This window comes from Bradyrhizobium sp. RT6a (genome assembly GCF_040547675.1).
GTDB lineage: Bacteria > Pseudomonadota > Alphaproteobacteria > Rhizobiales > Xanthobacteraceae > Bradyrhizobium.
On record NZ_JBEPQC010000005.1, the window covers coordinates 57672 to 115342 of the forward strand.

General features: G+C 60.5%; 44 protein-coding genes and 13 pseudogenes (2 of these 57 cut by a window edge). 46 read left to right on the forward strand and 11 right to left on the reverse strand.

Going from position 1 to position 57671, the window contains the following annotated elements; genetic code table 11:
• Positions 1-352, reverse strand: a pseudogene (locus ABIC03_RS25695) (class II aldolase/adducin family protein); its annotated part reaches 14 nt to the left of the window's first position; the annotation flags it as partial.
• A 277-nt stretch (positions 353-629) separates the two neighbouring features.
• Positions 630-837 (reverse strand): annotated as a pseudogene (locus ABIC03_RS25700) (IS630 family transposase); the annotation flags it as partial.
• A gap of 775 nt (positions 838-1612) precedes the next feature.
• On the opposite strand from ABIC03_RS25700, the gene ABIC03_RS25705 reads away from it, so the two are divergent.
• The gene (locus ABIC03_RS25705) at positions 1613-3157 is read left to right on the forward strand and encodes a S10 family peptidase (RefSeq protein WP_354062113.1); all 1545 of its coding nucleotides are present in this window, start codon (positions 1613-1615) and stop codon (positions 3155-3157) included.
• A gap of 864 nt (positions 3158-4021) precedes the next feature.
• Here ABIC03_RS25705 and ABIC03_RS25710 read toward each other — a convergent pair.
• Positions 4022-4177 (reverse strand): hypothetical protein, encoded by a 156-nt coding sequence (locus ABIC03_RS25710; RefSeq protein ID WP_354062115.1) that lies wholly within the window; start codon positions 4175-4177, stop codon positions 4022-4024.
• Between the two features lie 798 nt (positions 4178-4975).
• Between ABIC03_RS25710 and nifD the strand changes: the two genes are divergently transcribed.
• The 14 genes and pseudogenes from nifD (at position 4976) to ABIC03_RS25780 (ending at position 25148) form a co-directional block, all read left to right on the forward strand.
• On the forward strand, positions 4976-6478 hold the full coding sequence (gene nifD, locus ABIC03_RS25715; RefSeq protein ID WP_354062634.1) for a nitrogenase molybdenum-iron protein alpha chain: 1503 nt from the start codon (positions 4976-4978) through the stop codon (positions 6476-6478).
• A gap of 80 nt (positions 6479-6558) precedes the next feature.
• Entirely contained in the window at positions 6559-8118 is a 1560-nt protein-coding gene (gene nifK / locus ABIC03_RS25720) for a nitrogenase molybdenum-iron protein subunit beta (RefSeq protein ID WP_354062636.1), read from the forward strand.
• A gap of 117 nt (positions 8119-8235) precedes the next feature.
• Entirely contained in the window at positions 8236-9879 is a 1644-nt protein-coding gene (gene nifE, locus ABIC03_RS25725; RefSeq protein ID WP_354062638.1) for a nitrogenase iron-molybdenum cofactor biosynthesis protein NifE, read from the forward strand.
• A 9-nt stretch (positions 9880-9888) separates the two neighbouring features.
• Positions 9889-11270 (forward strand): annotated as a pseudogene (nifN, locus tag ABIC03_RS25730) (nitrogenase iron-molybdenum cofactor biosynthesis protein NifN).
• 20 nt (positions 11271-11290) lie between these two features.
• Positions 11291-11686 (forward strand): nitrogen fixation protein NifX, encoded by a 396-nt coding sequence (nifX, locus tag ABIC03_RS25735; protein WP_354062117.1) that lies wholly within the window; start codon positions 11291-11293, stop codon positions 11684-11686.
• A 10-nt stretch (positions 11687-11696) separates the two neighbouring features.
• On the forward strand, positions 11697-12167 hold the full coding sequence (locus tag ABIC03_RS25740) for a NifX-associated nitrogen fixation protein (RefSeq protein WP_354062119.1): 471 nt from the start codon (positions 11697-11699) through the stop codon (positions 12165-12167).
• A gap of 7 nt (positions 12168-12174) precedes the next feature.
• Positions 12175-12375 (forward strand): CCE_0567 family metalloprotein, encoded by a 201-nt coding sequence (locus tag ABIC03_RS25745; protein WP_148750489.1) that lies wholly within the window; start codon positions 12175-12177, stop codon positions 12373-12375.
• Between the two features lie 13 nt (positions 12376-12388).
• Positions 12389-12673, forward strand: a complete 285-nt coding sequence (fdxB, locus tag ABIC03_RS25750; protein WP_354062121.1) for a ferredoxin III, nif-specific — start codon at positions 12389-12391, stop codon at positions 12671-12673.
• A gap of 142 nt (positions 12674-12815) precedes the next feature.
• Positions 12816-14915 (forward strand): prolyl oligopeptidase family serine peptidase, encoded by a 2100-nt coding sequence (locus tag ABIC03_RS25755; protein ID WP_354062123.1) that lies wholly within the window; start codon positions 12816-12818, stop codon positions 14913-14915.
• A 787-nt stretch (positions 14916-15702) separates the two neighbouring features.
• Positions 15703-16821, forward strand: coding sequence for a TlpA disulfide reductase family protein (locus ABIC03_RS25760; RefSeq protein ID WP_354062126.1), 1119 nt, complete (start codon positions 15703-15705; stop codon positions 16819-16821).
• Positions 16822-16950: 129 nt separating this feature from the next.
• Complete coding sequence (gene gltB, locus ABIC03_RS25765; RefSeq protein ID WP_354062128.1) at positions 16951-21675, forward strand: glutamate synthase large subunit; 4725 nt, start codon at positions 16951-16953, stop codon at positions 21673-21675.
• 506 nt (positions 21676-22181) lie between these two features.
• A pseudogene (locus tag ABIC03_RS25770) lies at positions 22182-22869 on the forward strand (tyrosine recombinase XerC); the annotation flags it as partial.
• 83 nt (positions 22870-22952) lie between these two features.
• Positions 22953-23534: a DUF4337 domain-containing protein gene (locus ABIC03_RS25775; RefSeq protein ID WP_354062130.1), complete on the forward strand. Its 582-nt coding sequence runs from the start codon at positions 22953-22955 to the stop codon at positions 23532-23534.
• A 283-nt stretch (positions 23535-23817) separates the two neighbouring features.
• Positions 23818-25148: pseudogene (locus ABIC03_RS25780) on the forward strand (IS1380 family transposase).
• Positions 25149-25928: 780 nt separating this feature from the next.
• Here ABIC03_RS25780 and ABIC03_RS25785 read toward each other — a convergent pair.
• Positions 25929-26519 carry a hypothetical protein gene (locus ABIC03_RS25785; RefSeq protein ID WP_283018107.1) on the reverse strand — a complete coding sequence of 197 codons (591 nt, stop codon included), beginning with the start codon at positions 26517-26519 and terminating at the stop codon, positions 25929-25931.
• A gap of 320 nt (positions 26520-26839) precedes the next feature.
• On the opposite strand from ABIC03_RS25785, the gene ABIC03_RS25790 reads away from it, so the two are divergent.
• The 16 genes and pseudogenes from ABIC03_RS25790 (at position 26840) to ABIC03_RS25865 (ending at position 38818) form a co-directional block, all read left to right on the forward strand.
• Entirely contained in the window at positions 26840-27160 is a 321-nt protein-coding gene (locus ABIC03_RS25790) for an iron-sulfur cluster assembly accessory protein (protein ID WP_354062132.1), read from the forward strand.
• A 40-nt stretch (positions 27161-27200) separates the two neighbouring features.
• Positions 27201-27470 (forward strand): hypothetical protein, encoded by a 270-nt coding sequence (locus ABIC03_RS25795; RefSeq protein ID WP_354062134.1) that lies wholly within the window; start codon positions 27201-27203, stop codon positions 27468-27470.
• Positions 27471-28682, forward strand: coding sequence for a cysteine desulfurase NifS (gene nifS / locus ABIC03_RS25800; RefSeq protein ID WP_354062136.1), 1212 nt, complete (start codon positions 27471-27473; stop codon positions 28680-28682).
• Entirely contained in the window at positions 28679-28900 is a 222-nt protein-coding gene (gene nifT / locus ABIC03_RS25805) for a putative nitrogen fixation protein NifT (protein ID WP_354062138.1), read from the forward strand. Before nifS ends, nifT begins: the two co-directional genes overlap by 4 nt.
• 1422 nt (positions 28901-30322) lie before the next feature.
• Entirely contained in the window at positions 30323-30523 is a 201-nt protein-coding gene (locus tag ABIC03_RS25810; RefSeq protein WP_354062140.1) for a hypothetical protein, read from the forward strand.
• 57 nt (positions 30524-30580) lie between these two features.
• Positions 30581-30787 carry a hypothetical protein gene (locus ABIC03_RS25815; RefSeq protein WP_354062142.1) on the forward strand — a complete coding sequence of 69 codons (207 nt, stop codon included), beginning with the start codon at positions 30581-30583 and terminating at the stop codon, positions 30785-30787.
• A 77-nt stretch (positions 30788-30864) separates the two neighbouring features.
• On the forward strand, positions 30865-31026 hold the full coding sequence (locus tag ABIC03_RS25820; RefSeq protein ID WP_354062144.1) for a hypothetical protein: 162 nt from the start codon (positions 30865-30867) through the stop codon (positions 31024-31026).
• Positions 31027-31899: 873 nt separating this feature from the next.
• The gene (gene nifB, locus ABIC03_RS25825) at positions 31900-33453 is read left to right on the forward strand and encodes a nitrogenase cofactor biosynthesis protein NifB (protein ID WP_354062146.1); all 1554 of its coding nucleotides are present in this window, start codon (positions 31900-31902) and stop codon (positions 33451-33453) included.
• A gap of 16 nt (positions 33454-33469) precedes the next feature.
• Positions 33470-33694 carry a 4Fe-4S binding protein gene (locus ABIC03_RS25830; protein WP_283018115.1) on the forward strand — a complete coding sequence of 75 codons (225 nt, stop codon included), beginning with the start codon at positions 33470-33472 and terminating at the stop codon, positions 33692-33694.
• Between the two features lie 10 nt (positions 33695-33704).
• Entirely contained in the window at positions 33705-34205 is a 501-nt protein-coding gene (locus ABIC03_RS25835) for a hypothetical protein (protein ID WP_354062148.1), read from the forward strand.
• A 605-nt stretch (positions 34206-34810) separates the two neighbouring features.
• Positions 34811-35128, forward strand: a complete 318-nt coding sequence (locus tag ABIC03_RS25840) for a nitrogen fixation protein NifZ (RefSeq protein WP_354062150.1) — start codon at positions 34811-34813, stop codon at positions 35126-35128.
• Complete coding sequence (locus ABIC03_RS25845; RefSeq protein ID WP_354062152.1) at positions 35128-35382, forward strand: nitrogen fixation protein NifZ; 255 nt, start codon at positions 35128-35130, stop codon at positions 35380-35382. The genes ABIC03_RS25840 and ABIC03_RS25845 overlap by 1 nt, the downstream gene beginning before the upstream one ends.
• Positions 35379-35738: a DUF3024 domain-containing protein gene (locus tag ABIC03_RS25850; RefSeq protein ID WP_354062154.1), complete on the forward strand. Its 360-nt coding sequence runs from the start codon at positions 35379-35381 to the stop codon at positions 35736-35738. Before ABIC03_RS25845 ends, ABIC03_RS25850 begins: the two co-directional genes overlap by 4 nt.
• A gap of 11 nt (positions 35739-35749) precedes the next feature.
• Positions 35750-36019 carry a DUF6129 family protein gene (locus ABIC03_RS25855; protein ID WP_354062156.1) on the forward strand — a complete coding sequence of 90 codons (270 nt, stop codon included), beginning with the start codon at positions 35750-35752 and terminating at the stop codon, positions 36017-36019.
• A gap of 1298 nt (positions 36020-37317) precedes the next feature.
• Positions 37318-38016, forward strand: a pseudogene (locus ABIC03_RS25860) (IS5 family transposase); the annotation flags it as partial.
• Positions 38017-38443: 427 nt separating this feature from the next.
• On the forward strand, positions 38444-38818 hold the full coding sequence (locus ABIC03_RS25865) for a DUF4189 domain-containing protein (protein ID WP_354062158.1): 375 nt from the start codon (positions 38444-38446) through the stop codon (positions 38816-38818).
• A 302-nt stretch (positions 38819-39120) separates the two neighbouring features.
• Here ABIC03_RS25865 and ABIC03_RS25870 read toward each other — a convergent pair.
• Positions 39121-39309: pseudogene (locus ABIC03_RS25870) on the reverse strand (transposase); the annotation flags it as partial.
• Between the two features lie 101 nt (positions 39310-39410).
• On the opposite strand from ABIC03_RS25870, the pseudogene ABIC03_RS25875 reads away from it, so the two are divergent.
• The 7 genes and pseudogenes from ABIC03_RS25875 to ABIC03_RS25900 form a co-directional block, all read left to right on the forward strand.
• Positions 39411-39473: pseudogene (locus ABIC03_RS25875) on the forward strand (hypothetical protein); the annotation flags it as partial.
• 82 nt (positions 39474-39555) lie between these two features.
• On the forward strand, positions 39556-39738 hold the full coding sequence (locus ABIC03_RS39285) for a hypothetical protein (RefSeq protein ID WP_502917355.1): 183 nt from the start codon (positions 39556-39558) through the stop codon (positions 39736-39738).
• A gap of 26 nt (positions 39739-39764) precedes the next feature.
• A pseudogene (trbL, locus tag ABIC03_RS25880) lies at positions 39765-40774 on the forward strand (P-type conjugative transfer protein TrbL); the annotation flags it as partial.
• Positions 40775-40868: 94 nt separating this feature from the next.
• Positions 40869-41512: pseudogene (trbF, locus tag ABIC03_RS25885) on the forward strand (conjugal transfer protein TrbF); the annotation flags it as partial.
• Positions 41509-41955, forward strand: a pseudogene (locus ABIC03_RS25890) (P-type conjugative transfer protein TrbG); the annotation flags it as partial. The pseudogenes trbF and ABIC03_RS25890, both read left to right, overlap by 4 nt.
• Positions 41909-42442, forward strand: a pseudogene (locus ABIC03_RS25895) (TraB/TrbI/VirB10 family type IV secretion system protein); the annotation flags it as partial. The pseudogenes ABIC03_RS25890 and ABIC03_RS25895, both read left to right, overlap by 47 nt.
• Positions 42439-42697: pseudogene (locus tag ABIC03_RS25900) on the forward strand (DUF2274 domain-containing protein). The pseudogenes ABIC03_RS25895 and ABIC03_RS25900, both read left to right, overlap by 4 nt.
• Here the strand turns inward: ABIC03_RS25900 and ABIC03_RS25905 are convergent.
• From ABIC03_RS25905 to ABIC03_RS25930, 6 genes are all read right to left on the reverse strand, one after another.
• Complete coding sequence (locus ABIC03_RS25905) at positions 42661-43572, reverse strand: LysR family transcriptional regulator (protein ID WP_354062160.1); 912 nt, start codon at positions 43570-43572, stop codon at positions 42661-42663. The pseudogene ABIC03_RS25900 and the gene ABIC03_RS25905 overlap by 37 nt on opposite strands.
• Before the next feature lie 576 nt (positions 43573-44148).
• Positions 44149-44502, reverse strand: a complete 354-nt coding sequence (locus ABIC03_RS25910) for a helix-turn-helix domain-containing protein (protein WP_354062162.1) — start codon at positions 44500-44502, stop codon at positions 44149-44151.
• Positions 44503-45463: 961 nt separating this feature from the next.
• The gene (locus tag ABIC03_RS25915) at positions 45464-46372 is read right to left on the reverse strand and encodes a LysR family transcriptional regulator (RefSeq protein ID WP_354062164.1); all 909 of its coding nucleotides are present in this window, start codon (positions 46370-46372) and stop codon (positions 45464-45466) included.
• A gap of 202 nt (positions 46373-46574) precedes the next feature.
• Entirely contained in the window at positions 46575-47447 is an 873-nt protein-coding gene (locus ABIC03_RS25920; protein ID WP_354062166.1) for an isocitrate lyase/phosphoenolpyruvate mutase family protein, read from the reverse strand.
• A gap of 11 nt (positions 47448-47458) precedes the next feature.
• Positions 47459-48604: a pyridoxal phosphate-dependent aminotransferase gene (locus tag ABIC03_RS25925; RefSeq protein ID WP_502917344.1), complete on the reverse strand. Its 1146-nt coding sequence runs from the start codon at positions 48602-48604 to the stop codon at positions 47459-47461.
• 318 nt (positions 48605-48922) lie between these two features.
• A complete protein-coding gene (locus ABIC03_RS25930; protein WP_354062170.1) occupies positions 48923-49207 on the reverse strand; it encodes a hypothetical protein in 285 nt (94 codons plus the stop codon).
• Positions 49208-49404: 197 nt separating this feature from the next.
• On the opposite strand from ABIC03_RS25930, the gene ABIC03_RS25935 reads away from it, so the two are divergent.
• The 8 genes from ABIC03_RS25935 to ABIC03_RS25970 form a co-directional block, all read left to right on the forward strand.
• Entirely contained in the window at positions 49405-50583 is a 1179-nt protein-coding gene (locus ABIC03_RS25935) for an ABC transporter ATP-binding protein (RefSeq protein WP_354062172.1), read from the forward strand.
• Complete coding sequence (locus ABIC03_RS25940) at positions 50580-51554, forward strand: carbohydrate ABC transporter permease (RefSeq protein ID WP_354062174.1); 975 nt, start codon at positions 50580-50582, stop codon at positions 51552-51554. Before ABIC03_RS25935 ends, ABIC03_RS25940 begins: the two co-directional genes overlap by 4 nt.
• Positions 51551-52399, forward strand: coding sequence for a carbohydrate ABC transporter permease (locus ABIC03_RS25945; RefSeq protein WP_283018129.1), 849 nt, complete (start codon positions 51551-51553; stop codon positions 52397-52399). Before ABIC03_RS25940 ends, ABIC03_RS25945 begins: the two co-directional genes overlap by 4 nt.
• A gap of 16 nt (positions 52400-52415) precedes the next feature.
• Positions 52416-53681 (forward strand): extracellular solute-binding protein, encoded by a 1266-nt coding sequence (locus ABIC03_RS25950; protein ID WP_354062176.1) that lies wholly within the window; start codon positions 52416-52418, stop codon positions 53679-53681.
• A gap of 259 nt (positions 53682-53940) precedes the next feature.
• Positions 53941-54822 carry an aminotransferase-like domain-containing protein gene (locus ABIC03_RS25955; protein WP_346283413.1) on the forward strand — a complete coding sequence of 294 codons (882 nt, stop codon included), beginning with the start codon at positions 53941-53943 and terminating at the stop codon, positions 54820-54822.
• On the forward strand, positions 54734-55888 hold the full coding sequence (locus ABIC03_RS25960) for a succinylglutamate desuccinylase/aspartoacylase family protein (RefSeq protein ID WP_354062178.1): 1155 nt from the start codon (positions 54734-54736) through the stop codon (positions 55886-55888). The genes ABIC03_RS25955 and ABIC03_RS25960 overlap by 89 nt, the downstream gene beginning before the upstream one ends.
• Before the next feature lie 139 nt (positions 55889-56027).
• Positions 56028-56969, forward strand: a complete 942-nt coding sequence (locus ABIC03_RS25965) for an alpha/beta hydrolase (RefSeq protein ID WP_354062180.1) — start codon at positions 56028-56030, stop codon at positions 56967-56969.
• A gap of 85 nt (positions 56970-57054) precedes the next feature.
• Positions 57055-57671 carry the 5' portion of an ABC transporter substrate-binding protein gene (locus ABIC03_RS25970; protein WP_354062182.1) on the forward strand. The gene runs 607 nt beyond the window's last position, so the window shows 617 of its 1224 coding nt (coding positions 1-617); the start codon lies at positions 57055-57057; its stop codon lies off the right edge, out of view.

A 57671-nucleotide genomic window follows, 5' to 3' on the forward strand; every position in this document is an offset into this window, starting at 1 on the left:
CGACGCCGGCCATCGCGTGAGTGTGCAGGACGCAGATCGCGTCTTCGCGCGGAGAATGGATCGCACTGTTAATGGTGAATCCGAGGGGGTTGATGCCGAGCCCGAGAGGATCCTCGACGATGTTGCCATCGATATCAACCGTAACCAGGTTCGATGCGGTCACCTCTTCAAAGCGCATTCCACTGGGATTGATCAGAAAGCGATCATGCGCGCCAGGCAGGCGGATCGAGAGTTGGTTGTGGATGCCGCCATCAAGGCCGAGCAGGTGGATCAGCCGAGGTGCTGCGGCGAGATCAATCCGAGTATCCTGCAGTCCATCCTTGCTGGCCGATGCGCGCGCACGAGTTGTCATCACTTTTCAGTCTCTCAGTTGTGACGTTAAACGTGTGCCACGGTGGTCGCAACCTACTCCATGCGATTTCACGACGGCCGTGATCGCAACAGATTGTTCGCCACTTATAGGCAATCGTCGTGCCACAAGAGATGCGTGCGAGCCGTTGACGAAAAGATGCGCTTTGCACTGCGCCAACGTAGAACCGAGTCTCGGTGTCGGGTCTCTGCCGTAAACGTATCAAACCGAACAGTGCTGAACGCGACAACACGGAGCGTTCATCGATATCGAAGCCTGGAGCATCGTTTCTTTTTAAGAACTTCAACAACTCGATGGCTCGATGACGCTTGAGGCGTTTGCCGATGACGGAAGCCCGAGGCGACATCGAGCGCTGCAGACAGCAGGCATCCACGGCGCACGTATCTGGGTCGCCCCGGTACCCCTGGCATCACCGCCAAGGCCGGTAGCTCGCGTTCGAGTGCCTGGATCTGGCTTTTCTCATCGATGCCGAAGGACAAGGACCCCGATCGGCGCTGGATAGGTAGCTAGAGTCTGACCGGCGAAGCCGGATGCGCCATGCACAACGGAAATGCATCGTTCTCTCCACTTGCAAACAAGATTTGAAACAATCATGCCGCGTGTCATGATGAGGAATGACTTTACGATACGATATTCGATCCGAGATGAATGGCTGGACGGTTAACGACATCCGCACTGGTTTTGCTGCGCTAATCAATGACGTCGCCCAAAATGGCCTTCCCCTGGAAGACGCCGACGACCTGGCCGATCTGTTGAATCACCTACAATCAGAGCAAGCCTACGTCAGCAGTCACTAAGGGTTTTGCGGGCGCCGCGATTTTCGTTCTGGTCGCCGCCCTTTGGTGTGGCGGAGGATAAACGTGTATCGACGGGAGCTTCCACGGGTCTTCGAACTTCGCGACTTGGTCCAGTATTCATCATCGCGAGACGCGTATTTCCAGAACTTTGAGAAATCGCTGTCGGAGATCCCTCAAAAACTGAAGCAGTTCCCGCGACATCGAGCAGGACTTCCGATGTCGACGAAGGCCTTGGCCATGCCGTGAAGGCCGAGCGCGTTGAGCTGATCAGCGGTCAAGCCGCCAATCGGGGGCGATTGGCGATGGTGGGGGCATATAATCTGCACCCGCCGACGGTGACAACTACTGACTCTAGTAGGTTTGTTGTTTCCACGCATGAGCTAGTGACTAGGTTGTTTTGACAGACACGCCTTGCGCACCAACAGTGCTGCACAGGAGAACCTCTATGCCGTCGACCGCACTGCGCAGCACCTCTCTTGCGTTGATCCTTTTTGCCTGCGGGATCATGGGGAGCGTGCGGGCAGACAATCCGCCGCCGCCGCCCGCCAATGCCACAACGCCAGCCGGCCAGAACGCCGGCCCCGGCGAACGCGCCGGCCAAGCGCCGAGTACGCCGTCGGCGGCCGAGCAGCATCGCCTGCCGCCGGACTCCAGCACCAGGCAAACGCTTGATCTCCCTGGGCGGACGCTCTCTTTCACCGCGATGGCCGGCTCCATCCGCCTGTTCGACAAGAAGGGCGAGCCGGACGCCGACATCGTCTATACTTCCTATCAGCTTGACGGCACCGATCGCGGCACGCGCCCGGTAACGTTCTTCTTCAACGGAGGACCGGGCTCATCATCGGCTTGGCTGCAGTTCGGCAATGCCGGACCGTGGCGGCTGCCGATCAATGCAGACGAGGTCACGCCATCCACTTTTCCGGAGGTGAGGCCAAACGCGGAGACTTGGCTCGATTTCACCGATTTGGTGTTTATCGACCCCGTGGGCACAGGCTATAGCCGTTTCGTGGGGACCGGCAATGATGTGCGCAAGCGGCTCTTTTCCGTTAACGGCGACGTCAACGCCCTCGCGCTGGTGGTCCGTCGCTGGCTCGAAAAGCATGGCCGGCTGTTGTCGCCGAAATACATCGTGGGTGAAAGCTATGGGGGCATTCGTGGGCCAAAGGTCGTGCACCAGTTGCAGATGCAGCAGGGCATAGGCGTCAAGGGCCTGATAATGGTCTCGCCAATCTTCGACTACGCCCGCACTGGCCTGCTGCAATACATCGCAACACTGCCGAGCTATGTCGCGACCCTGCGTGAAGCCGAGGGCCCGGTAAAGCGAGCCGATCTCGCCGACGTGGAAGCTTATGCACGCGGAGAGTTTCTGACCGACCTCATCAAAGGTCAGGCGGACAAGGAAGCGACCACGCGTCTGGCCGACAAGGTCGCGGCGCTGACCGGCATCGATCAGGCGGTGAGTCGCAGGCTCGCGGGCCGCTTCGACCCCGCCGCGTTTGGCCGTGAGTTCGATCGTAAGAACGGCAAGTTAATCGGCAATTATGACGCCTCAGTGCGTGGCCTCGATCCGTATCCGGACTCGGATTTCCATCATTCCGACGATCCGTCGAGCGACACGCTGCTCGCACCTCTGACCAGCGCCACTGTCGATCTCCTTACGCGCAAGCTAAACTGGCGGCCGGACGGCTCCTATGAGCTAGTCAACGACGCGGTCGGGCAGGCTTGGGATTACGGCCGCGGGCCTCCGGAGTCGCTGTCGGAGCTGCGCCAGATTCTCGCAGCGGACCCGAAGATGAAATTGCTAGTCGGGCACGGCCTGTTTGACCTCGTCACCCCTTATTTCGGATCACAGATCGTGCTCGACCAATTGCCGCCATTTGCCTCAGCACCGCGCGTCAAACTCGTAGTCTATCCAGGCGGCCACATGTTCTATTCACGAGATGGCTCGCGCCACGCGTTTCGTGCAGAGGCCGAAGCGATTATGAAGTAACCCGCACCGCGAGCTAGGTCACAAGCATGCTCGTGTCCGCACGAGCATAGTTATAGATGAAGCTGCTCATGGCGCCGGCTTCGACGTGTAAGTTCATGGTTCCCCGGGTTTTGGTTATGGATCAGGGGAGCCTACTCCTTGTCGCGTGTGCCGCATCATTGTTGCCGACTCGGGTGAGGTTTGCCTTTCCCGACTCTGCGGGCGCTTGAAAACGGCTTCTTGAGTGTTCCTATCTGCCCTTGCATTGCGTCAATCTTGTTGGCGTACAACCATCAAATTTCTACTGTCGTGGTAAATCTCCTCAGAGAGCAGTTCTGCACAACTGGCATCTTAGGAGCGTCAATGGGAAGCACCTCTGAGTGTCGTTCACAGCTAGTCGTAACTGTACACGGAATACCGAGAGGTTCGCGTTGCGCGAGGCAGCCTTACCCTTACGCGGTATTCCGCCGATAGTTCTGGCTACGCCAGCGCCGATCACGCACCGTACCGCCGAGGAAAATTTGGGGCTCGGTTACCTGGCGAGTATTCTCAGAAGCAAGGGGGCGAATGTCCAAATCATCGACGGTTGGCTGGGCGGACCACCTGCGCTTCCAGGAACAACTGGGCGAGCAAGGACGGAGCTCGCCCGAGAGACCGAAGTGCTCCAGCAGGAGCGCGAGAAGCTCCAAAGGGGTCGTGAGCAGGTCGTGAACCCACTGGCGGCTAAGTGCAGCCAACTCGTCGTTACAGAAGCGAGGAACGCGCGCGAGGCAGCTCGATGGATTCGGCTGGTTCCACCGGACTCCCTCTTTCTCTCGAAGGAGAAGATCTCGGCTTGCAAGACGGGCATCTTCCATCCGGAGCGCAGATCGTAATCGGATATCTTTAGAGCGGGCTCCCGGCTGGAATCTTCGCCAGGCCGAGTGCCGAATGCTGTGACATGGCGCCCAATGCGGATTTCCCAAGACCAATCAGCGCCCACACGAACAACCCAAGCCAGCCGAGCACGGTGAAGCCACAGACGACGTTCAGGATGGCCAACCGAGGGGTAGTCATGCCGATCCTCGAAGGCGGTGATGGTTGACAGAAGGTACGCCGCTGCCAGCAGGCTCATTCCAACCAGTCCGACGGACATGCTCATCAGATTGGAAAGCGCGACGATGGCAGCGATGAGTCGGATCCCGAAATGCCGGTGCTCGGTGATGTTCAGGGCGAGCGATGTCTTCTTGCTGGTATCTTTCTTCGTCCCCAACTCGACCTTCAATGCGGCGAATAACCGATCTTTGGCGGCGTCGATTTCCCGGAGAGCCCAACTGATTGTTTTGTTTCAGACAGGCCGTTAGCGGCTACGCCTGTCGGTGCCAGACAGGGTCAGGTTTCTAACAATCCGCATCCTGCCAACTATCTAGCTCTACAGACGTGTGTTTTTGCATCCAACCAGCGCTGGCACACTCATTGCAAACCCCTGCGCAAGAGGCGGCTGTTATCCCTTTGCAACAACATGCAGAGGGACACGCCCCTGATGGCAGGCAGTGAGTAAAGAAGCCGATATGACCACCCGCTGGAGAGTAGGCATGACTTCACCGAGACGCGTCTTGGTCAGCGATCCCGTCGACAAATCAACAGCGTCACACACACCGCGCTCGCAAGCGCTCAGCGGAGATGAACTACAAGATCGTGAACGACCGCTGCTGCATGATCCAGAAGGCCGCGAAGTTGCGATCGGTCGGACCGGTCACGGAGATTGCACGCTTTACACCTGAATGCCGGATCGAAATCCGTCAGTCTACCGGAAAAGCGTCGCTTCATGATCTGAGGCGACAATCAAAGGAAATTTGTATGAGCCGAGAAACTACCCAGAGTGTCGCTGAGATCAAGGCGCGCAACAAGCAGCTAATCGATGAGGTGTTGAAGGTCTACCCAGAGAAGACCGCCAAAAGGCGCGCCAAGCATCTCAGTGTTCACGAGGCGGGGAGGTCGGATTGCGGCGTCAAGTCGAATATCAAGTCCATTCCGGGCGTGATGACCATCCGTGGCTGCGCCTACGCAGGCTCCAAGGGCGTGGTCTGGGGGCCGATCAAGGACATGATCCACATTAGCCACGGTCCGGTCGGCTGTGGTCAGTACTCATGGGGCTCGCGGCGCAACTACTACGTCGGCACGACCGGCATCGACACCTTCGTGACACTGCAGTTCACCTCCGATTTCCAGGAAAAGGATATCGTGTTCGGCGGCGATAAAAAGGTCACGAAGCTCATCGATGAGCTCCAGGAGCTTTTTCCTCTCAACAGGGGCATTACCATCCAGTCCGAATGTCCGATCGGATTGATCGGCGACGATATCGAGGCGGTCTCCAGAGAAAAATCAAAGGAATATGGCGGCAAGACCATCGTGCCTGTGCGGTGCGAGGGCTTTCGTGGCGTGTCACAATCGCTCGGCCATCACATCGCGAACGACGCAGTTCGAGATTGGATCTTCGACAAGAGCGCCCCAGAGGCCAGCTCCAAATTTGAGCCGACGCCATATGACGTTGCGATTATCGGCGACTACAACATCGGCGGCGATGCCTGGTCGTCACGGATCCTGCTCGAAGAAATGGGCCTGCGCGTCATCGCTCAGTGGTCCGGGGATGGTTCTCTTGCTGAATTGGAGGCGACGCCGAAGGTGAAGCTCAACATATTGCATTGCTATCGCTCGATGAACTACATCTCACGGCACATGGAGGAAAAATTCGGGATTCCATGGTGCGAGTACAACTTCTTCGGCCCGTCCAAAATCGCGGAGTCGCTGCGCAAGATTGCAAGCTTCTTCGATGATAAGATCAAGGAAGGCGCCGAGCGCGTCATCGCGAAATATCAGCCGCTTGTCGACGCGGTGACCGCGAAATACCTGCCGCGGCTCGAAGGCAAGACCGTAATGCTGTTCGTCGGTGGCTTACGTCCTCGCCATGTCATCGGCGCCTACGAGGACCTCGGCATGGATGTTGTCGGCACAGGCTATGAGTTCGGGCATAACGATGACTACCAACGCACCGCCCAGCACTACGTCAAAGATGGCACGCTGATCTACGACGATGTCACCGGCTACGAATTCGAGCGCTTTGTCGAAAAGATCCGGCCAGACCTCGTAGGCTCCGGTATTAAGGAAAAATACGTCTTCCAGAAAATGGGCGTGCCGTTCCGTCAAATGCATTCCTGGGACTACTCGGGTCCTTACCACGGCTACGACGGCTTCGCGATCTTCGCCCGCGACATGGACATGGCGATCAATTCCCCGATCTGGGGGAAGACCACGGCACCTTGGAAGGACGCCCCGCGGCCGAGCCTTATGGCGGCGGAATAGGAACGCCGACGTCCGGCCCCTTCTTCCGCAGAGGAGGGGAGGGGCAGGAGAACGAACACAAGAAACTAAAGGGTGCCATGATGACACAGAACGCCGAACACATACTCGACCACTCTGAGCTTTTCCGGGGAGACGAATACCAGCAGATGCTGGCCAATAAGAAGGCGCTATTTGAGAATCCGCATGATCCCGCCGAAGTCGACCGTATCAGAGAATGGTCCAAGACGCCCGAATACCGCGAGAAGAACTTTGCCCGCGAGGCGCTAACGGTTAATCCGGCGAAGGCTTGCCAACCGCTAGGTGCGGTGTTCGCCGCGCTCGGGTTCGAGCGCACACTGCCGTTCGTCCACGGCTCACAGGGCTGCGTCGCGTATTATCGCAGCCATCTGTCACGGCACTTCAAGGAGCCGACCTCGTGCGTCTCCTCGTCCATGACGGAAGACGCGGCCGTGTTCGGGGGGCTCAACAATCTTACCGACGGGCTTGCCAACAGCTACAACATGTACAAGCCGAAGATGATCGCGGTCGCGACGACCTGCATGGCGGAAGTCATCGGCGACGACCTCAACGCCTTCATCAAAACATCTAAGGAAAAAGGTTCAGTCCCCGCGGACTACGATGTACCATTCGCTCACACTCCTGCATTCGTCGGCAGCCACGTTACCGGCTACGACAACACGCTCAAGGGCATCCTCGAGCATTTCTGGGACGGCAAAGCCGGCACGGCACCAAAACTCCAGCGCAAGGCGAACGACACGATCAACTTCATCGGCGGCTTCGACGGCTACACTGTAGGCAACATGCGTGAGATAAAGCGCATATTCGAGCTGATGGGGATCGGCTACACCATCCTCGCGGACAACAGTGACGTGTTCGACACCCCCACCGACGGCGAGTTCCGCATGTATGATGGCGGCACCACGCTGAAGGATGCCGCGAACGCAGTCCACGCGAAGGCAACCATTTCCATGCAGCAATATTGTACGGAGAAGACGTTGGCCTTCATCAAGGGGCACGACCAAGAGGTCGTCGCCTTCAATCACCCCCTCGGCGTCAGCGCGACGGACGATTTCCTGATGACGCTGTCGCGTATCACCCACAAGGCAATTCCAAATGCGCTGGAGCGGGAGCGCGGGCGTCTGGTAGACGCAATGGCTGACTCTAGCGCGCATGTTCACGGCAAGAAGTTCGCGATCTACGGCGATCCTGACCTCTGCTATGGCGTGGCCGCATTCTTGTTAGAGCTCGGCGCTGAGCCCACCCACGTGCTCTCGACGAACGGGGGTAAGGCCTGGCAGCAGAAAATGCAGGCGCTGTTTGCGAGCTCGCAGTTCGGTAAAAACTGCCGCGCCTTCCACGGCAAGGATCTCTGGCACATGCGTTCGCTCCTGTTCACAGAACCGGTCGATTTCCTAATCGGTAACACCTACGGAAAATATCTCGAGCGTGACACTGGAACACCGCTAATCCGCATCGGGTTTCCCATCTTCGATCGCCATCATCACCATCGTTACCCAGTGTGGGGCTATCAGGGTAGCATGAATGTGCTGGTCAAGATTCTCGACAAGATCTTTGATGAGATCGATAGAAAAACCAGCTCGGTTGGCAAGACAGACTACAGCTTCGACATCATACGCTAAGGCGAGCGCCCCGCCTCATCGTCCGCAGGAACAGCGGCGTTGTGGCGGGGATCACAGGTTGTCCGGCGGCCATCCTCTTGGTCTGTGCGGCGTCTTGACATCCCCGAAAGAGACACCATGACTTCGCTTCCCACGACCATACTGGACGTCTTTAACGAACCGGGCTGCGCCACGAACGCGAGCAAGTCGAACATCGAGCGCAAGAAGGGATGCACCAAGCAGCTGAAGCCGGGCGGCGCCGCCGGCGGGTGTGCCTTCGATGGCGCCAAAATCGCACTGCAGCCCTTCACCGATGTCGCCCATCTTGTGCATGGTCCAATCGCCTGTGAGGGTAATTCCTGGGACAATCGCGGTTCCGCCTCCTCCGGCTCCGATCTGTGGCGCAGAAGCTTCACCACTGACATGAGCGAGACCGACGTCGTGTTCGGCGGCGAGAAACGGCTGTACAGGGCAGTCAAGGAGATCACAGAGAAATATGACCCAGAGGCCATATTCGTCTACCAGACGTGCGTGCCCGCGATGATCGGCGACGACATCGATATGGTCTGCAAGGCGGCCTCCGAGAAATTCGGCAAACCGGTCATTCCCATCAATGCACCGGGATTTGTGGGGTCGAAGAACCTTGGCAACAAGCTCGCAGGCGAAGCACTGCTGGAGCACGTCATCGGTACCGGAGAGCCCGATTACACCACTCCGTATGACATCAACATCATCGGCGAATACAACCTGTCCGGCGAGCTCTGGCAGGTCAAGCCGCTGCTCGATGAGCTCGGAATTCGGATCCTGTCGTGCATCTCGGGGGACGGCAAGTACCGCGAGGTCGCTTATTCACACCGAGCCAAAGCCGCGATGATGGTCTGCTCAAAGGCAATGATCAACGTCGCTGGCAAGATGAGGCAGCGCTACGGCATCCCGTTTTTTGAAGGCTCGTTCTACGGTATTGGGGATTCCAGCGATTCACTGCGCCAGATCGCGCGCATGCTAATCGAACGTGGCGCGCCGGCTGAGCTGATGGAACGAACGCAAACCCTGATCGCACGCGAAGAGACCAAAGCCTGGACTGCGATCGAACGTTTCAAGCCGCGCTTTGCCGGCAAGAGGGTCGTTCTCATCACCGGTGGCGTGAAATCCTGGTCGATGGTGGCCGCTTTGCAGGAGGCCGGGCTCGAAATCGTCGGCACGTCCGTGAAGAAATCGACCGAGAAGGACAAGGAACGTATCAAGGAATTAATGGGACAGCACGCCCACATGATCGAGGACATGTCACCTCACGAGATCTACAAGATGCTCAAGGACGCAAAAGCCGACATCATGCTTTCGGGCGGCAAGTCGCAATTCGTCGCACTAAAGGCGGCGACGCCATGGCTCGATATCAACCAGGAGCGCTGCCACGCCTACATGGGCTATGTCGGGATTGTCAAGCTCATGGAGGAGATCGAGAAAGCGCTCTACAATCCGATATGGGATCAGCTCCGCCAAGGCGCGCCCTGGGATGAGTTCGATTGGAAGCGTCAGGCAAAGACGGGTGCGCGGATGGATGCGCAAGGCGTTGATCCATTTCGGGGCGCGAACACGGACGGCGTCAAGACGATAAGTATCTCCAACAAAAGTGAGATCGGCGATGGTCAGAGCGCGATTGCGGCGCATGGCCCGAACCTCGTCGAGCCCGCCAAGCCGTGCACCAATTCCACCGCAAGGGGCCTTGCTTGTAAGGACACTCTTTCCGACCTCCAGCCCCCGGCGCTGCAGGCGGCGGAGTAGGAGAACGACATGGCGATCGTCACTGCCTCGAAGAAAGCCTGTTCGGTCAATCCGCTCAAGATGAGCCAGCCGATCGGCGGCTCATTTGCGTTCATGGGCCTACGCGGCGCGATGCCGCTTTTGCACGGTCCGCAAGGTTGCGCCTCCTTCGGGCTGACGCTGTTCGTGCGCCATTTCAACGAAGCCGTGCCGATGCAGACGACCGCCATGAACGAGGTTGCCACCGTGCTCGGCGGGCTCGAGAATCTCGAACAGGCGATCCTCAACATCTACAATCGCGTCGAGCCCGAGATCATTGGTATCAATTCGACTGGCGTCACCGAGACCAACGGCGATGACGTCGAGGCCTTCATCCGGTTGATCCGGCAGAAGCATCCGCAGCTCGAAAAGCTTCCCCTTGTCTACGTCTCGACGCCGGATTTCAAGGATGCCTTTCAGGATGGCTGGGGCAAAACAGTGGCGCGGATGATCGAGGTGCTCGTGGCTCCCGTCGACGCAGCGAGACCGCGCGATGGCTCCCGCGTCAACGTGCTGCCTGGCTGCCACCTCACGCCCGGCGATCTCGACGAGCTTCGCACGATCTTTGAGGATTTTGGGCTCAAGCCCTCCTTCCTGCCGGACGTTGCCGGTTCGCTGGATGGCCACATCCCCGACAAATTCACGCCGACCACGATCGGCGGCATTGGAATGGACGAGATCGCGACGATGGGGCAGGCGGCCTGGACGATCGCGATCGGCGCGCAAATGCGCCGTGCGGCCGAGATCATGCAGGCGCGGACAGGCACCCCGTTCCGTCTGTTCGAGCGGCTCTGCGGCCTTATGCCAAGTGACGAATTCATCGCGTTTCTGAGCGAGATCAGCGGCCGGTCGGTGCCCTCGAAATATCGCCGGCAGCGTGGACAGCTGGCAGACGCCATGCTGGATGCCCATTTCCATATCGGCGGCCGCAAGCTCGCGATCGGCGCCGAGCCGGACTTGTTATTCGATCTCTCCAGCTTCCTTCACGAGATGGGGGCGCAGGTAACGGCTGCGGTGACAACGACGAACTCACCGGTGCTCCAGCGGGTCAGGACCGAGGACGTCCTGATCGGCGATCTGGAGGATCTTGAAGAGCGTGCCAGGTCACGCGACTGCGACCTCTTGATGTCGCATTCACACGGTCGCCAGGCCGCTTCGCGACTCAATGTTCCGTTCCTCCGAGTGGGCTTTCCGATGTTCGATCGCCTGGGCGCTGCGCACCTCACGACCGTTGGCTATCGCGGCACGCGTGATCTGATCTTTGATATCGCCAATCTGATCATCACCGACCGCGAAACCAACCATGGGCCGACGCCCGACACCTGGCCATCACCTGCGGTGACCTGCAGGTCCAGCCGCCCCAGTTGCATTGAGCAGGAAGAGAAAAACACGGATGAAAGTTGCATTCGCCACTCAGGACTTGAAGCACGTCGATGCGCACTTCGGATGGGCCAAGAACATCGCGATCTACGAGGTCGGCCCGGACGGGCATCGGTTTGTTGAGGCGGTTCAATTCGGCGGTGACCTCACGGAAGACGGCAATGAGGATAAGCTGGCGCCGAAGATCCAGGCGATCAGGGACTGCGCAATCCTCTATGTTGCGGCGATCGGCGGCTCGGGCGCTGCGCGAGTCGTCGCGAGCAAGATCCATCCGATGAAGGTGCTGCAACCAGAGCCCATCGACGACCTTTGCGTCAAACTCGAGACCGTGCTGAAGGGGTCGCCGCCGCCCTGGCTGCGGAAGCTGCTCACCAAAAGCTCGGAACGTACGGTGGATTTCGAAGCCTGAAGGAAAGAGGATGCCCGATCGGTCTGAAATCACTCCAGCCGCCCCCGCGGCAGAGCGGCCATTTCTCAAAGAGCTCATCAAGGTCTGGCGCGCCCAGGACACCCACGGCGCCTGGGAGGGCAAGAAGGACCTCGACCTGCTAGACCCCTACATTCTGGACAAGCGCAAGCGCCGTGCGCTGCCGATCGTCGGCAATGCCGACCCCGACACGATATGGCGACTGCAGTTGTTCTTTGACGCCATTGCCCTCTCGATCGAGAAGGCGACGGGTGTGATGATCTCGCCAATGCTGAAGATGCATCATGAAGGGTTCGGTCGGATCGTGCTGATCGGGGGCCGGCTCGTTGTCGTGAGCAAGCAGCTACGGGACGTGCATCGCTTTGGTTTCAACAATCTGTGTCATCTTGCCGACCAAGGCGACGAAATCGTCAGGAGTGGTGTTGAGATGATCCGCGAGTTTCCGGAAGTGGCGAATTATTGAGGCAAGTATGAGCGATGTTGAAAGCCTGAAGGCGGAAATAAAGAAGCTGTCGGCCAAAGCGACCCAGGCCAAGATGGACCTCCACGACCTCTCCGAGGAACTGCCCGTCAACTGGACCGCGATCTTGAGCGTAGCGCAGAAGGCCCACGACGCCTTCAGCGAGCTCGAAAGCAAGCGCCAAGATCTCCAGGCGCTAAACAAAGCATAACGGACCTCAAGCCATGTCATTCAGGACCCGCGACGGCCGCGATTGGAGGCCGGACTACCTAGTTTGGATCGATCCAAACAAGTGCATCGGCTGCGGCCGCTGCTACAAGGTCTGCGGCCGCGAGGTCATGACGCTGAAGGGCCTGAGCGAGGACGGCGAGATGATCGATCTCGATGAGGACGACGATGAGGTCGAAAAGAAGGTCATGGTGATGAAGGACGAGGGGGCCTGCATCGGCTGCAGCGCCTGCGCCCGGGTCTGCCCGACAAACTGTCAGAGCCACGCGCCAGCTGCTTGAACCGACTCGTCTCTCGCTATGAACAGGGGTGGTTTGTCAGAGACAAAGGTAGCTCGGGAGATCCGGCATCGTGCCGATGTACGGCGCGAAGCCTTGAACCCTGTTTCGAAAGTGCGCGTCAATTCTAAGCTTGGAATGAAGTATGGTCAAAAAAGGTGTGCGGTTGAAGTCGCGGATTGAAAGGCCAACGGCCTCGACTCCAGATGATGATCCCTATCTATGGTTGGAAAAGATCGAAAGCGGACGGGCGTTGAACTTCGTCGAGCGGCAGAATAGCAGAACGCTGCGGGTATTCGGCGGACCGGCCGCGGGACGAGATCGCGATGCGCTGACCGCGATTTACGATCGGCCTGACAGGATCCCCTATGTCAGGCGCCGCGGCAGCCATCTTCACAATCTCTGGAAGGATGCCACCAACCCGCGCGGGCTGTGGAGGCGGACAACAATGGCGGAGTTTCGAAGACCCAATCCGGCGTGGGACATCGTGCTGGATATCGACCAGCTTGCGGCAAGCGAGCGCGAAGACTGGCTACTCAGCTCGACAAGCTCACTGCCGGGAAGCCCGCGAAATATCTTAAGCCTGTCGCGCGGCGGCAGCGATGCCGTCACCTTGCGGGAATTCGACGCCGAGACGAGGAGCTTCGTCGCGGACGGCTTTGCGATGCCGGAAGCCAAGGGCGGCGTCGACTGGCTCGACACGGACACGCTGCTGCTGTCCAGCGCCCATGGCGAGGGCATGGTCACGAGCTCCGGATATTCGAGGACCGTTCGCCTGTGGTGTCGTGGCGAACCTGTGGATCGGGCAGAAGTGATCTTCGAGACCGCAGCTGATCACATGCGTGTCCAGGGCCTCGCGGACCATACCGGCGCGGTCCCGCGTACCTGGATCATTGATTGGATAGACTTCTTCAACCACCGCATCTGGCTGCGCGATCACGCCGGCACCACCACGAAGCTCGAGCTTCCGACCGGCGTCTGGATGCAGGCCCATGGCGACTGGTTTGCGATGAAGCTGCGCCAGCCCTGGTCGACCGGAGGTCGAACCTATGCCACCGATGCCGTCCTCGGAATCTCGCTTTCGGCTTTCCTTGCAGGCAGCCGCGACTTTTCGCTCCTGTTCGAGCCCGGACCGCGGCGCGCATTGCAGGACTTGTTCTGGACTGCCGGCAGACTGGTGCTCTCGATCCTCGACGAACTTAAGCCGCAATTCCAGATCTGCACGCCATTCGCCACGGGCTGGAGCTGCGCGATACTCGGCGGGCTTCCCGAAATCGGCGTGGTCGACGTCTGGCCGCTCGATTGTCATCCGTGGGAGAGCAACGGCGACCTGCTCGCCGGAGTGCAGGATCCGCTCACGCCGCCCTCGCTGCTGTTGATCGAGCGCGGCGTCGAAAGCCCTGTCGTGTTGAAGCAGGCATCGAAGGCCTTCACCGCCGATGGCCTGGTGGTGACGCAGCATCAAGCGATCTCGATCGATGGCGAGCGCATCCCCTATGTGCAGACCGGCCCCGCAGGCGAAACCGGCGATGCGCCGGTCTATATGACCGCCTATGGCGGCCTCGGTCGCTCGGTAAAACCATATTACAATTCATCGCTCGGCAAGCTGTGGCTGGAGCGCGGCGGCACCGTTGTGCAGGCGAATTTGCGCGGCGGCGGCGAGTTCGGCACGCGATGGCACGAGGCTGGCCGGCTCGCCGGCAAGAAGCTGTCGCATGACGACTTCGCGGCCGTTGCCGCCGATCTCGTCCGCCGCGGTGTCACGAAAGCGAAACGGATCGCAGCCAAGGGCGGATCGAACGGCGGCATCCTCATTACCAACATGCTGACGCGATACCCAGAGCGTTTCGGCGCGCTGTTCTGCACCGTGCCGCTGACCGACATGCGCCGCTACACCAAGCTGCTTGCCGGCGCGAGCTGGATCGCGGAGTATGGCGACCCCGACAAGCCTGAGGACTGGAAATGGTTGAAAACCTATTCCGCCTATCACAACGCCAAACCCGGCCAGCCCTATCCGCCAATCCTGATCGCCACGAGGCGGCGGGACGACCGCGTCCATCCCGGACATGCGCGCAAAATGGCCGCAAAGCTCCAGGCGATGGGCTATGAGGCTTATTTCTACGAGGCGGCGGGCGGGCACGGCCACGGCAAGGACAACAAGGACAGCGCCAGCCTCGAAGCGCTGGGCTTTGAGTTTCTGAAGAGCAAGATTGGCTGGCAGGAGGGAGAGGCGTCAGCCAGCTAACGCAATTGCCAGATGACATTCGTACGATATCGACCAGAGCGAGGGCGATCTGACCGACGTCCAGAACTCCCGCACGAACGCTTCGAGATCCTGCGTGCTTGAACCATGGTGGAGTTAGTGTCTCGCCGGGACTTTGATAACGACCGTTTCTCTTCACCAACTCTATGACCTCACTTACGTGCTGTATCTCAGCCCGGTGCCGCGCGTGATCTTCCAGGACCGTGACTGGACTGCGTCTTGTCTTGCCCTTTAGAATGTATCCACACAAAGGCTTCCGATTTAAAGTTTGAACTGCCTTTTTGTGCGTTCCGCAGGCGCTCAATTCGGCGACAGGATTATCTTCCAGCAGCCGCGGCCGCGCTTTCTTTAAGAAGCAGGTCAGACGGGCAGAGCGAGCGAGGCTCATACTAACAGCTATTTCCCGCTACCGCGCGCCGGCGGTTACGGCAGCGATCATCAAAACGCCAGGAGCGATCGTCATGATGGGCGAGGTACAAACCCCGCGGCCCGAAGCGCACGACCCGCGTCTGATGTCTGACATCGAACGAGACCGTTAGCTACAAACGCATGTCGTGTTGAGCCGCCGAGGCAATCTTAGACCGAATCAGGTGCGTGATGTTCGTTGCTGGCGTTGGCACGGCCATTGCTGCTGAGATTGAGCACGGTGTCAGGCGGAGTGCATGCAGACGCGCTCTCTCGTTCATTGAACTCGGGCCGCGTTTTTTAGAGACAGACGAGCTTGCGCAAACATTCGCGTGAAGGTTTGGGAATAGCTTTGGAGAACAACATGATTCTTCATATGGAGTCGCCGGCTCCTCCGATCAGGGTGGAAAGCTGGGTACGTGGCGAGCCCCTCACCAACTTTAAGCTGGGTACGCTGTATATTGTCGAGTTTTGGGCGACTTGGTGCGGCGGATGTGTGGCGGAGATTTCCCGTCTCGCGCAGATGCAAGAGAAATACGACGATAGCGCAGTTGAGGTCATTGCAGTTGCAGCTTCCGAGCGAGGCTCAACGGCCGAGGAGGCGCGAACAAACTTGGACGCATGGTTGACCAAGAAAGGCTCGGAGCTGAACTTTCGGATCGCGTTCGATTACGCCGGAAAAATGAAGAAGTCTTGGATGGCGCCCCGCCTTTCTAGCACTATCCCCACCTCATTCGTCATCGACCGTGACGGTCACGTCGCTTTTATCGGTCACCCGATGCAACTGTATGACGTGTTTCCGAAAATCGCAAATGGCACCTGGCGCACGAGCGATGAAGCCAAAGCAGCGGATGCTGGGCGAATCGCTGAAGCAGAATCTGAAATGCGCGAGAAAGCCCCGATGCAAGCATTCTGGGACAAACTTGGAGTGGCGCTGAAGGCGCAGGATTCGTCGACGGCGCTTTCTGGCGGTAAAGAGGGTGTCGCAGTGATGCCGGACGACATCAACGTTCACCTGGTTCATGAGGATCTAGCCCTGCACAAAATCCATGACAAGCAGACGGGATTACCCGTTATGCGTCAATTGGCTCGCGATGCGATCGAAAAGCAATCCGAGTTGTGGAAGGTGCAAGCGATCCGCCAACTCTCTAATCCAGCGGAGAAGAACTCTGATGTCCCGCATTCTGATCGTTTTGCGATTGGCAAGGACTTGGCCGAACACATCCTCGTGCTGAACACTCCAGAAAGCCCGCCGGGCCGCAAGTTTCTGTCCTATGTGGCGGTCGCTCAGTATTGTTTCGAAAGCGGCGACAACGATCGTGCGGTCGATTTAGTTGAGTCGGCGGTGAAGTCGCTGGATGGCCCGTGGCCAATGGGGGCTGAACAGAAGGCGCACTACCTGCGGCTGTTGCTTGAGGCCTTGGCCAAGTACGAGGATGAGGAGCCAAAGCCGTTCTCAGGGACGAAGAACGCCTTGGTCTGAATTCTTCCTGAATTTAAGAAAATGCGGCTCGCGGCGGACGAGCGGTGACCCAGAAGCGGGTGCCGCGGAACGCCCAAGGTGCGCCGAAGATGGCGGTGAGGCAGCTTGCCGCACGGAGAGGACGAGGACATGAACGGGTCGCAAGTCGAGCGCGCAAACATCGTGGCAGAAGAGCTGTCGGCGACGGTCGCCTCGAAAACGACCGATCCGATTCAGGAACACAATTCACGCCCGCCGGCCGTAGGTCTCTACGATCCGAGCCTGGAGAAAGACTCCTGCGGCGTCGGCTTCATCGCCAACATCAAGGGCAACAAGTCGCACGAGATCGTCTCGGACGCGCTCAGCATCCTCTGCAATCTCGAGCATCGCGGCGCCGTCGGCGCCGACCCGCGCGCCGGTGACGGCGCCGGCATTCTGGTGCAGATCCCGCACACCTTCTTCAGCCGCAAGGCCAAGGAGCTCGGCTTCGCGCTGCCCGCCCCCGGTGAGTATGCCATCGGCGCGCTGTTCATGCCGCGCGACACCGCCTGGCGCAACGTCATCAAGAGCATCATCGCCGACCAGATCAAGGAAGAGGGCCTGACCCTGCTCGGCTGGCGCGACGTGCCGACCGACAATTCCTCGCTCGGCGTCACCGTGAAGCCGACCGAGCCCGCCTGCATGCAGGTGTTCATCGGCCGCAACGGCACCGCCAAGACCGAAGACGATTTCGAGCGCCGGCTGTACATCCTGCGCAAGTCGATCTCGCAGGCGATCTACCAGCGCCGCGACCGCGGCCTTGCGGGCTATTATCCGTGCTCGATGTCCTGCCGCACCGTGATCTACAAGGGCATGTTCCTCGCCGACCAGCTCGGCAAGTACTATCCCGATTTGCACGAGAAGGATTTCGAGAGCGCGCTCGCCCTCGTTCACCAGCGCTTCTCGACCAACACCTTCCCTGCCTGGTCGCTGGCGCATCCCTATCGCATGATCGCGCATAACGGCGAGATCAATACGCTGCGCGGCAACACCAACTGGATGGCAGCGCGCCAGGCTTCGGTGAGCTCCGAGCTGTACGGCAAGGACATCAACCGGCTCTGGCCGATTTCCTACGAGGGCCAGTCAGACACCGCCTGCTTCGACAACGCGCTCGAATTCCTGGTGCAGGGCGGCTACTCGCTGCCGCACGCCGTCATGATGATGATTCCGGAGGCGTGGGCCGGCAATCCGCTGATGGATGAGACGCGCCGCGCCTTCTACGAATATCACGCCGCGCTGATGGAGCCGTGGGACGGCCCCGCCGCGATCGCGTTCACCGACGGCCGCAAGATCGGCGCCACGCTCGATCGCAACGGCCTGCGGCCCGCGCGCTATCTTGTCACCAAGGACGACCGCATCGTGATGGCGTCCGAGATGGGCGTGCTGACGATCCCCGAGGACCAGATCATCACCAAGTGGCGCTTGCAGCCCGGCAAGATGCTGCTGGTCGACCTCGAGCAGGGCCGCCTGATCCCGGACGACGAGATCAAGGCCGATCTCGCCAGGAGCCACCCCTACAAGGAATGGCTGGAGCGGACCCAGATCGTGCTGGAAGAGCTGCCGAAGGTGCCGACCACCGGCGTGCGCTCCAACCTGTCGCTGCTCGATCGCCAGCAGGCGTTCGGCTACAGCCAAGAAGACATCACCATCCTGATGACGCCGATGGCCTCCACCGGCGAAGAAGCCGCGGGCTCGATGGGCAACGACACGCCGATCTCGGCGCTGTCGGCCAAGGCCAAGCCGCTCTTCACCTACTTCAAGCAGAACTTTGCGCAGGTCACCAACCCGCCGATCGATCCGATCCGCGAGGAGCTGGTGATGAGCCTCGTCTCCATCATCGGACCGCGGCCGAACCTGTTCGATCTGCAGGGCCTTGCCACCACCAAGCGTCTGGAAGCGCGTCAGCCGATCCTGACCGATGCTGATCTCGAAAAGATCCGCTCGATCTCGGATGTGGCCGAGTCGCACTTCAAGTCGCGCACGCTGGACACGACCTTCCACGCCGGTCTGGGTGCTGCCGGCATGGACCAGGTGCTCGACGAGCTCTGCGCGCGCGCCGAAGCTGCGGTGCGCGAGGGCGTCAACATCATCATCCTGTCCGACCGCATGGTCGGCTCGGACCGCGTGCCGATTCCGTCGCTGCTGGCCTGCGCCTCCGTGCATCACCATCTGATCCGCACCGGCCTGCGTACCTCGGTCGGCCTCGTCGTCGAATCCGGCGAGCCGCGCGAAGTTCATCACTTCGCCTGCCTCGCTGGTTACGGCGCGGAAGCGATCAATCCCTATCTCGCGTTCGAAACCATCGTCGCGATGAAGGACCGCCTGCCCGGCTCACTCGACGACTATGAGATCGTCAAGCGCTACATCAAGTCGATCGGCAAGGGTCTGCTCAAGGTGATGTCCAAGATGGGCATCTCGACCTACCAGTCCTATTGCGGCGCGCAGATCTTCGACGCGGTTGGCCTCAAGGCGGACTTCGTCGGAAAGTTCTTCGCCGGCACGCACACCCGCGTCGAGGGCGTCGGCCTTGCCGAGATCGCCGAAGAAGCCGTGCGCCGTCATGCCGACGCATTCGGCGAGGGGCTGATCTACAAGACTGCGCTCGATGTCGGCGGTGAATACGCCTATCGCAGCCGCGGCGAGGATCATGCCTGGACCGCCGAGTCGGTCGGGCTGCTCCAGCACGCCGCCCGCGGCAATTCGCTGGAGCGCTATCGCGCCTTCGCAAAAATCCTGAACGAGCAGTCGGAGCGTCTGCTGACGCTGCGCGGCCTGTTCCGGATCAAGAACGCGGACGAAGAGAAGCGCAAGCCCATCCCGCTCGACCAGGTCGAGCCGGCCAAGGACCTCGTCAAGCGTTTCGCCACGGGTGCGATGAGTTTTGGCTCGATCTCGCGCGAGGCGCACACGACATTGGCGATCGCCATGAACCGGATCGGCGGCAAGTCGAACACCGGCGAAGGCGGCGAGGAAGCCGACCGCTTCAAGCCGCTGCCGAACGGCGACAGCATGCGCTCGGCGATCAAGCAGGTCGCCTCGGGCCGTTTCGGCGTCACCACGGAGTATCTCGTCAACTCCGACATGATGCAGATCAAGATGGCGCAGGGCGCCAAGCCCGGCGAAGGCGGCCAGCTGCCCGGCCACAAGGTCGACGCGACCATCGCCAAGGTTCGTCACTCGACGCCGGGCGTCGGCCTGATCTCGCCGCCGCCGCACCACGACATCTACTCGATCGAGGATCTGGCGCAGCTCATCTACGACCTCAAGAACGTCAACCCGACCGGCGACGTCTCGGTCAAGCTCGTCTCGGAGATCGGCGTCGGCACGGTGGCCGCCGGCGTCGCCAAGGCGCGCGCCGACCATGTCACCATCGCGGGCTTCGAGGGCGGCACCGGCGCTTCGCCGCTGACCTCGATCAAGCACGCCGGCTCACCGTGGGAGATCGGCCTCGCCGAGACTCACCAGGCGCTGGTGCGCGAGCGCCTGCGCAGCCGCATCGTGGTCCAGGTCGACGGCGGTTTCCGCACCGGCCGTGACGTCGTGATCGGCGCGCTGCTCGGCGCCGACGAGTTCGGCTTCGCCACTGCACCCTTGATCGCGGCCGGCTGCATCATGATGCGCAAGTGCCATCTCAACACCTGCCCGGTCGGCGTCGCGACCCAGGACCCCGTCCTGCGCAAGCGCTTCACCGGCCAGCCCGAGCACGTGATCAACTACTTCTTCTTCGTCGCCGAGGAAGTTCGCGAGATCATGGCCTCGCTCGGCTTCCGCAGCTTCAACGAGATGATCGGCCAGGTGCAGCTGCTCGACCAGACCAGGCTGGTCGCGCACTGGAAGGCCAAGGGCCTCGACTTCTCAAAACTGTTCGTCAAGCAGAAGGAAGAGAAGGGCCAGAAGATCTATCACTCCGAGCGCCAGAACCATCATCTGGAAGCCGTGCTCGATCGCACGCTGATCGAGAAGGCCACGCCTGCGCTCGACCGCGGCGCGCCGGTGAAGATCGAAGCTGCGATCAACAGCACCAACCGTTCTGCGGGCGCGATGCTGTCGGGCGCGATCGCCAAGATCTACGGCAATGCCGGCCTGCCGAATGACACCATCCAGGTCAGCCTCAAGGGCACCGCCGGCCAGGCGTTCGGCGCATGGCTCGCGCATGGCGTCACTTTCGAGCTCGAGGGCGAAGCTAACGACTATGTCGGCAAGGGCCTCTCGGGCGGCAAGATCATCGTCAAGCCGCCGGCCAACAGCAGCATCGTGCCGGAAGAAAGCATCATCGTCGGCAACACCGTGATGTACGGCGCGACCGACGGCGAGTGCTACTTCCGCGGCGTCGCCGGCGAACGCTTTGCCGTGCGCAACTCCGGCGCGGTCGCCGTCGTCGAAGGCGCGGGCGATCATTGCTGCGAATACATGACCGGCGGCATCGTGGTCGTGCTCGGCAAGACCGGGCGCAACTTCGCGGCCGGCATGTCCGGGGGCATCGCCTATGTGCTCGATGAGACCGGCGGCTTCGACAAGCTGTGCAACATGGCGATGGTCGAGCTCGAGCCGGTGCTGTCGGAAGAGCTGATCAACGCCGGCACCTATCACCACTCGGGTGACCTCGAGGCGCACGGCCGGGTCGACGTGTTCAAGAACTTGCTCGATTCCGACGTCGAGCGCTTGCACGTCCTGATCTCGCGCCACGCCAAAGCGACCGGCTCCAAGCGCGCCGCCGACATCCTTGCCAATTGGAAGGACTGGCTGCCCAAATTCCGCAAGGTGATGCCGGTCGAGTACCGGCGCGCGCTGCGCGAAATGGCCGCCAACGCGGACGCCGAGCCGAATCGCGATTGAGCCCCGGGAGCTGAGACGGTACCACCGACATACCGAACATTGCACGCGCCCGAGGTGCGCGTATATGGCGCTAGACTAATAGCGCTCCCACACCCGTCCGCGAGCGCAACCCGAAGTAGATCCTCACCAGGTGGGGCCGGCTGAGACGTCCCTGCCGGGTGGTCACGCGAGATCGTTTTGACGTCCCCACGCGTCGTTCTGAAAAAGGTACGGGATCGGGGCCGCCGCGTCCCTGGAGCGCAATGACAGTGAGGGTTGCACCACAACAGGTGAGGGCTGCTATAGCTCGCCGTCGCCTGGTCAGTTGAATTCCATCGAAGATAGGCCAAAAGACGATGATTTGATCGTCACTGCCCTGCTTATTGCATCAATCAAGATCAATTGTCGCTTAAAGTGGGCAATCCGACGAAGACGCTTGGAATATCGCGCGCCGCCTTGCCAGGGAAGCGCACCCAGAGTCACACTCTGGCGCCGGTGGTCCGTACATGCCGCAAGAATCGCAATGCTCCTTCGGCCGCGTTCTGGAGCGCGAAGGCAAGGGCAAGGTCGGCGCACTCTCCGCGATCCGCGCGCCGAAGGTGGCCAAGACCTTGCCAAAGCCGCTGCCGATGGCATCGGCAAAACGCCTGGCCGACGCCGATGAGCGCGCCGGCGAGGATCGGGAGACCTGGATTCTGGTGCGCGACGCCGCCGTGATGGCGCTGCTCTATGGCTCGGGCCTGCGTATTTCCGAAGCGCTCGGTCTCAAGCGCCGCGAGGTACCGAAGGCCGGCGAAGGCGACGTGCTGGTCGTGACAGGCAAAGGCAACAAGACGCGCATGGTGCCGGTGCTGCAAAACGTGCTGGCGCTGATCGACGAATATGTCGGGATGTGCCCGCAGAATATGTCGGGATGTGCCCGCATACGCTGCCGCCGGAAGGACCGATCTTCGTCGGCGCGCGCGGCGGTCCGCTGAGCCCGCGCATCATCCAGCTTGCAATGGAGCGTTTGCGCGGCGCGCTCGGCCTGCCCGACAGCGCCACGCCGCACGCGCTGCGGCATTCCTTCGCACGCATCTGCTCTCGCGCGGCGGCGATCTTCGCGCGATCCAGGAATTGCTCGGCCACTCCTCGCTCTCGACCACGCAGATCTACACCGGCATCGATTCCGAGCGGCTGCTGGAAGTCTATGCGAGCGCGCATCGACGCCGCTGACACACTGACGTCACAACTTGATTGCCTCTTGCGCAGGCCGCGCGGTTCGGTCAATCGTTGCGGTACCGAGGCAGGAAGGACTTATGAGCGCACACGAAAGCATGAAGCACGCTGAGCATGCCGAGCACGCATCCGGCGAGAACAGGAAGATCGCCCTTCTGATCGCCGTGTTGGCACTATTCCTGGCGATCTCGGAAACGCTCGGCAAGGGCGCCCAGACCGAATCGATCAGCAAGAACGTCGAGGCCTCGAATCTCTGGGCCTTCTTCCAGGCCAAGAACATCCGCCGCACCGTGGTGCAGACCGCGGCCGAGGGAGCCAAGCTGATCACCACGCCAGACGATGCCACCAAGGCCGCGGTACAGAAGCAGATCGACGATTGGCAGAAGACCGCGGAGCGCTATCGCTCCGAGCCCAAGGAAGGCACCGAACAGCTCGCCGAGAAGGCCAAGGACGCCGTGCATGAGCGCGACGAGGCCACCGCGAAATATCATCACTTCGAGCTTGCGTCGGCGGCCTTCCAGATCGGCATCGTGCTGGCGTCCGCGACCATCATCACCGGCATAGTCGCGCTCGCTCATATCAGCGGCCTGCTGACGCTTGCCGGCCTCGTGATGACCATACTCGGCGCGTGGTGGCCGCATCTGCTGCATCTACACGGGTAGGGGCTTCGTACGAGGCGACAAGCTCGTCCCACAAACTCAGCTGTCATGCCCCGGCTTTGACCGGGGCATCCAGTACGCCGCGGCTTGTCCGTAACCAATCGACGTCTCTGGAATACTGGGCGGATTCAACCGGCCGTCGCAACACTTGTATGACTTACTAGCCCATCTTATTCACCAGAGGGCGCCCGAGAGGCTGGCGAGCGTGGTTTAAAGAGCTGATGCGGCGTAGGATTCGGTTGCTGAAGCCAACCCATCACCTTCAACCGCGAACGCCACGCCTGCCATGACTGATGATACGATTCTGCCGTTCTCGTTTCCAGCCGCTCAGGCCAAGAAAGTCACAGCAGCCTTCAATGGCGGGCGCCTGACCTCGAATGGGGGCGTGATGCTATGGCCGAGCGGCGTCTCGGTTTGGCGGTCAAATTGGCGCAGGTGTTCCCGGATCGGCGCGATCCGACACGGGTCGTGCACAGCCTTGTCCATATGTTCCGCGCCAGGATGTTCGCGATCTGCTGCGGCTACGAGGACGCCGATGACCTCGATCATCTGCGGTCGGATCCGGCGTTCAACCGCGCCTGCGGTCGGCTGCCGGACACGGGCCGGGATTTGTGTTCCCAACCGACTCTGACGCGGCTGGAGAATGCGCCGCGCCTGCGCGACGTGATCCGCCTGGCCTACACCTTGGTCGATGCATGGATGGATAGCTACCCGTGCGAGCCGGCATCCGTCACGCTCGACATCGACGACACCTGCGATGTCGTCCACGGCCATCAGCAGCTCTCGCTGTTCAACGCTCATTATGACGAACGCTGCTTCCTGCCGATCCACGTCTATGACACGGAGAGGAGCCGGCCCTTGGCGGTCGTGCTGCGGCCCGGCAAGACGCCGGGCGGCATCGAGGTGCGTGCCCATCTCCGCCGCCTGGTACGGCACATCCGCACGCGATGGCACAAGACGCGAATTACGTTCCGTGGCGACGGGCACTATGCTCAGCCGGAGACGATGAATTGGTGCGAGAACAATGGCATCGACTACATCTTCGGTCTGTCCGGTACCAAGCCGCTCGCCAGAAAAGTCGACGGGGTCGCCGACGACATCCGCACCCGACGCGCCATCGAGAACCTGCCTGTTTTGCGCGGCTATACCGAGACGCGCCACAAGGCAAAGTCCTGGGATCGCGAACGGCGCGCCGTCGCCCGTATTGAGGCGACGATGCTCGGTCTCGACATCCGCTTCGTCGTCACCAGCCTCGATGCCGGCTCGGCCGAGTGGATCTACGACAGCCTGTATTGCGCGCGCGGCCAAGCTGAGAATCTGATCAAGCTGCATAAGACGCAGCTTGCCTCCGATCGCACCAGTTGCCGTTCGGCGCTCGCCAACCAGGTCCGTCTCGTCCTCCATACCGCCGCTTATTGGCTGATGCTGACCGTGCGCGACGCCATTCCCAAAGTCCGGGAATTGGCCACAGCCGAGTTCGCGACGCTGCGTCTTCGTCTCCTGAAAATCGCCGCCCGGGTCGTCGAGACCACGAGCCGCATTCGCCTTGCGTTCGCCGCGGCATGCCGGGGAGCCGACCTGATCTTGCCCAGCGCGCTGCTGCCGCTCGGTCCTTGACCGGCGGGGCCTCCGCCCCCCGTTACCCAACCCATCCCTCAAGCGCGTTGCAAAGTACGGGTCGTCAGGCGGTGAAAAGCCGAAGGCAATCCTGTGCGCCTCGTCAAAGGAGGTGTTCCAGCCGCATCAATCGGACAAAAAACCGCATTCTCACGAATAGGACGGATTAGCACCTCCACCAGTTAAGCGACAGCTTCGTCCTCCGACACTCCTTGCGGCGGATCTTGCCGAGCCATTTCGCTGGCGCGCTGGCGCGCATGCGGTCGGCGCGATCCTTGTCCAGCGTGCTCCTCGCACTCGCGGATGGCGCCGGCTTTCCGCAGCACGGTGATCGCCCAGCGGCTGAGCGTGCCGATCGCCTGCGGTCTTCCTTGAACAGCAGCACAGAATCTCTCCTCGCGCGACATCTCAGCGCCGCTCAGGCCGGCAAAGGCCTGGAGCACAACGCCAAAGCTGATCCATACACCGTCGATCAGCCTTCTGAAATATGACCGCGAATAGGAGCCGATCATCATTGGAATGTTCGGACCCCGATGGACGCAGTCAGCCGGACCCGCGCGGGCAGCCGCCCCTCGGTGCAATTGACGACAGTATTCATGGCCAACATACGACTAGCAGAGCGGCCGTGTGATCTCCCAAACGTAGGCCGACGAGTCCATCACGAGGGTTTGTCAGATCCAGCCCCAGGGGTAGCGGTACAGTGACTCTCTCTCCGGGTACAGAGACTCTCTCTGTGGCAGACTCGTCAAGCTGGCGAGGCGGAGGGTCTGAGGCGATACTTCAGACGGGGCGGTTTTCGCCTCTGTTCTTCACCGGCTCCATTTTCGCCAAGCCGTCCTCGTATGAGATATCGGTGAATGATCCACCGATGTCCTTGGCCGCGTCGAGCAAGTAGTCGAGCCTACCGGCCGGACCGAGCTTCCTGATGTCATTCTTGTCGACGCCGGCGAGGTCCATCATCTCCTTCCATACAGTTGATTCGTCGCAAGGCAGAATGCGGAAGGTGATGTCGCCTACCTTGGTGCGGTACTTCGCGAGTAGATCAATGTTGTTGCAGAAGATGAAATAGCTGCCTTTGGGGCTCAGCCTGCCATCCAGCACCTTTGCGGCCTCGGGTAGATACGCGAAGGAATGCAGATATCCGGCAAGGACTGGGATGGTCGGTTCGCCTTCCTCCGCGATCGCAAGAACTTGTTCGATGGAATAGACCGGCGGTCGTTTTTCGTCGGCGAACTGGGCTTGGAACTTCAGCGCGATGTCACCCCGGAATCCAAATCGCCCCGACTTCGTTGTTTCACTCTTAAGCACCGCATTCAATAGCCGCCCCTCCTTGTCCAACGGGCCAAGAGCAGTGTTGTCAATCGACGTCATGGAAAGGCTCCTCATCAATGCGTGTTGTCCACGCGTCGCGCAAAGCGACGTGTCCGCTACGCTTATGCAAGTTGTTTGCCGTCACGCGATCTCCGCGGCGTAAGCAGCAGCTTGCCGCTATGTGCATGGATACGTGCTGGCACCGTCACGAGGTCTTGGCCGGATGACGCCACGGCCGGCAAGCCTCGTGTCGAAAACCCCACACGCAGGTCGCGAATCGAACAGTGGCCGCCTGCAAATCCTTCATTTCAGCTGCATCTCGACTGGCATGGGATTTGCGAATCGTGCCTTGCACAACAAGACCTGAGAGCTAGTCAGAAATGATCAACCTAACGGATAATGCCGTCAACGCATTGAAGGCCGCAATCTCCTCGACAGCGCAGCCAGCGAGCGGTCTGCGGATCATGGTCGAAGGCGGCGGTTGCGAAGGGTTCACATACAAGATGGATCTCGCGGATGGGCCGAGCTCCGATGATGCCGTGATCGAGCAAGGCGGCGTCAAAGTCTTCGTCGACAGCGCGAGCCAGGCGCATCTCAACGGCACCACGATCGATTTCGTGGTGTCGCCCGAAGGATCGGGGTTCCGATTCGACAATCCAAATGCCAAGTCGAGCTGCGCCTGCGACAAATCGTGCAGGTGAGACTGTCCTCGGACTATCCGCAATAGAAGGGCTTCGAAACATGGGCATCAAGACTGCACCAACGAAGCAGCCTCCGATGTCTGAGCCTTCCGATTGCGAGCAAATTGTCGGAGCCGTGCTCGATGAGAATCGAGCGAGCCTCAGGCGTGATCGTGGAGATGGTGAGCTCATCGTCAGGCTGACCGGCGCCTGCATGGCATGCAAGCTTGCGGGCACGACGCTCGCGGCCATTCAGGCGCGTCTGATCGGGCGGCTCGGCGAGTTCGTCCGCCTGATCCCGCTCCCCGGAGCTGCCGAAGGGCGACATTAAATGCAGAGTGGACAGTCCGTGCGGCCGATCTACCTGGATAACAACGCGACGACCCGCGCACATCCGTTGGTCGTTGCGGCGATGCTGCCGTTCTTCTCGACACAATTCGGCAATGCGTCGTCCGCGCATGCATTCGGCAGCGAGGTTGCGCCCGCATTGAAGCAGGCGCGCCGGAACCTGCAGTCCCTCGTTGGCGCGGCATTCGAGCATGAGATCGTCTTCACCTCGGGCGGGACTGAAGCCGACAACACAGCAATCCTGTCTGCGCTCGCCGTGCAGGAGGGGCGCGATGAGATCGTCACAACGGCCGTTGAGCATCCGGCCGTGCTGTCCCTTGCCGAGGAGTTGGGTCGACGAGGAATTAAGACCCATGTCATTCCGGTAGATGCCAGCGGCCGATTGGACATCGCGACTTATCGCAACGCATTGTCGAGGCGCACGTCAGTCGCCTCGGTCATGTGGGCCAATAATGAGACCGGTACGATCTTTCCGGTGAAGTCCCTCGCCAAGATGGCGCGCTCAGTCGGCGCGCTCTTTCACACCGACGCGGTCCAGGCGGTCGGGCGAATTCCGATTGACCTGAAGGCTACGGACATCGACATGCTGTCGCTCTCCGGCCATAAGCTCCATGGTCCGAAGGGGATCGGCGCGCTGTATGTGCGCAAGGACGTCAAGTTCCGGCCGCTGATTTTCGGCGGCGTACAAGAGCGCCGTCGCCGCGCTGGTACCCAAAACGTTCCGGGTATTATTGGGCTCGGCAAGGCGGCGGAACTCGCTGCGGCAAACCTCATACAAGATCAGATGCAGATTGGCGCCCTTCGCGACCGGCTGGAGCAGGGCATTCTCGCTCACGGCTGTTGCATCGTGCTTGGCCATGTCAAGAACCGCTTGCCAAATACCTCTAACATTGCCTTCGAGCATATCGAAGCGGAGGCCATCGTCCACCACCTGAACCGCTGCGGAATTGCCGTCTCACTCGGTTCAGCCTGCGCGTCCGGCTCGATGGAGCCATCCCATGTCCTGCGCGCGATGAGAGTACCACCGGCCTTTTTGCGCGGTGCGGTTCGCTTCTCGCTATCGCGCGAGACGGCGCCCGATGAGATCGACCGTGTCCTGCAAGTCATGCCGGACATCACTGCCAAACAGAGAGCCTTGTGGCGTGCGTATCAGGAGCGCGCGGGTGAGAGCTCACAACGTGCGGAGCTCCCATGAAGGTTATGATTCGCCGTTCGCCCGAGACGGGCCTTTCGATTTATGTGCCCAATAAGGATCTTGAGGAGCCGATCGTCGAATGGGAGCACGAGACCCTGTGGGGCGGTTGGATCAGAATCGCGAACGGCTGGGTGCTCGACCTACCCGCGATGGCGAGTGACACCACCCTACCAATCACTATCAACGCCAAGAAGCGCGGCGGCGAAGCAACCGAATGATGAATGCTGCGGTTCCACAAAACCTCGCCAACCGGCCGACGCGGGAGCTATTCTTGGCGGGGCGGTCCGACACCTGGGAGGAACGCGACACCATTCCCCTGGCCTGGGCCTGGCGTGACCGAGCGTGCCGATCACTCCGGAAGCCCTCGTAGCGTTCTTCGCAACCAAGATCGCGGCGCGGTGCCAAAGGCAATCTGGGCCTGGCGCAGCACTGAGGCGTCGGGCCAGCGATGGCGTTGATGGAGGAGGCCTTCGACGATCCCTGGGCCCACATGGCCAGCCCGCTCGTTGTATTCCGCGCGTCCTCACAGCCGTCAGGAAAACGGGTGTAACTCTGCAACATTCAGTTTCGAGAGGGGGAATCACGCGCCGGGCCAGGTCGTAAGCCTGAAAATCGTGATGTAATGTTCGCCATGCAAATACTTGAATCATCTCGAGGCTACGCGTCAAGGCTAAGGTTGTAATGAAGCATGGTCGAACAAAGCGTCGACGAAGTCGCGAACGAGAAGGCCAACGCGCTCCGCTCCTGATGATGATCCCTAGCTATGGTTGAAACAGATCGAAGGCGCGCGGGGGCGCTGAACTTCGTGAAGCGGCAGAATGGCAGAGGGCTGGAGGTGTTTGGCGGACCGGCAGCCGCACGAGACAGGGATGCGCTGACCGCGATTTACGACCGGCTCCACGCGGCCTCTGGCGGCGAACCACGTTGGAAGCGTATCGCAGGCCGAGCCCATCATGGGAGATCCTGCTCAACCTCGATCAACTCGCCGTCAGCGAAGACGAGGACTGGCTTCTGAACGCCACGGGCGCACCGCCAGGAACTCATTCGCGGTGGATCTTGAGTCTATCGCACGGCGGAAGCGACGCCCTGACTTTGCGGAATTCGACACTGACACGAAGCTCTTCACGATGGCTTTATCTTGCCCGAAGCCAAGCGTAGCTGCGTAGGCAGTGATCTTTGAGACCAAGGTCGCTCATGTGTCAGTGGGTTGCAGTATTAACGACACTGTCGTGCCGCCGGACCTGGTTCATCGAGGCGCAGACGTCTTCAATTGCGTGCTCTGGGTCGGCGATGAAACGGGCGCCAAGACGAGGCGCGATCTGCCAAGTAACATCTGGATGCAGTCGTATCGCAACTGGCTTGCCTGAAGCCGCGCGAACCCTCGTCTGTGGCAGGGCGGACCCATGCCGCGGATATGGTAATCGTCATCTCGCTGCCGGTGTTTCTGGGGGGGCAGTTGCCGGTTCGAAGTTCTCTTCGAACCGGGCGCGCGCCAGCCGCTGCAGAGCTTCTTTTGGAGTGCGGGCAAGCTCGTGCTTTGTATTATCGACGAACTCCGGCCAGATCTTCGAGATCTGCACGCCATCCAATAATGGCACCGCGAGCGATTAGGCGGGCTTCCTGATCTTGGAATCGTCGACATGTGGTCTCTCGATCGCGATCCGTCCAAGAGCAATGGCGACTTGCTGGCCCACGTCGAGGATCCGCTCACCCCGCCGTCCTTCATCCTGATGGAGCGAGGCGTTGCCAGTCCCGCCGTGCTGAAGCAAGCGCCGAAGACATTTGCCGCCCGCGGAGCACTGCGCGGTCACCCGGCACGAGGCCATCTCGATCGACGGTGAACGAGTTCCTATTCACAGACCGGCCCGGTCAGACAGGCCGGCATCGCGCCGGTCCATATGAGCGGATATGGCGGGTTTGGGATCTCGGGGAAACCGTACTACAATTCCGCGCTCGGTAAGCTTTGGCAGGATTGCGACGGCACCGCGGTTCAGGCAATTTTGCGCGGCGGCGGCGAGTTCGGCACGCGCTGGCACGACGCCGGCCGGCTCGCCGGCGAGAGATTGTCGCATGATGATGCGCAGCCGTCGCCGCCGATCTTGTAAAACGCGGCGTGACACAGGCCAAGCGGATCGCGGCCGAGAGTGGATCGAACGGCGGCATCCTCATCACCAACATATGAATGCGATATCCCGAGCGCTCCGGCGCATTGGTCGACATGCGCCGCTGCATCAGCCTGCTCGCGGGGGCGAGCTGGCTCGCCGAATATGGCGATCCCGACGAGGCTGAGGATTGGAAGTGGCTGAAGACCTATTCTGCCTATCATGGCGCAAGACCCGGGTAGTCCTATCCACCGATCCTGATGGCCACCAGGCGGCGTGACGATCGCGTCCATCCCGGACATGCGCGCAAAATGGCAGCGAAGCTGCGCGCGTGGGCTATGAGGCTTATCTCTATGAGCATGCGCTGGCGGCCACGGCTGTTGCAAGGACAACAGCGAGCACGCCGGCTTATTGGTGCTTGGCCTGCGTTTGCTGAAGAGCAGGATCGGCTGGCTGGCTGCCGAGACGTCGGCGATGTAGCGTAGTTCTTGGGCGCCAGTTCGCGCGATGTCGACCGGGGCGGCTGCCGCTTGTAGATCTCAAGGCATCCACACTTGCACGACCTATTCGAGATGCCAACCCACGTTTGGACGAACGTCCAATTCGCGGCCGCCGGAACCCTGACCACCAGCCGTTTCTTTTCACCTGCCTGACAATGCCGTCCCGAATGTCACGTGGGAGCCCGCGCGATCTTCCACGGCATAGGTCGGTAACGGGGCTGCTTCTCGCCCGCATCTACGAAGGCTCGCCCCATCAAGTTGCCCTTCAAAGCGTCCCGAAAGTCTTTTGCGGATTGTGCTTTGCACAGGCGTCACATTTTGACGACAAGATCGACTTTCAGTGACGCCACCCGCCCTGCTTTTTTGCCAAGAGCATAGGTGAAGCAGCCAACCCGTCGTCAAAACAACGCTGCCAGCGCTCCTGTGATCGCAATCTCTGTCAGCTTTCCAACATGAGTTGATAAACTGACATTCGAGCGGGCGTTACCTAACTACTTGAAGCAAACCGCAAAAGTCATTTGCGGCACGCATGGCACGCCAGTTGCTCTTAGCTTTTCAGAAACGACTCTGTGGATGCTTGTCGGAAGGGTTCGGCTTGCGAATAGAATTGGAAAAATGAGTACTTCAGCGCAACACCAGGTATCCTGCGGCGGCAGCGAGATCAGCGAGACCATGCAAGCGGTCACTAAGCACAAGGGCTGCGGTACCATCGGCGGCAGCGGGAAGGCGAGCTGCGGATCTCAGACCGGCATCAGCAATCTGCCAAATGAGATCTGGGAAAAGGTGAAGACCCATCCCTGCTACAGCGAGGAGGCGCACCACCATTATGCCCGCATGCATGTCGCGGTCGCACCCGCCTGCAATATCCAGTGCAATTACTGCAATCGCAAATACGATTGCGCCAACGAATCGCGCCCAGGCATTGTCAGCGAAAAGTTGACGCCCGAGCAGGCCGCCAAGAAGGTGCTGGCGGTTGCTTCCGCGATCCCTCAGATGAGCGTGGTCGGCGTTGCCGGCCCTGGCGATCCGCTAGCGAATCCGGACAAGACATTCAAGACGTTCGAGCTTGTGAACAAGCTCGCGCCAGGTATCAAGCTGTGCCTCTCGACGAACGGTCTTGCGCTAGCCGATCATGTCGACACGATCGCAAGACTCAAGATCGATCACGTGACGATCACGATCAACATGATCGATCCCGAAATTGGTGCAAAGATCTATCCCTGGATCTTTTACTGCCACAAGCGCTACACCGGCGTTGAAGCTGCAAGCATCCTTAGCAATCTGCAGCTCCAGGGCGTGGAGATGCTCACCGCGCGCGGCATCCTGTGCAAAGTCAACTCGGTGATGATTCCCGGGATTAACGATCAGCATCTGGTTGAGGTGAACAAGGCTGTGAGGTCGCGCGGGGCCTTCCTGCATAACGTGATGCCGCTGATATCGTCGCCCGAGCACGGCACCGTGTTCGGTCTCAGGGGACAACGCGGCCCGACCGCACAGGAAGTGACCGCGTTGCAGGATAGCTGCGAAAGCAAGATGAACATGATGCGTCATTGTCGCCAGTGCCGGGCCGACGCCGTCGGACTGCTCGGAGAGGACCGCGGCTCGGAGTTCACCATGGAAAAGATCATGGCGATGGACATCAAATACGACGAGCAGCCCCGAAAGGCGTATCAGGCCGAAGTCGAGAAAGCGCGCATCACAAAGCTTGCGGCCAAGCAGGAGGAGCTCGCGGGGCTCGCCAGCGTTTCGAGCGAAATCAAGGTGCTGGTGGCGGTTGCAACCAAGGGCTCGGGCTTGATCAACCAGCACTTCGGTCACGCCAAGGAGTTCCAGATCTACGAGCTCTCGACTTCAGGCGCAAAATTCGTTGGTCATCGTCCTATCCATCCCTATTGCCAGGGCGGCCATGGCGAGGACAGCAAGCTCGAAATCGCCATTGGCGCCATCAAGGATTGCCACGCCGTATTCGTGTCAAAGATCGGCGGCTGCCCGAAGGCCGAATTGATCAAGGCCGGCATCGAGCCGGTCGATCAGTACGCCTGCGAGTTCATCGATGCCTCGACGATCGCCTGGTTCAAACTCTATCTCGATAAAGTCAATGAGCGGAAGATTAAGCACCTTGAGCGGGTCGATCCGGCCCGCCACAATGCGCTGATTTCCGCCGCGTGAAGGATGGGTTCAGACAATGCCGTTCAAAATCATCGCCTCGCAATGCACGGGTTGTTCAGCGTGCGAAACGCAATGCCCAAATCTTGCTATTTCCGAGGTAGCCGGCGTTTTCCTGATCGATTCGGAGCAATGCACCGAGTGCGACGGCTACTTTGACGAACCGCAATGCGTGGCGGTTTGTCCGGTTGACAACACATGCGTGCTCGACACAGCACTGCCACGCCATCGGGCGCCCCCTTGAGGACCACAACATGGATGTCACCACGACACGAACGGTTCAGAAATTCGGGCGGATGATGCGTCGCCTTGACGAGGCGCCGACCGCGGCTGTCGCCCTCCCAAACCGGATGGACGGCTCGCCCTGGTCGCCGACTTTTTCGCCAGTTGGCGAGCCATATTCTGACGACGCGAACGTCGAGGGCAACGCGTTAAGCTATTCCCGCCGGCCCGAAGGCTGCGGTCTTGAGCGTCGAGGATCGATTTCGCCGATGCATCCACCAAGAGCGGACCGGTCTTCCGCGATATCAATCCAGTCACCTGCGGCCATCAATGAACAGGCGACATTCATGACAGAGGCCTTCTTCAGTCGGTCATCCGAGCGAAACGAGGGCGTCCTCCCCGAGCTCTGTGTTGGTCGCACGGTATCGAGCCGGCCGAGCATCATTACAGGGCGGCAGGGTTATCCGATCACCTCGATGAAGAGGCAGAAAATCAAACTGCGTCCAGTCAAGGCGTTCGTGATGCGAATATGATTTTGCTGCCGACCGGCGCGGTCGTCCCACCAGCCCGAATTCGGCTGCTATGAGAGTACCTCGCGTGGGTCTTGCTATTCTCGCTCAAGGCTTATTTCCCACTTGGAGATGCGTCTCGGGCGACTCAAGGGAAGGGCGGCGGTTGTCGTGAGACTGCTGGGGCGCAGTCCCGCGCACAAGATTGGCGCCAAGGTTTGTGAGGCACGCTCGATCGGATGGGCGGGACCATGATTGATGTCATCCACGATGCCCTCAGTTGCCGGGGCAATCAGGTCGATTGTGCCGGCTGCGCGTGTCGCGCTGAACCGCACTTCTTGCTCCCGGCTCAAGCTCGTTGTGTGTCAACGACGGACTCGCGTGCAGCATCGGCGGCTTCCTCAACATCCATCGTGGGCTCTCGGATCGCCATCTCAAGCATCCGTTTTGGCGGGCCGGGCGTTGATGTTGACGCACCGTCATCCCCGTTGGCTCATCCAATACGTGGTCGCAAGCCGCGCCGCGGTGCGGGAATCGACGGAGTTGATCGAGGATCGTGATAGCGCGGTCCGTAACGCCGGGCGCTCGCGAAGCGCGGCACAGTTGAAGCATGGAACGGGGACGGCAGCATGAGTAACATCGCCCGTGATAGTGACATCGTCGAGTTGACGGACGTGCCCTTCTTTGATTATGGCGACAAGGTGCGGGCCAACCGCACCATCCGCAACGACGGCACCTATGTGGGCAAGGAGATCGGTGAGGTTCTGGTCAAGAAAGGCGAGCTTGGCTATGTCGTCTCGATCGGTACGTTCCTGCAACAATTTTATATTTATGGGGTCGAATTCCTCGCTTCAGGCCATCGCGTCGGCATGAAACGCAAAGAGCTTGATCTCGTCACGCGAAGCCACCGAGGCGAGGAGCCTTGCTTGTCAGGAGGGGCACCCTGATGATCGAACCAAGGTTGCCAAAATACCGCGCAGGCCAACGTGTCGAGGCGGCAATCGATCTGCTCAACGACGGTTCCTTTCCCGACGCGTCGGCGGAAGAGTGTCTGGTCAGCGTCGGACACATTGGTGAGATCGTCCAGGTCGGTCTCCATACAGAAGCGAACCTACCCATCTATATGGTCGACTTCGGCAAGCAGTTGGTGGTTGGGTGCCTCGAGGCCGAGATCTCCGCAGTCCAGGACATCGCGCAATGAACGCCGCCATCATCAGACAACATCATTCGGGATTGCCTGCGCATCCCAACGAGCTCGACCGGTGGCGGATCGTGCGCGCGCTGACGAGGCGCGAGCGCTACCGATATGTCTCGCCAAAGGTGACACCGGTTGCTGGCGGCTACCTTGTCGAGAGCCGGTGCTGCTCAGGCAATATCGACGCGGAGGGAGGCCTCGTCGATGTCGCGCTGTTGCACCACGATAAGACTGGGGCGGCATGGCAGCTGTTCCGCAAAGATCACGGCAAGGGCGTCTGGCAGTGGCATTCTACCCATCCACGGCTTGGCTTGGCGACAGCGGTTCTGAACGCCGATCCTGAACGTTTGTTCTGGCAATAAGGATTGTGGAGATGGTGCTCGCCGCAGGCGAATTGACGGAGATCGAGCAGACGCTCGCCGCTATTGATACAGCGTCTAAGCCCTGCCTCACGCTCCGGCAGAAATTTCCGCATCTCGCCTGGATTTGTTGCGAGGCCTCTGACATGACGCAGAGTCCGTTCCGCCGCGTCGGAGAGTTCGACCTGCATCTGCTCGACAGTGGCGGTCAGTGTGCACAGATTACGAATGATCCGCAGCGTGCCACCGGCATTGTGCTGGCCAAACGCTCTGGCAACTCATGATCAAGTAATCGCCTGCCGGTGCCAAGCTTACCCAGGTTAGGCCCGCGGGTTGTTTACCATGCGGTAATGACCAGCCCGGGGAGTACACGACGCTGTTCGTCGGGCCTTAGAGACCGGGGCAGGCGATCGTTCCTCGCAGCGGATTTGCCTTGGTTATCTCAACGTTGCTAATTAGGTCAAGAATACTGGGGCAGATCAATTAGGACGGGCAAGCCGTGCGCTCGATCCACCGACGAGGATCTGGTATCGCAAGATTTGCCTTTGTGAGAACTTTCACTTAAAGCCGTTTTCCTTCGGAAAAGAGGACAAGACGTTTGTTCTTCGCGCGGTAACGCCGTGCACTCGCCGTGGAGGCCTGTTGATGATGCGCGCGCAAGTGAGGCAGTGCGAGTGTCCCGGCCGATCCAGCGCTACTCCATCAATACGGGCGCCTGGTATCATTCTACGAAATGTCTTAGTGAGCTGAGGTCGGAGCATTCAAGCAAGAAGCGCTTTTGAGTTGTCTTTCGAAGACGCATCGAGCGTCCCGTCTCCGTGGCTTGCTTCCAGGTTGAAGCTGGATGACGTGCATGTCGGAAATCGCGTTTGTCGCGCAGATAAAAATGGAGGGAGGACAAATTCGCGTGTAGTTCCAGTTCTTATCTCGAAGAGAACCCGCTTAATAGTTGTCGATCGCCATTGATATGGTAATGGGATGCAGTTGCGTCTACGCCAAAAACAAGGCGCTACAGGCAAATGTGCAAAGCGAAATCGGAGAACATCACGTGGCAAAAACCACCAAGCGCAAAGAGTATAGTAAGGATGACGTCAGGCTGCTCAAAGGGCACTCAAAGGCCCGCACCCCTGTAGCTAGGGTTTCAAAGCTGATGAAGCGATCCGAGGGGTCTCTACGACAGAAAGCACGTACCTTGGGGATTGGCTTGGGTCACCAGCGCTGAGATATGATTCAATTTTCGGAAATTGACCGGCGTGATCGTGCCGGCCAGGCGGCTTACGACCGCCGGGCCAGCTGATCGTTCCAGGTCCGTGCGTCCGAGGGTCAGCTCGCGCGATGAACGAGCTGACCGGTCTGCCGATAGACCGGTCCACTTGGCCTAGACCTCATCGATTGTCATGGATTCAATCAGCGACTGATCAAGGCGCATCTGTGAATATAGATCTACCACCCGGAAATGCGGTCCGCGAGCGTGCCGGCGGATCATCAGCTCGGCCGGCAGACGTCATTCGGCGCTGAGCTGTCTCTCGCTACTAGGGTCAGGACCTAAATAGCGCCACGTGATTCTCTTGCCTCTGTGTTCTTGTTTCGGGGGCGAGAGAATGCGCGCGGGTTTGTTTTGGTTGAATGACAGGCAATGGGTTCGTATCGAATCCAATCTGCCGACGGGACTGACGGGGCCGGATCGGGACGACGATTGGCGCATCATCAGCGGTATTGTTCGCATGCTGAGAGGCGCGATGGCCTGATTGTCCGCGCGAATACGGTCCTTACACGATGATCTACAATCGCTTCAATCGCTGGGCCAAACGCGAACGATGGTGCGCAATCTTTCAAGCACTGCTCAAACCTGGCAAAGATGCCGTCGCGCTGTCGCTCGACTCGACTTCGATCGAAGCTCATCGGTGTGCCTCCGGCGGAAAAGGGGGAGCACAAGCAGGCAATCGGCCACTCGCGGGGAGGGGCGTGCGACAAAAATCCATGCGCTGAGCGATCCGCTCTGCCGACGGGTCGTCCTGCATCTGACCCCAGGTCAGGATGCCGACATCGCTGCCGCGCCCGATGTTCTGGCGCTCGCACCGCCCATGAGCGCGCTTCTCGCTGGAAAAGGGTACGACGGGGAAAACCTTCGGCCAAAATCGCTGGTCGCGGCGCCAAGCCCGTCATTCCCAATAAATCCAACCGTGTCGTCATTCATCGTTTCAACAGACGCGCCTACGGAGGCCGAAATGTCATCGAACGCTGCTTTTGACGGCTCAAGGGCTTCCACCGCATCGCCACATGATACGACAAGCTCGCCCGGAATTTCTTGGCGGCTGTTCAGCTCGCCGCTCTTTGAGTCTGTACCCTAGTTTGCTGTAAGCGCGGCGTGGACCGTGAAATCCTCTTGCAGCAGTTGGCGGTAGCCCACCGCAAGTCTCCCAGGACGCCGCGCGCATTGCCAAAAAGGAATTGCCTTCCACCCGGATCAAGTCCGTGGGGGCAAGGTCCGGATGCGTCAGCCCCTCGATCCTTGTCCGCTTTCTGACAGCGGTGCACAAACTGTGAGATTCAAAACACCGTGCGCCGTTTGCGTATCGCGAGCTGTTTCAAAGCACAATCAGTCGCTTAGTGCGCGCGAGGAGCGCTGGCACGGCCCTTGCTGTATCTCGCCGTAGGGCAATAGGCGCCAATCGGTGCGATGCTCAAATCCAAATGGAGAAAAGTGAATGCGTAAACTAACAATCGGCGTCCTCGCGCTGTTCATTTCAAACACTACCGCGTTCGCCGGCTCCGGGGCCATCGCATACTCCAAACCAGATGACGTGGTCGGTGTCTCGCATGGGTGTAGATCACAAAGGTGCGCTAAACGGTGGGCCCTGCTCGACTGTCGCCGCAAGGGCGGCTCGGATTGCCAAATCGAAGCTTCCGAAATCAACGCTTGCGCCGCCATTGCCATAGGCAATGGACGCGGGCTGGGACGTGGGTGGTGGTCCCACCCACGTGCTGAATTTGAAGAGGAGCTCTCGCAACAAGCCGCGGTGGTCGAATGCAATGAGACCGGCGACGGGGACTGCAAAGTGCGGGCCTCGGTTTGCCACTAAGGCCCCTCAGTAAGCCAAGGCCGTAAGGAAGGAGGTCAGGCGAACCCAAATTCGTAGCAGACATATCCAGCCGAACCCCGCGACTGAAGAGAGTTCTGTGCGTCAAGTTCAGTGAAATCGATCATGGGATTCGGCCGAGCCATCCCCTCGGAGCCGCCGTCGCTCGCCTCACCCAGAAGCGCAGCGGGCGAGCGACGGCGGCGGAGAGGGGGTGGCGTCCATCCCTTTGCTGGGCCTGCCCGAGCATCGTCGGGCCGCTGGCGTAACGACTCCTTGTGGTCCTTCAACAGATCCATGTTCAGCTAGCGACGGTCCTCGAGCCAAGGCTCATAGCGTTCGACGGTCAACGCACGGACGAGCCGTAGACAGCTCTCGCCATTGGGGAAGATACGCACCACACAGGTGCGTCGCCTGATCTCCTCGTTGAGCCGCTCCAGCATGTTGGTCGACTTCATGTGCTCGCGGTGTTCCAGCGGCAGGCGGAAGTGGGTGTCCGCCATCCATCGCCGTCCCGCGCGACAACCCAGATCCGACGCTCCTGCTGTTTCCACGCCCGACGATCTCTCGGCCTAGCTGCACCGCTGCCGCGCGCTTGGCCCCGGATGCCGAAGATCCGCATTGCCAGGCGGTCTGGGAGCAGAACCGCGCGCGCTTCTTCGGCAAGCCGGCGCGGCCCGTGCCGCAACAGGCCGCGCGGGCCACACCGTCGACGACGAACGCTGCGGAGGGAGATAACGATGAACAACGTCGGCGTCATCGACACCTTCCTCAACACCTTCACCACCTATATCGATTCAGGCTTCGGCCTGATCCAAGGCGAGATCACTTCTCTCGCCCCGACGCTGATCGTCATCGACATCACCTTGGCCGGCCTGTTCTGGGCGTGGGGCGCCGACGAAGGCATCCTTCAGCGGCTGTGAAGAAGGCGCTCTACATCGGATTCTTCGCCTTCATCATCACCAACTTCAACACTCTCTCGGGCGTCATCTTCAATAGCTTCGCCGGCCTTGGCCTGAAGGCCGGTGGCTCCTCCATCTCGACACCCGATTTCCTGCGGCCCGGCCGGCTCGCGCAGGTCGGTCTCGACGCGGGGCACCCACTGCTGGACGCCGCAGCCAGATGATGGGCTTCACCAGCTTCTTTGCAGTTGCGGTGCTGATGGTGTCCTGGCTCCTGGTCCTGATCGCCTTCTTCATTCTTGCGGTGCAGCTATTCGTCACGCTGATCGAGTTCAAGCTGACAACGCTCGCCGGCTTCATCCTCATTCCCTTCGCTCTCTTCAACAAGACTGCCTTTCTCGCCGAGAAGGTGCTGGGCAATGTCGTCGCCTCCGGCGTGAAGGTGATGGTGCTCGCTGTCATCGGCGGCATCGGCGCCGGACTGTCTCGCAGTTCACCACCACCTATGGCGGCGGCCAGCCGACGATCGAGCGGGCGCTTTCTGTCGTGCTCGCCGCACTCGCCATGCTCGGCGCCGGCGCCCGGCATCGCTAACGGTCTGTTCTCCGGCGCGCCGCAGCTTGGCGCGGGTGCTGCTGTCGGAACTAGCCTCGCCGTCGCCGGCACGGCGATGGCGGGCGGTGCTTCGCTCGCTCTCGCCGGAAGGGGAGCGATGGCGGCGGCCTCGGGTGCGGCGGCCGCCGAGCGTGGTGGTGCGGCGATGGCGGGAGGCGTGTCCTCCCCCTACAGCCTCGCCTCGGCCGGTCGGTCCAGCGCGGGCCGCGTTGCGTCCGGCTTTAGCGGCGCGGGCCGTGCGGCGGCCAGCGCTGTCGCCGCACCCGTCAGGCGCGCCGCCGAGCAAGCAACCGGGGCAATGCAGGAGAGCTTCGCCTCAGGCGCCCGCGCCAGTTTCGCCAACACGGGTGGCTCCTCGACTATGGGAGTCGTTGAGGGTGGCGAGGCCGCAAGAGGGAGCCGCTTCCCAAGGAGCGAGCGAGGTTTGCCCGCCTGGGTCTAGCGCATGAAACGCAATGAGGCGGTTGTTCACGGGCGCGCAGTCCGCCGCGCAAGCCCTCCAATCCGGCGATAGCCATAGCGGCGGCCACTCCGCGCCCGAACCCGCAACTCCGTACCAGCGCGCGGCGCAGGTTTGGAATGAGCGCATCGGCTCGGCCCGCGTGCAAGCCAAGAACTGGCGGCCGATGGCCTTGGGTTCGCTGATCGTGGCTTGCGGCCTCGTCGGCGGGCTCGTCTGGCAGTCCCCGCACGGCACCGTCGTTCCCTGGGTGTACAGGTCGACAAGCTCGGCGAGGCGCAAGCCATGGCGCCGGCTGCGGCCGACTACAGGCCGAGCGGCCCGCAGATTGCCTGTACCTCGCCCACTTCATCACGATGGTGCGCTCGCTTCCAGCGGATCCGATCATCGTGCGGCAGAAGTGGCCACAGGCCTACGATTTCACGACCAGCGCGCGCGCCTTGGCGTGAACGACTACGCCCGCGCCAATGCCCCCTCGCCAGTCTCGGCAAGCAGCAGGTCGCGATCGACGTCTCCAGCGTCATTCGCGCTTCGCCCGACAGCTTCCGCGTCGCCTGGGTCGAGCAGGGCTAACAGGATGGGGCGCTCGCCGGCACCACACTTTGGGCTGCGATCCTTGCCATCGCGATTCAGCCTCCAACCGACGCCGATCGGCTGCGCAAGAATCCGCTCGGCATCTACGTCAACGCCATCAACTGGTCGAAGGAGCCGGGACAATGACCCCCCCGATTTCCGTAAGCGCCGGCGGTCCGGCTTCGCCTCTCTCAATCGTTCAGCAAAGCCGGAAAGACAGGGATACGTGCTTCCGTAAATCCGCACTTACGGCTTTGCTGCTGCCCGTCGCGACGCATGGCGGCTGCGCGCACAATCTCATCCCCCGACATCAACTACGATACCGCGGAGCCGGCAACGCTCACCGCCGATCCGCCGTCGCCCGTCAAGATCGTGGAATTGCCAAACCCCTGCCGCTACCAGGGCAGTTGAAACCGCTCGCCGCCGGCAAACGAATCCCGGAAGCTGCTGATCCGAAGGTTCTCGTCAAACAGGCCAACGCCGCAGCACCGGTGCAGCCGGTCCGCACCGGTTTCATCAACGCGGTCCAGGTGTATCCGTTCTCCGGCGGCGCTCTCTACCAGGTTTATACGGCACCGGGCCAGATCACCGCCCACGGAGGCGGTCTATGACAGTCCGTCCGGCAAATATCTTCTGGTTCCGCAGGGTGCGAAGCTAATCGGCCAATATGACAGCTCCGTGGCTTTCGGCCAGAGTCGGATCCTCTTGGTCTGAACCCGCATCATCATGCCCGACGGCAACTCGATCGTCTTGGAGCGCCAGCCCGGCGCCGACACCGGTGGTCATGCTGGGCTCGAGGACGAGGGCGACAACCATTGGGGCATGCTGTTCAGGACCGCCGCTCTCTCGACCATGCTCGGCGTCGGAGCCGAGGCGGGCACGAGCCAGGACGAGAACAATCTCGTTCAAGCGATCCGCAGCGGTGCGTCTAACAGCATCCGCCGGACCGGACAGCAGATCGTGCAGCGCCAGCTCAACATCCAGCCAACGCTGACCGTCCGGCCAAGTTTTCCGGTCCGCGTGATCGTCACGCGCCATCTGGTGCTGGCGCCCTACCGCAAGGGAGGAACGCCGTGACGAAACTAAAGCTTGGGCCCCTTGAAGACGACAAGCCGGTCAAGCTCACCATCGAGCTGCCAACAGCGGTCTTCAGGGACCTGAAAAGCTATGCCGAGATTCTGACGCGTAGCGGAAACGCGACAATCCCGATCGAGCTGGCCAATTTTGATCGCGCCGATGATCGAGCGTTTCATGGCAACCGACCGCGCCTTTGCGAAGGCGCGGCGAAATGCTGCTCAGCCCGCACCTGCGTCACCGGAAAGATCCGGATAGCGCTCGCGAAGTAGGTCGAGGAACGGACCCAGCGATGGATTGCAGTTGGCCTGCCGCCAATAGGCGCGGAAGCTCAACCGCGTCGGACCCTCGGCATCATGCACCTCGCGGAAGGTGACACCCGGATAGACTGCGCCAGTCGCACTTTCCAATATCAGTAGAATGCCCCAGCCCACGCCGACCAAGGAGAGGAGGCGGTCGAGCACGACATCATGGCGAAGCAGCAGGCAAGGGTCGGAGGATCCCAATTTGCTGATGAGGAGCTTCAGGAATTCCGGTCCCGGGCCTCGCTGTGACATTAAAAGCGATTCGCGCCTCAGTTCGCCCCAGTGAACTACGTCACGGCCCGCCAACGGATGGTTCGCGGGGAGGGCGGCAACGACACGCTCGCTCCAGAGCAACAATGACCTGTCACTCCATTTCGGATTGGGCTCGACCACGAAGGCGACGTCAACGGCGGAGCTGGCGAGATCCGCGATCAAATGGTCTCTCGAGCCGTCGACCAGTTGCCTATCGACACCGGGGAAGCGGTGCCGGTGCTCGAGGAGAGTGGCCCGGAGATTGCCGGCTGAGAGGGAGGTGTGGATGCCGATGGTCAACCGACCGCTCTCGCCACGCGAGCGGGTCTTGAGACGAGCGGTCATTGCATCAGCTTCGCCCACGACGCGCCGGGCGGCATCGAGGAATTCCTGACCTTCAATGGTCGGTCGCGTACCGCCACTTGTGCGCTCGAACAGAGTGCTGCCCAACTTGCATTCGAGATTGCGCAAGCGGCGACTAAGAGTCGACTGCTTGATGTTGAGCGTCTCCGCCGCTTGCCGCAGGCTTCGGTGCTGGGACGCAGCGATCGCCCAGCGTAGATCTCGAAACTCCACAGGCGCGGTCGAAGCCCTATGGCGAGTTGCCGGTGACAAAACTGTTTCTTGAATGGGTCACTCCATTTGCATGCGCTTCTTCAGCACCCCTGCCAGCGAATTCGTTGACTACTGTGAGGTGCGGTCAATTCGGAATAGCTAGGATTCCGGTTCCGGCGGCGTCCCAGACGAGGACACCACCGTAATTTTGGAAGCTTTGATCTTGCGCTTGAGCGCCCGCCTTTTCATGGTGGCCGTCAATCGAGCTTTCTCAGTGATGTGTTCAAAGGTGGGTTGCGAACCGATAGTCTCAAACTGGACATGCTGCTCTCCTTCATTTTCCTCATATGTGTCGATTGAAGCCGCAGCCCACCTATTGCCTCCTATCGCGAGTTGAGTGGACTTCCACGGTGGCTTGCCTCTCTTGGCCGTTTAAATCAGTCAACCCTCTGGAGGGCAGGCGCAATCGATGTGCCTCTCCAGAGCAGGGATCTCGTTATCTGGCCTCCATTGCGCGGATTTCGAGCGGCTCGGCCCGCGGATGTGTTCCTGATCGCTCAGCCGTAGTCAGGTCGATTTGGGATTCGTTGCCTGAATTCAAGCATGGCGCATGCAGATTTCTGGCGCTGAGAGACCTCCATGCTTTCGAGTATGAACCGCGCGATACGAAAAACGTACGACTTGCGGCTGTCGACGAATTCCAGCGTTCGACCGCTCAAAACTCGCAATACCCACGAGATACTCGAGCTGTCGTATCGAGCGGCCAAGCGTCGTTTGTTTGACAAGAGGTACGTCAGCCGCCTGTCGGAGACTTCCGAAGTCCGCGGCTATAACAGCATAGCGAAGTTGCCGAGGATCAAGGTTCGGAATTCGAGGTGCTTCGATAGACAGTCGCGAGCCTGGATCATCCATCGCACTTACCAAATTAAACGGTAACGAAGCTGTGCGCATGGACTGTGACGATTTTTAGTCGTGTGGGACGGCCCGCCAACGGCCGAGCACAGCCAGATGACCCACCGCGGGTCCCCCGGCTTTGCATGCTCAGCACATGCTCACATTCGGGATTGCGAAAGATGGGTCCGGTCGAGATCAATGCGCTGCTCGTGATCGACCGACTACGCACAAATGCCTGAGATTTGATGCATTTGCGAAGCTCTAAGCGCTCCCCTGTTACTGTGAGACGGTCGCCGCTCAAGGCGTCTTGCGGACCTGCATCGGGCTTACGTCATCGGCCGCTGCCATGCTGCAAGACGCGCTCAGATTGTAGCCCGAGCCGGGCGGATGTCATCCATCGCAAAACCAGGGCGTTTCATCAAACGATTCGATGTCTGTTGCGCGATGGAAGATCGTGACTCTAACTATCGATCAGGGCGGATGCTTTGAGACACGCCGTCCGACGTTACGCGCTGATCCGGGTATAGCCGGAGCTGTCGCGCTCACGTCGAGCTAGGCACCAACAACCGACGCACCTATTTGGTTTGGCTTGCGCCAACAAGGGAGTTTCCACCCTGCTCGAAAATCCGCATCTGAGCGCGCAAGATCGGTCCGACAAGGATGAGAGCATGTGCGCCTCCTGCGTTTTGGCCTTCGCGATTACACGAGGCGTTGCGCGTTGCGCCAGTCCGGGGATGTTGCGTCATCGTGACTGAAGCGCTAGCGCGCTCGCGCGCTACGCACGCGCCGAAGCGTTTCCTGCGCGTTGCGCGGCGATCCGGATTCGTCCCATTCGCGTGTCGGAGCGGCGCGCTCCGTCACGCTTTTGCGAAATCTGATTAGACTAGCTAGATCAGAGTCCAGCGGTCGATGGGCCTTTGGCGCGACTAGCTAGTGAGTGGTGGCGCAATCAGCTCTTCAGCCAACCGATAAGTCGGATTAGAGATGACCATCTGGAGAACGATAGCCTCATGCGATATCAAGCGGCTTCCGGAAGGGTGGCCTTTTTACAAAGGCGGACTAGCCAACGGCAAAACGCACGAGCGAGTTCGGGATTGTCACAGCGGTCGACGGCATAGGCCCGATAGTGCATGCCGCTGGGAGCACGTGATCCTGGTATCACATGTAGAGCGCCCCCGCGCACCAGATCGCTGACAATGATTTCGGGCGCTACCAGAAGGCATTTTCCCGTCATGACCGCCGGCAGAGCCAGGTAATTGTGATCATAACGCGCCCCCGAGCTTATGTCTTTAGTGGTCAGGTTCATCGCCCGAAGCCATGTGGGCAGTATGTCGGGCCTGGATGTGATATTCAGAATCGGCATTGCGCGAACAATCGAGAGGCCCTTACCATCGACGTGATTTGGAGAGCCCACACAGACCAATTGCTCGTTGTAGATTTCCCAATCGTCGGCCGGTTCGACGATGGAAAGATCGCGTGTAATCAGGATGTCGAAATCGTCGGAGGATATCGGCAGCGACAGTGAGCTGATCACATCCACGATGACGCCGCTCATTTCAGCGGAAAATGCTTGGAGATTCGGAATCAGAAGAGAGTACGCGAAGGTCGAAAGCGACGTGCGGACCACAAGCCGATTGACGTCTGGACGATCCCGCCGGCGCATTCTCTTAGCGGTGAAGCACACGGTGTCTAGCGGCTCGGCGACTGTGTTCGCAAAGAGCCGTCCGAATTCCGTCAATTCGCTCCGCTTGCCGCGTCGTTGCATGAGGTCTGTGCCCAGATGGTCCTGCAGCACGGCCAGGTAGCGGCTCACGGAACTCTGGGTCATTCCCAATGCGTGAGCCGCGCGCGTGACGCTTCCTTCTCGCGCGATCGTTACGAACACGCGGATCGCGTTGAGGGGCACTTCATTGTCTCCGGTGGCCATCTTCTATTCCAGAAAATTGTCGCCAGTTCTTGCTGGCAGCAGGCCACGACAAAATGAAAGTTCCCAGCACATTATTCGATGGTTATCGCCGGATTACTGCTTATAAACGATATATCGCGCGCAAAAACGGCCTAAGCCAAAATGAGCGGCGTAATGGCCTATCGCTGAAAACCTCGCCATTCGCGGCGCGGGCTAGAACGGATCAGCAAAGGAAGCGAGATTCGGCTGATTTAATCTCGTCCATCCTCTGAAGTCTAAAAATGTCCTCCACCGGCAGAATGTCCTTGTGAACGTTCTGGACGCCGCCATCGGCGATGATCCGGCGGAAGGTCTCCTGCATGCCAGTTGCAGCAGCGCGGATCCCGTAGTTGCCGTAGATCGTCATGCGAATATTGCCGAGTGCCTTGACGCGCTCGGTATTAAGTTCCGGGTAGGCGTTCGGCACGATCGCCAGCGGCACCGATCCGGTCCAGGCGCGTGAAAAGCTTTCGATCTCCGAAGGATCCTTCTTTTTCGAATGGATCAAGATCATGTCGGCGCCAGCGTCCACATAGGCTTGCGCACGCTCCAGGGCTTCGGTTTCGCCGAGGCCTGCGATCAGCGCTTCGGTGCGGGCAATCACGAGAAAATCCGGATCCTGTCTTGTCGTGACGGCGGCCGCGATTTTGCCCTTGAACTCCTCAATGCGCAGCAGTTCCTGGCGCCCACCGGCAACGAGGCTCGTCACTTTCGGAAAGGTCTTGTCTTCGATGACGACGGCACTCGCACCGGCCCGCTCGTATTCGCTGATCGCATGGATGACATTGATTGCGTTGCCGTAGCCGGTATCGATATCGGCGACGATCGGCAGCGTCGTGCGTCCGGCGATCGCCCGCAGCATGTCGAGATGCTGGGTCATCGAGATCAGGCTCATGTCCGGCAGGCCGTAAAGCGCCGACAACTCGAAGCCGGAGGCCCACAGGCCATCGAATCCGGCTTCTTCGGCGAGGATCGCCGAAAGCGGGCTGTGGGCGGCCATGATGTGGACAAGGCTGGTCTCGGCCATGCGAGCGCGAAGGCGTTTGGCAGGGGACATCTGCAGATCTTTCAGGACAGGGCTGCGCAGGCGGCGATGATGCGGTCGCAGGCGCGGGTGAGGTCCTCGAGCGATGAGGCGTAGGAAATGCGGATATATGGCGAGGCCATAAATCCGCTTCCGGGCACGACGGCTACGGCGAATGCGTCGAGCAGGTACATGGCAAAATCGGTGTCGGTTTCGATCACCTTGCCGCCCGGTGTGCGCTTGCCGATAACACCGGCGCAAGAGGGAAAAACGTAGAAGGCGCCGTCCGGCACGCGACATGAAAGCCCCGCGGCCTGGTTCAGCTTGGCAACGACGAGGTCGCGGCGCTGCAGAAAGGCGCTCGCGAATTCCTGGATATGCTTCCGCCCGCCGGACAGCGCCTCGATGGCGGCATATTGAGAAATCGAGCTGGTGTGCGAGGAGGTCTGGCCCTGAATGAGGTTCATGGCCTTGATCAGCGCCAGAGGCCCTGCGCCATAACCGACGCGCCAGCCAGTCATCGCGTCGGCCTTGGACACGCCGTTGACCGTCAGCGTGCGCTCGTGGAGGTCCGGCGCGACCGCCGCCATGGTAGCAAAGTCGGCGTTGTAGGTGAGCTTTTCATAAATATCGTCGGAGAGCACATGGACATGGCCATGGCGGCGCAACACCGCAGCGAGCGCGAGCAATTCGCCTCGGCTGTACACCACACCAGTCGGGTTGGACGGCGAGTTCAGCATGAGCCACTTGGTGCGCGGCGTGATGGCAGCTTCGAGCGCCTCGGGGCGTAGCTTGAACCCATGGAATTCATCGCAGGCGACGAGAACCGGCTTGCCGCCAGCCAGCACCACCATATCGGGATAGGAGACCCAGCAGGGTGTCGGGATCACCACCTCGTCGCCCGGGTCGAGGGTGGCGAACAGCGCATTGAAGACGACCTGCTTGGCCCCACAGCCGACCGTAATTTGGTCGATGTCGTAGTCGAGCCCGTGATCGCGGCGGAAGCTCTCGCGGATCACTTTGCGCAGCGGCTTGATACCAGCGACCGCGGTGTATTTCGTCCGCCCATCGCGGATCGCCCGGATACCGGCTTCGCAGACAGCAGACGGCGTGTCGAAATCCGGTTCGCCCTGGCTGAGCGTGATCACATCGGCGCCCTGATCTTTCAGTTCGGCGGCGCGGGCCGTCATGGCCTTGGTTTCGGAGGGACGGACGGCATTGAGCCGTTCTGCAACGAGAGACAAGATAGAATACCTGCGAAGTTCGAAGCAAAAATTCCCGACGGCTTCTACTCGTTCCTTGACGGGTTAACCAATCAGATCATCGCGCTTTCAAATGAAGGCATCGAGAACTACGATCCTTTACGCCCGTCGCGTCGACATGCCTTTCTCGCAGGCGCGCCATCCAGCGGTCGAAGCCGCGAGCAAGACAAGATCAGAACACTGATGACGTTGGTCACGGCTCGTCGCACCTCGGACAAGTGAGACTGAAGATTTGAACGAGCGCGCCTAGAAAAACATTGTGAAATAGGTGCGCACGCCGGTGCGGTGCGCTTCCGTTTTGTCGCGCCGATGCATGCGCTCCGCAGTTAACAGGATCGCTCGCTTAGCGAGGGCGTCGGCGGAGGCCGACAATTCGCTGTTCGGCTGCCCAACTCGGCGACCTTTGACCCGAGATAGTTTTCCCGACAGCGAGGATGCTGGCCGAAACTCCGGCTGATACCGAGCCTTTGCCACCCGCGTCGCCCACGAGACCTTTCCACCAAAGTTGCGCACCGCAATCACCGAATGCACTTATTGTCCGTCATTCTCCCCAAGAGCGGAACACGTCATCGCATCTGCGGATGCACATATCGAATTATTCGATGGGCGTCATCCGACTGTAGCAGTACGAGTTTCTAAGGTCCGGCACGCCAGCGTACACGGCCAAACGGGATGATCTCGGTGCCGTGCTTTGCAGGGGTTTTCATGACGATGTGGAGGTAACGGCGATGGCATCCGTATCGATCGACAGCATCCATAAGAATTACGGCGCGACATCCGTCTTGCGTGGTGTTTCGCTGTCGATAGCGGATGGCGAGTTCCTGACGCTGTTGGGACCATCGGGGTGTGGGAAGTCGACGCTGCTGCGTATCCTGGCGGGACTCGAGGTGCAGGATGCAGGTTCGCTCTCGATTGGCGAGCGGGCGGTCGACAACCTCAGGCCGAAGTGCCGGGACGTAGCGATGGTGTTCCAGTCTTACGCGCTCTATCCCCATATGACGGTTGCCTCCAACATGGGCCTGCCGCTTCGAATGCGCCGGCTCTCGACCTTTCAGAGGCTTCCACTTCTGGGCCGCCTGCTGCCGGGAACGGCGCGGATCGCTGCCGAGATCGACGCGGAAGTCACCCGTACGGCCAAGTCCCTCGGCATCGGCCACCTGCTGGCCCGCAAACCGGGGCAGCTCTCCGGCGGCCAGCGCCAGCGCGTGGCGGTCGGCCGGGCAATGGTGCGTCATCCGGCTGTTTTCCTGATGGATGAGCCGCTGTCCAACCTCGACGCCAAGCTCCGTGTGCAGATGCGTGCCGAAATCAAGGAACTGCACCAGCGGCTCGGGGTCACCTTCGTCTATGTCACTCATGACCAAGCCGAGGCCATGACGCTGTCGGACCGCGTGGCTGTGATGCTCGAAGGCGAGTTGTTGCAGGTCGCTCCGCCGCAGGAGATCTATGCCGATCCGGACGACCGGCGCGTCGCCGAATTCATCGGTTCGCCCAAGATCAACATGCTCGACGGTGTGGTGCGCGAACGTGGCCTGATCGATGTGGCCGGATCGACGCTTGCTATCGGGGCTGATGCGCTTGCCGGAGCGCATCTCACGCTCGGCATTCGCCCCGAGGCTTTTCATCTCGCCGAACGCGGCGGGCAGGGCGCACTGACCGGTTTCGTGCGCATGATCGAGCATATGGGCTCCGATCTCTTCGTCCATCTCGATCTGGCGGGCGGCGATCATCCGTTGATCGCAAGGCTGCTCGCCGAACGGGCGCCTGATATCGCCCCCGGCCAGACCCTACACGTCGGCGTCAGGCCAGATAGTGTGCTTCTGTTTGATCGTAACGGGCGGCGTTTGCGCCAAGAAGTCGAATCCGGCCGGGCATCGGTCACGCCGATCCGGGAGGTAGCCCGATGAGCGAGCCTCTTGCTCTTACCGGCGCTCCTAACGAGCCATCTGCGACGGGTAGCGTTCGAGCACTCCCATCCCCCGCCGCCGCTCCGGCCCGCAGGCGGGCCTTTACAGAAGCGCTGGCGGCTTGGGCGCTGGCCGGGCCGGCGGTCTTCTTTCTGCTCGCCCTGTTCTTCCTGCCGGTGATCGGCGTCTTTGTCATCGCGCTCACCGACTGGCAGTTCGGCGCGCTGACGCTCTCCTTTGTCGGCCTCGCCAACTTCCGCGAGGTCTTCGCTGACGATGGTTTTAGGGCCTCGCTCGTCAACACAATCGTCTACGTTCTGATCGTCGTGCCGGGCACCCTCGTCTTTGGCCTTCTGATTGCGCTTCTGATCGAAAGCGGAAAGTCCTGCCACGCCTTTTACCGCGCCATCCACTTCCTGCCCTTCATGGCGACGCTCACGGCCATGGCGGTCGCTTGGGAAGCATTGCTGCATCCCACGATCGGCCTCGTCAACCAGACGCTCGCCGCCATCGGCCTGCCGACCGCCAACTGGCTGCGCGACGAGAATACGGCCCTCCCGGTGCTGGCCGTCATCGGTATCTGGCAGAACCTCGGCTACGCCATGGTGCTGTTTCTGGCCGGCCTGAAGAGCATCCCGCAGGATCTCTACGATGCTGCCGATATCGACGGTGCTGACCTTTGGCTCGACCGACTGCGCACCGTCACCTTGCCGCTGCTCGGGCCGGTCACGATGTTCGTCGTCATCGTCGTGGCGCTGAGGGCATTCGAGTCTTTCGACACCGTGAAAGTGCTTACCCGAGGCGGGCCCGGCCACGCATCTGAAATGCTGCTCTACACGCTATATCGGGAGAGCTTTGAGTATCTGCGCACCGGATATGGCGCCGCCGTTGCGGTCGTCTTTCTCGCCATCGTCGTGACCCTCACCCTCGCTCAAGCCCGGCTCATGGATAGGAAGGTGCATTACCAATGAGCATCAACATGCACCCCAACCGCTTGTTGCAGCCGTCCGCCATCGTCCGCCATGCGGTTCTGCTCACCACCGGCACGCTCATCCTCGTCCCTTTCGTCTGGATGGTGTCGCTGTCGATCAAGCCACCCGGCGAGATCTTCCGCGCCTCCTTCTCCTTCTGGCCAGCGCAATTCTATGGCGTCGAGAACTACACCAAGGCGCTCACCGAAGCGCCGCTGCCGCGCTATATGGGCAATGGCCTGATCGTTTGTGCTCTGATCCTCGGCCTTCAGATCCTCGTATGCGCCCCTTGCGCCTACGCGCTCGCCAAGCTTCGCTTTCCCGGCCGCGACCTGCTCTTCGCCATGGTGTTGATCGGCCTGCTGCTGCCGCACCAGGTGCTCTCGCTGCCGCTCTTCGTCCTCGGTTACCAGCTTGGCATTCTCAACACGTATGCTGCGCTTATCTTCCCTTATGTGGTCTCGCCCTTCGGCATCTTCCTGTTCCGCCAGTTCTTCAAGACCATTCCCGATGACGTGGTCCATGCCGCGCGGCTCGACGGTCTCTCAGAAATCGCGATCGTGTGGAAGATCATGGTGCCGATGGCGCTGCCGGCACTTGCCGCATTCTCGATCTTCTCAATTGTCGGCCATTGGAATGATCTGTTCTGGCCATTGATTGCGGTACGGGACGAATCCCTGATGCCTCCGCCCCTCGGAATCATGGCTTTCAAGAGCGAAGAGTCCGGCAATGACTACGGCCCGCTGATGGCCGCATCGACCCTTATCGTTCTCCCCCTGGTCGTCGCTTTCCTTGCCGCTCAAAAGTGGTTCGTCGAAGGAATGACTGGCGGAGCCGTCAAGTAGGATCGTGGAGCGCCAAATGGATCTCACCCGCAGGAAGGCCCTGATCGGGCTTTGTGTGGCGGCTGTCCCCGCGCCGCGGGCGGCGTCCGCCGCTCAGAGACCCCTGAGGAGTAGTGTGCCGATGGGCCTCCATCAGAAAATGATTGAGGAGCTCGGGGCACGATTTACCAAGGCCAATCCGGCCATTGCCGTCGAGTTCTTGGGCAAGGGCGATAATTGGGATCCCCTACTGCAGGTCACGCTTCGCGAGGGCCTCGTCAACGGTCTGCCCGATGCGACTTGGCAGTCGCTTGCCTATGCGCGCCTCCTTGCCCGTCGCGGCTACATACAACCACTCGATCCTTTGGCCGGTGGCCGGGCTGCCTTCACCGGACTCGGCCTCCCGGAGCCTCTGCTGGAATCAAACTCCGGCGATAGCGGCGTCCACGCGATGCCGTTCGGAACCACGATCCCTGTCGTTTACTACAACATGGATCTCCTGAAGCGGGCCGGGTACGCCGCCGCGCAGCCGCCCTCAACCTGGGACGAGATTATCGAGGTTGCCGGAAAGATCTCTGCACTCGACCGCACGATCACCGGCGGCTTCATTGAAAACGACGCGAGCAACGCCTGGATCTTCCAGAACCTGGTTGCAAGTTTCGGTGGGCGGATGATGACGCCCGATCTATCCGACGTGGCGTTCAATGCCCCCGAAGGCCGCAGCTCCCTGGAGCTTCTCTGGCGGTTTGGCGATGTGAGCGGGACGAACATGAGCCGCGAGCAGGCGCGGCAGGCGTTCAATGCCGGTGCTTGTGGCATTCTGATCAGATCAGCGAGCGGAACTACGTCCGTCTCCAAGGCCACCCAGGGACGCTTCGAGTTGATGGTCGGCCGGTTGCCCATCCCGAGCCCAAAGGGTCGCTTGGTGGGAGCTGGCCACGGATTCATGGTCTTCACCAAGGATACGGAACGACAGAAGGCGCTGTGGACTTTCTTCCGCTTCGCCGCAAGTGCCGAGGGCCAGATGATCCTTGCACGGCAGAGCGGCTACATGCCGGTCAACATGTCGGCGCTCGGGCAAGCCGATTTCCTCAAGGAGTATCTTCAGATCAATCCCTATCACCGTGCCATCGTTGAAGCCCTCGCGATCACCACGGATCAGTTCTCGTTCCCCAAAGACAACACGGTCAAGATCACCGACATGATGGCCGATGTCATGCGGGACGTCGTGGCGCATCGGACGAGGCCTGATGTCGCGCTGAAGGCGATGGCCGATCAGACCCGCAAGCTCCTGAGCTCCTGAGACGCTCTTCATCCAACCGGAAATCCCCATGACACTATCGTTCCGCCCAAGCGACATTCTGAACATGAGCGGCAATCTGCCGCCCAAGGTGCCGCATGTCTTCGATGAAGCCTATCGTGGCGCCGTTCAACGGGTTCTTGGCGAGTGCGAGCCGAATGATTTGATCGGTGCACATCAATTTCGCGGCAGCGATCGCGATCGCGCGCTTGGCGCCCGCTTTATTGGCCGCCGAATGCAGGACGTTCCAGCGGTGGACAGAGTGGTCGTTGCCAATGGCACGCAAAGCATCCTGATGATGCTGCTCGCCAGCCTCGTCGGCCCCAATCGACGCCTCGCTATCGAGACCCTGAGTTACCCGACGATGCGCACCTTCGCCCAGCATCTCGGTTTCCAGCTCTCACCGATCCCGATGGACGGCGAGGGCGCCCGGCCGGATGCCTTCGAGGCGATCTGCCGTGCCGATCGCCCAGCCGCCTATTATGCGATGCCGACGCTCCAGAATCCGACAACGGGAATGATGAGCCTCGAGCGGCGCAAGGCCATCGCTGAGATCTGCCGGCGCTACGAGGTCGCGATCATCGAGGACGACATTTACAGCCTGCTTCCCAAGGATATCCCCCCGCCATTATCGAGTTTTGCGCCGGAGATCTCCTGGTACGTGCTCGGCACCGCCAAGTCGCTGGCCGCTGCGCTGAAGATCGCCTACCTCGTTGCACCAAGTGCCGAGGCTGCGGCGGAGCGGCTCTGGCCGGGCGTGCGCGCCACCTACTGGATGTGCGCCCCCATGAACGGCGCGATCGTATCGTCTCTCATCGAAACCGGGGCTGTCGACGACATCATCGAGGCGGTGCGAGCCGAGACGCGTATTCGCCAATCCATGGTAATCGACAGCATTTCCAGCTCCGACCTTCGCAGCCGGCCTGATTGCCTCCACGTCTATCTCTCGCTACCCACAGATCGCCCGGCGCAGGAGTTCGTCGCCAAAGTGAGGGCGCTTGGCGTCGACGTCAGCCCCGCCGGCACATACGCCATGGACGATAGCCCTGCACCAAATGCAATTCGCTTTGGCACGGGCACGCCGCGCGATAGAGTTGCCTTCGAACGCGGGCTCTTCGCAATCACAGAAGTCTATCGTGGATAAAAGACACGTCATGAACGATAAAGCAAAACAAGCGTCCAAGATCTGGACCGATCTCGATATCGACGCGCCAGGCAAGCAGACCGGCTTTCTCTGGTTGCCACTGGCTGTGCACGATCGCTCCGGCGACGACGCCGGCTACAATTGCGAGCCGATTCCGATTGTGACGCTCCGTAACGGAGAAGGTCCGAGCGTGCTGCTGATGGCCGGCAATCACGGCAACGAATACGAAGGACAGATCATCCTGATGAAGCTGATCCGCACGCTGAAAGTGGAAGACGTGCGCGGCCGGCTGATTATTCTACCGGCTGCGAACGCGCCAGCCGTGCGGGGAGATCGGCGCAATTCCCCGCTCGATGACGGAAACCTGAACCGTCAGTTTCCCGGTGACCCCTCTGGGGGCCCGACCGCGATGATCGCCCATTTCATCGAGAGCGTCATCCTGCCGCGCGTCGAGTATGTCATCGACCTGCATTCGGGCAGTCTCACCGCCGAGTATCTGCCTTGTGCCGTCGTCGCCCGTCCTCCAAACCCGGATCACCTGGAGGAGGCGCTGACACGTCTGCGCGTGTTCGGCATGCCAGTCGGCATGATCATCGAACATTCAACCGGCGGCGATGGCGCGTTGATCGGCGCCTGCCGCCGCCAGGGCGTCAAACATCTGTCGACTGAGCTCGGCGGCGGCGGCGACGTCAACCGTGCTGCCGTGGAGATGGCAGAACATGGATTGGCGCGGCTCCTCCATCACATCGGAGCGACCAGCCGCGCCCTGACCGATCGGCGTGCGCCTGATTGTCGGTTCGTCGCACGCGTTCCCAGCCGCGACTATGTCTATGCCGACAGCAGCGAACGAGGGCTGTTCGAACCTCTGGTAGGCCTCAATGACACGGTCGAGGCCGGCCAGGTGGTCGGTAGAATCCACTTCACGACGACGCCCTGGCGAGACCCCGAGCCCGTAATCACCAGGACTGATGGACTCGTGCTCACAAGGCGAATCCCGGCGCGAACCGGGCGAGGCGATTGCGTCTTTGCTCTTGGCCGTGACTGGTCACCCGCCGGCACAAACTGAAGCATCTTGAGCAGGCCAAGCGGTGCGGCCCGCAGGCGGGCAAGTATCGGGGTTCATCACGTCACCTTCCTCACGACCGAGTTCAGGACATTCCATGTCTACGCAGAGCACCCGAAGCGGGCAGTCGGCCTCCACCGACTTGATCGATCCCGACATGGCGATCGCGATGGCAAAGTTGTCAGAAATGGTAAAAGCTGATGGCGGTCCGCCCTCCACGTTCGAGGGGGACCGAGACCAGCAAGCAAGGTTTGCGCCCTTCTGGAATGAAGGCTCACCAGAGATCGAAAAGGTCATACCTCTTTCGATCGAAGGCGCGCATGGCCCGCTCAAAGCCCGCCTCTACAAGAACGCTGCGGGACACCTGCCCGTGACGCTGTTCATGCATGGCGGCGGCTTCGTTCGGGGCTCGCTCGATCATTGCGATTGCATCTGCCGGAGAATGGCCGCAGAGGGAAAGCTCGCGGTGATCGCGACCGAGTACAGCCTAGCGCCCGAACATCCCTATCCCGCAGCGCTTGAGGACATCGTCAACGTGCTGGACTGGCTGTTTGCCTCAGCCGGCGACCATGATCTGGACGCCAGCCGGGTTTCCGTGACAGGCGGGTCGGCAGGTGCAACTCTTGCTTTGACGTCAACGCTCTGGCGGCGCGACGCAGGCAAGAAGTTGCCCGTCGGCATGGCGCTATTCTACGGCGGCTATGACATCACGAATACCGGGCGCGAGAGCTATCGTCTCTTCGGGAACGGACAGTTCGGAATGTCGAAGGCTCGCGTCGAGCACTATATCCATGCCCTCGTGCCTGAGGGAACATCGCCATCTGATCCCTATCTCGCACCGCTTCACGCGGATCTGAGGAGCTTGCCGCCGATCTGGATGGGGATCGCCGAGCTCGACGTGCTCCGCGATGACCAGCTCGAGATGGCTCACCGGCTCGAGGCGGCAGGCGTTTTGGTCGATGTTCAGCGATATGAGGGGCTGATCCACGGCTTTGCCAATCGCGTTCGTCTTGTCCCCCGCGCTGACGATGCCATCAGAACGGCCTCACGATTTTTGGCAAACCTGAAGGCAAGAGACATCTGAGCGGCGAGCAGCAGCTGGCCCGCTCCAAAATTCAAGCTCGCTCTCGCCTTCTGCTAACTTCAGCCTTGATCAGGACGCACCCAACATGTTCAAGCGACCGCTTCTTCTGCTGCTCTTCCTGATGGGTGCGTGTATCCAGCAGGCTGAAGCAGCCGGTATCGACGTCATCTCACTCGGTTCGCTGGTGCCGCCTCAGCTAATCGAGACGTTCAAGTCCGAGCACCCGGAGATCAAGGTAACGGTGCGGCCGCCGGCGACTGACTATGACGACCTTACCCAGCGCTTGCTCCGCGACACCGTTACCGGGACAGCTCCTGACGTCATTTTTCAGGGCTACAACCGCTCTGAACTGACCATACGCCGGGGCCTGGTCCTCCCACTGTCGCCGTTCCTGACCGAGGATAAACCCTGGGCTGAGAGCAGTTACCACGCGATCTCGGACGATCTGTGCCGGACTGACGGGAAGCTTTATGGGCTGCCGTTTATCATCTCGGTTCCAATCATTTATTACAACGCCGAACTCGTGCGGCAGGCGGGAGGCGATCCTGACCACCTTCCCCAGACCTGGCCTGAGATAACAGCTCTCGCGGCTAAGATCACCGCGCTTGGCGCCAACCGGATCGGCGGCTTTTTCGACTACGCCGCGGCCGGCAACTGGACCTTCATGGCGCTGATCGAATCGCAAGGGGGGCGGATGATGTC

Coding starts and splice junctions, on each gene's coding strand:
- ABIC03_RS25775 (WP_354062130.1), top strand. CDS start 22,953: ATGAGCGCACACGAAAGCATGAAGCACGCTGAGCATGCCGAGCACGCA.
- ABIC03_RS25760 (WP_354062126.1), top strand. CDS start 15,703: ATGATTCTTCATATGGAGTCGCCGGCTCCTCCGATCAGGGTGGAAAGC.
- nifX (WP_354062117.1), top strand. CDS start 11,291: ATGAAAGTTGCATTCGCCACTCAGGACTTGAAGCACGTCGATGCGCAC.
- nifS (WP_354062136.1), top strand. CDS start 27,471: ATGCAGAGTGGACAGTCCGTGCGGCCGATCTACCTGGATAACAACGCG.
- ABIC03_RS25810 (WP_354062140.1), top strand. CDS start 30,323: ATGTGGTCTCTCGATCGCGATCCGTCCAAGAGCAATGGCGACTTGCTG.
- nifT (WP_354062138.1), top strand. CDS start 28,679: ATGAAGGTTATGATTCGCCGTTCGCCCGAGACGGGCCTTTCGATTTAT.
- ABIC03_RS25945 (WP_283018129.1), top strand. CDS start 51,551: ATGAGCATCAACATGCACCCCAACCGCTTGTTGCAGCCGTCCGCCATC.
- nifK (WP_354062636.1), top strand. CDS start 6,559: ATGACACAGAACGCCGAACACATACTCGACCACTCTGAGCTTTTCCGG.
- ABIC03_RS25755 (WP_354062123.1), top strand. CDS start 12,816: ATGGTCAAAAAAGGTGTGCGGTTGAAGTCGCGGATTGAAAGGCCAACG.
- ABIC03_RS25935 (WP_354062172.1), top strand. CDS start 49,405: ATGGCATCCGTATCGATCGACAGCATCCATAAGAATTACGGCGCGACA.
- ABIC03_RS25790 (WP_354062132.1), top strand. CDS start 26,840: ATGATCAACCTAACGGATAATGCCGTCAACGCATTGAAGGCCGCAATC.
- nifE (WP_354062638.1), top strand. CDS start 8,236: ATGACTTCGCTTCCCACGACCATACTGGACGTCTTTAACGAACCGGGC.
- ABIC03_RS25705 (WP_354062113.1), top strand. CDS start 1,613: ATGCCGTCGACCGCACTGCGCAGCACCTCTCTTGCGTTGATCCTTTTT.
- ABIC03_RS25850 (WP_354062154.1), top strand. CDS start 35,379: ATGAACGCCGCCATCATCAGACAACATCATTCGGGATTGCCTGCGCAT.
- ABIC03_RS25940 (WP_354062174.1), top strand. CDS start 50,580: ATGAGCGAGCCTCTTGCTCTTACCGGCGCTCCTAACGAGCCATCTGCG.
- ABIC03_RS25795 (WP_354062134.1), top strand. CDS start 27,201: ATGGGCATCAAGACTGCACCAACGAAGCAGCCTCCGATGTCTGAGCCT.
- ABIC03_RS25740 (WP_354062119.1), top strand. CDS start 11,697: ATGCCCGATCGGTCTGAAATCACTCCAGCCGCCCCCGCGGCAGAGCGG.
- nifD (WP_354062634.1), top strand. CDS start 4,976: ATGAGCCGAGAAACTACCCAGAGTGTCGCTGAGATCAAGGCGCGCAAC.
- ABIC03_RS25960 (WP_354062178.1), top strand. CDS start 54,734: ATGCAATTCGCTTTGGCACGGGCACGCCGCGCGATAGAGTTGCCTTCG.
- ABIC03_RS25785 (WP_283018107.1), bottom strand. CDS start 26,519: ATGACGTCGATTGACAACACTGCTCTTGGCCCGTTGGACAAGGAGGGG.
- ABIC03_RS25845 (WP_354062152.1), top strand. CDS start 35,128: ATGATCGAACCAAGGTTGCCAAAATACCGCGCAGGCCAACGTGTCGAG.
- nifB (WP_354062146.1), top strand. CDS start 31,900: ATGAGTACTTCAGCGCAACACCAGGTATCCTGCGGCGGCAGCGAGATC.
- ABIC03_RS25915 (WP_354062164.1), bottom strand. CDS start 46,372: ATGGCCACCGGAGACAATGAAGTGCCCCTCAACGCGATCCGCGTGTTC.
- ABIC03_RS25820 (WP_354062144.1), top strand. CDS start 30,865: ATGCGATATCCCGAGCGCTCCGGCGCATTGGTCGACATGCGCCGCTGC.
- ABIC03_RS25855 (WP_354062156.1), top strand. CDS start 35,750: ATGGTGCTCGCCGCAGGCGAATTGACGGAGATCGAGCAGACGCTCGCC.
- ABIC03_RS25910 (WP_354062162.1), bottom strand. CDS start 44,502: ATGCGCACAGCTTCGTTACCGTTTAATTTGGTAAGTGCGATGGATGAT.
- ABIC03_RS39285 (WP_502917355.1), top strand. CDS start 39,556: ATGAACAACGTCGGCGTCATCGACACCTTCCTCAACACCTTCACCACC.
- ABIC03_RS25865 (WP_354062158.1), top strand. CDS start 38,444: ATGCGTAAACTAACAATCGGCGTCCTCGCGCTGTTCATTTCAAACACT.
- ABIC03_RS25840 (WP_354062150.1), top strand. CDS start 34,811: ATGAGTAACATCGCCCGTGATAGTGACATCGTCGAGTTGACGGACGTG.
- ABIC03_RS25925 (WP_502917344.1), bottom strand. CDS start 48,604: ATGACGGCCCGCGCCGCCGAACTGAAAGATCAGGGCGCCGATGTGATC.
- ABIC03_RS25950 (WP_354062176.1), top strand. CDS start 52,416: ATGGATCTCACCCGCAGGAAGGCCCTGATCGGGCTTTGTGTGGCGGCT.
- fdxB (WP_354062121.1), top strand. CDS start 12,389: ATGTCATTCAGGACCCGCGACGGCCGCGATTGGAGGCCGGACTACCTA.
- ABIC03_RS25835 (WP_354062148.1), top strand. CDS start 33,705: ATGGATGTCACCACGACACGAACGGTTCAGAAATTCGGGCGGATGATG.
- ABIC03_RS25920 (WP_354062166.1), bottom strand. CDS start 47,447: ATGTCCCCTGCCAAACGCCTTCGCGCTCGCATGGCCGAGACCAGCCTT.
- ABIC03_RS25830 (WP_283018115.1), top strand. CDS start 33,470: ATGCCGTTCAAAATCATCGCCTCGCAATGCACGGGTTGTTCAGCGTGC.
- gltB (WP_354062128.1), top strand. CDS start 16,951: ATGAACGGGTCGCAAGTCGAGCGCGCAAACATCGTGGCAGAAGAGCTG.
- ABIC03_RS25745 (WP_148750489.1), top strand. CDS start 12,175: ATGAGCGATGTTGAAAGCCTGAAGGCGGAAATAAAGAAGCTGTCGGCC.
- ABIC03_RS25815 (WP_354062142.1), top strand. CDS start 30,581: ATGAGCGGATATGGCGGGTTTGGGATCTCGGGGAAACCGTACTACAAT.